This is a genomic window from Enterococcus caccae ATCC BAA-1240 (assembly GCF_000407145.1).
GTDB lineage: Bacteria > Bacillota > Bacilli > Lactobacillales > Enterococcaceae > Enterococcus_L > Enterococcus_L caccae.
Map to the genome: position 1 here is coordinate 666511 of NZ_KE136473.1, position 57671 is coordinate 724181.

Consider the following 57671-nt stretch of genomic DNA (forward strand, 5'->3'; position numbering starts at 1 on the left):
CGTTTGGGTGCCTGCCAAACCATGTTGTCGGAAAAGGTGTCATCAAGGAGTTGCGACGTCAATATCCAAAAGCAAACATTGCACCGATTGATTACGATCCGGGCGTTTCCTTAGTCAATCAACTAAATCGGATTCGTTTGATGATGGCAACAGCAAATAAAATGTTGGATGAAGAAAAGATCGTTCATAAATAATGAGGTTGTAACAGAAGTATTTAGCTCCCGAAAATAAGAAGAAACTAAGGAAACTTGTGCTTCCAATTTTTGTGACCAAGTAGGTACTGTGCAACAATGTTTATCTGCGACGAGCCTTTAGCGAGAAAGCATCAACTCGTTCCTCGTTGTGTTTTACAGCAATTTCAGCTTATTTCCTAAGGATTACTTCTGCTTGCGCTGTTTATTCAGAATTAGGGTGTGAAACAAAAGTGAAGGATACTTTTGTTTCACGCCTTTTTAGTAGTAATTGATTTGAACTAGGAAACTTTATTGGGATTTTACTTTCTTTATTCGTATGTTTCGTTATACAATAGACTTAATGACCAAAAAACATTCTCATTTTAAGCATACCAAATTATTATTCTGAAGCCTTCCTTTACTGGAATTTGGAACTTTGTGGTTGTTTGTGAGGTATATACCAGTTATAATGGAAGGGAATAAAAAGGAGGAAATAAGATGGTGTCAAGTTTACCAGTTTATATTCAAATCCACGATAAAATTAAAGAAGATATTGAACATGGTGTTTGGAAGATCGGAGACAGGCTTCCATCAGAGCGTGAATTAGCGATTCATTTCAGTGTTAGTCGTATGACATTGCGGCAAGCCATTCAAACACTTGCTGATGAAGGGATTTTAGAGCGTAAGATTGGGTCTGGGACCTATGTTGCCCGAAAAAAAGTTCAAGAAAAAATGACAGGAACAACCAGTTTTACCGATATTATGTTGTCTCAAAATCGGGTACCCTCCAGCCGGACAGTTTCCTATTATGTAGCCAAGCCAAGTTCTAGTGAAATGGAAAAACTGAATCTAAAAGAAAATGAACAAATCGTACGTATGGAACGAGTTCGTTTTGCCGACGATTTACCAATCTGTTTTGAAGTGGCTAGCGTTCCATATTCTTTAGTTGATCAATACAGTAAGGCAGAAATCACAAATTCGTTTTATAAAACCTTAGAACAAAAAGGCGGAAACAAAATAGGTCATGCGAATCAAACGATTTCAGCAATGTTAGCGTCAGAACAAATCGCCGACTATTTAAAAATTAAACGTGGAGATGCGATTCTTCGCTTACGCCAAATTTCTTATTTTGAAAACGGTACACCATTTGAATACGTAAGAACGCAATATGTGGGAAATCGTTTTGAATTTTACTTAGAAAAATAATCGAAAAAACTGAATGTTTCTGACTCATTGGATTTAAGAGTTAGAAACATTCAGTTATATTTTTATTTTGTTAAATCGATTTTTTTATGGATCCAATAAAGCAGAATGCCACCAACAGACATTGATAATAACTCACCAATTCCAACCGTAAGCCATGTATAAAAAAAAGGCAGTTGGTAAAAATAAGTCAATTGTGCAGCAACTGTAAACATTGAAAGCGAACAGATCATCGCAGTTATAACCATTTTTTTAATCGGACTTTTTAGGTGCTTAGTGATGTAATAAGATAAAAGTAAAACGACGAGCGTTGATAAGCTGCCGATAATAACATCAACTAAGCCTAGTGGTGAAGCAAAATTGGAGATAGCTACACCTAAAGTTACGGCGCCAATATAACGCTTATTAAAAAGCGGTAAGTAGTTGAACAGCTCCGAAAACCTAAGTTGAACTGCCCCAAAACTAAAGGGTGCTAAAAAAATAGTGACAACAACATAAAGTGCGGTGATTAAAGCCATTTTCGTCAGTGATATGACAGACCAGGCTTCGGTCTGAGAGTTTGAATGATTCATTTGTATTCTCCTTTGTAAAACAGACATCTGTTTTAGTAATAACTATGACCAAAGGAAGTGACAGAAAGGGACTGCCAGCTGAAGTGTCATAGTGTGAATTGCTTCACTGAAATTCATATTAATGGAAATTATGTTATTTGTAAAGTAAGGGATAAAATTTCATGGCGATTACTTTTCTAGCCAACCGCCATCGATTGTCATGACAGTTCCATGAATATAGTCTGCCTGCTCACTAGCCAAAAAGAGTGTTAGAGAAGCAACTTCTTCAGGTTTGGCCCACCGTCCAGCAGGAGTTTCATTGGCAACCCATTTGGCCATTGTTCCATCACCAGCAAAATCAGCAGCGTTCATAGGCGTTTGGATCGCACCAGGGGCAATTGCATTTGCACGAATTCCTTTTCGAATGTAGTCATGATCTAATTGCTTAGTGTAGCCGATAATAGCATGTTTTGAAGCGGTATAAGCAGCGCCGCCACCGCCAGCTACCATGCCGGCAATTGAGGCCATGTTGATGATCACACCCTGTTTTTGTGCAATCATTTGCGGTAAAATTTGATTAGTAATTAAAAAAGTTCCCTTTAAATTAATGCCTAAAACACGATCCCACAAAGCTTCTGTCGTTTCCAATGTCGGTGTATAATCATCTAAAATGCCTGCTGTATTCAATAAAATTTGAATCGTGCCAAATGATTCGTTTGCTTTTTTCACCGCAATTGAAATCTGATCTTCTTTTGTAACATCACCTGTACAAGCGATAAATTTTCCAGAGGCTGTTTTTACATGTTCAGCTGTTTGGCTCAGACCCATTTGATCCAAGTCCATTCCTAAGACATTGGCGCCTTGTTTTACAAAAGAAATTGCTTGAGCTTGTCCTATACCAGAAGCAGCTCCTGTCACAAAAATCGTTTTTCCTTGGTACTCATCGAAGTGCATAGTGATGCTCCTTTTCTTTATAATCAAAGAAAAGCTAGTCCAACTTGTTTTAAGTGTTCTAGCTTCTTATCCATTTGTTAATCAGCGTCCACAAGTTTCCAGTCTTCTGCCAATACATCACAAGGGGTTGGTGAAAACATACTATATCCTTCGTCAGATGTTTTGATTAAAAAATAAGGAGTAACTGGCAGAAAAGTGCCTTCTGAGGTACCAATTTCATCTCTAAGTTCAATATACAATTCAAATCCGCTCCAGCCTTCTCTTATCGCTTTGGTCCCATTTTTAATATGTGGTAATACTTCTTCAAATGTCATTTATTTGCTCCTTTTTTGTGATTGGTAGTTCATGATATGAACATTCGCCTTCTTCAAATGTAACCTGTCCGTTTAATAGTTCGATGATCTCCGCCATAAATTTTTCAGATTTTGGTTCATCAACAAGGCAAATGACGTCAACCTGCTCCCCGTAAATCGTATCTTTTAAGGTATAAGGTGTATGCTCCATAAAATTTTGAACACTGCCTAAATTGGGGTAGCTAATTGCTAAACGAATTTCTTGCTGCAATTTGCCTTCGACTAAGCCGATATCAGCTAATGCATGTGAAACGGCATGACTATATGCTCGAATCAGTCCGCCAGCGCCTAATTTAGTTCCACCAAAGTAACGGGTAACAACGGCCACAACATTAATCAATTCCTGCTTTTTCAAAACCTCTAGCATCGGAATACCAGCTGTGCCACTTGGCTCACCGTCATCATTGCTACGCTGGATATCATTTTGCTCACCAATCACAAAAGCGCTACAATTATGATTGGCTTTCCAATGTTCTTTTTTCTTTTGAGCAATAAATTCCTTTGCTTCCTCTTCTGAGTAGACTCGTTTAAGAGAACAGATAAATCGCGATTTTTTTATCTCGATTTCACTTTCTCCATCAGAGCGGATGGTAAAATAACTTTCAAGCATTTGCTCAGTCCTTTACTTCATAATAGTTTAAGTATAGAAAAAATAAACAAGAGAAGCAACCATTCTCTTTATGATTGACAAGAGAGCTTCATTTGCTTCTTGGAAATTTTATGAGATAATGATAAAAAAGCATTATAATATGTTTAGAGAAACTAAATTTTTTTCGAGTAGAGCTGATATAAAGGAGTGAATGATTTGGTAAAAGAACGTCAAAAGAAATATGATAGCGTTACCCATTATTTAGCGACAAATGGTGGTTCTCAAGTAACTCTAACCTTTACTCAGTTTGACGAGTTACTTTTTCCTCACTCAGGACTTCCTAGAACAGCACGAACAGATGGGGATTGGTGGGCAAATGATCATAAACATCCTGAAAAAGGGGCCTATGGCTGGCTCAATGCTGGTTATCAAGTTGCACAAGTCAACCTTGAAAAAGAATATATAGTTTTTAATAAACTACTTAAATCAAATTGGCTTTTTTAAACCAAAAGATAACAATTTGACAAAAGCAGGAAGCGTTGACAAAAGCTTGCCTCTTACTATATTATGATTAGATAGAATACAAAGATAGGATTAGAAAAAGGAGATGGAGAAAATGGCTAAAAAAACAATTATGCTTGTATGTTCTGCAGGGATGAGTACAAGTTTACTGGTAACGAAAATGCAAAAAGCCGCAGATGCACAAGGATTGGATGCAGATATATTTGCAGTTTCTGCTTCTGATGCAGACAATAATTTAGAGAGTAAACCTGTAGATGTATTATTATTAGGCCCGCAAGTTCGTTTTATGAAAGGCGACTTTGAGAAACGCCTAGCACCAAAAGGAATTCCACTAGAAGTAATCAACATGGCAGATTATGGTATGATGAACGGCGAAAAAGTTCTACAACAAGCCTTAAACTTAATAGGAAATAATGAATAAAATGGAAGTGTTTAACGCCGAGAACCAAGTAGGTACTGTTTAACATCAATTCGTATCAGAGAGCAATGTATCTTTCAGACACATTGTATTGTGCATCATCGAATCATTTTGCTCTTCGTGATTGACAACAATGTGATCGAAGTGCAACATAGTAGTTGCTTTTTCTAGCCACTTATTCAGATATAAAGCCCGAAGCAAAACGAATGTTTAGTTTTGTTTCGGGCTTATTTTTGTATTCTTGAAAAAAGTATTCACCTTAGTGAAATTTGAGCAATAGTATAAGCTCAGTTGTTCTGTTCAAAAAGTAGTACAGTTGAGTTTTTTCGTAATCCCTCCAATGAATTTTGCTATTTTGAAAAAAATAGAGCAAAAAAGGCGTAGATTAATTATGGAGGGGAAAAATGCAAGAACTATGGGGAAGAAAAGTTTTAAAAAAAGAAATTAGGGATAGCGAACGAATCAATGAAGAAGGTCTAACTCTACCAACAATGAAAGAGTTAAATGAAAGGGAGATACAATGTTTACGTTGTGGTCAGGTCCAACTGAAGCAGCGTGTACAATTAATGAATCAGCACTACTATTGTCCTGAGTGCATTCAACTAGGTAGGGTAGATACTGGACAGTTTTTTTATCATTTACCAGAACCAGATTCTATTACAAGGAAGGTCCACTTTGCTTGGCAGGGCACATTAACTAGAGGACAGCAACAAGTCTCAGATGAGTTACTAGCTTCAGTAAAAAAAGCAGAGTCTAGAATGATTTGGGCAGTTACTGGTGCTGGGAAAACAGAGATGTTGTTTGAAAGTATTCACTACTCTTTAGAGTGTGGGTATCGGGTTGGCATTGCCTCACCTAGAGTGGATGTTTGTCTGGAGCTTTTTCCAAGAATAAAGGCTGTCTTTCCAGAGGAAGCAGCGCTTCTTCTTCATGGAAAGATGGAAGAAGGCTACCGCTATACAAAGCTAGTAGTTTGTACAACACATCAACTACTACGATTTTATCAGGCTTTTGATGTGTTGATCATTGATGAAGTAGATGCTTTTCCGTTTGTGGATAATCCATTATTGCAATTCGGTGTAACACAAGCAATTAAACAAAAAAGTTCACTCATTTATCTTACAGCGACACCAACCGAAGAATTAACTAAAAAATCAGATCAAAAGGAACTCGAAATAAGTATTCTACCTGCTCGTTATCATAGAAGAGTGTTACCAGTACCTAAAATAAAATGGTGTCGTCATTGGCAAGAAAAAATCAAGAAAGGCAAGAGTCCTAAAACCTTAGTAGATACAATTCGTACACTTGTAAGTAAAAATGATGTCTTGATTTTTTGTCCCAGTATTTCTTTGATGGAGCAGCTGAAAGAAGCGGTGGAAAAAAAATTTCCAGAAATACCATCAGCTAGTGTTCATTCGCAGGATTCCTATCGGCTAGAAAAAGTTCTAAGAATGAGAAATAAAGAATACAGAATCCTTATGACTTCAACTATTTTAGAACGTGGTGTGACATTTGATGGTGTTTCTGTGATTGTGTTGGGTGCTAACCATGAGGTCTTTGCTACTTCTGCTCTTGTTCAAATTGCTGGCAGAGTAGATCGTAGAGAGGAATATACTGCAGGTGAAGTCTGGTTTTTACATGATGGTTGCACAAAAGCGATGAGAGAAGCAATCAAGCAGATTAAAAAAATGAATACTTTAGGAGTAGAGCGAGGATTGATTGATGAAATGTAATTATTGTAAACAAACAATCACTAGGAACCTAACTATGAAAGAAATATTTTTACCTAAGAAAATTTTATCAGAACAATTATGTTCTCGATGTGCTAAAAAATTTCAATTGCTTGAGAAAAAAGAAAGCTGTCAAGGGTGTCAACGTCAAACGAAAAAGGCGTATTGTAATGACTGTTTAAGGTGGCAGCAACTTTATCCAAATTATGATTTTCACCATGAAGCGCTTTTTTCGTATAATCAGGCGATGCAAGAGTGGTTTGAAGAGTATAAATTTAAAGGGAATTATCAGCTTAGATATAGTTTTGTTTCTTTTTTACAATCTTATTTTAAACAAAAGAAGGAGTTTATAGTCATTCCGTTACCCATTTCAAAAGAACGGATGAACGTCAGAGGTTTCAATCAAGTTGAGGGGTTACTTGGGGCTGCTGGAATTACGTATCAACCTTACTTGGTCCGTTTTGCCGATGGAGTTTCTCAAGTGACGAAAACAAGAAATGAACGACTCCAGTTAACACAACCTTTTGAGTTGACCAAAGAAGGTCAAAAAGCTGTCTCGAATCAAAACATTCTGTTAGTGGATGATATCTATACAACTGGGCGGACAATTTTCCATGGAGCGCAAGTTATTTTAGAAAATCATCCTGCAAAACTGTATACGTTTTCTCTCGCGAGATAAAAGGACAAGTAAAATAAAAAATCGACCGCAATTTTGTTGGCAAAAGCAGTATAATTCGTTATAATGGAAATAAGAAGAAGGATAACAGAGTGGTCCTTTTATTCCTTCTTTAGTGGCAGATGAAAGGGGTAATCGTTATGTTTAGATATAATGTGCGTGGAGAAAACATCGAAGTTACTGAAGCAATTAGAGACTATGTAGAGAAAAAAGTTGGTAAACTAGAACGTTATTTCAGTGATTCACCTGAAGCAACAGTTCATGTGAACTTAAAAGTCTACACTGAAAAAACAGCAAAAGTCGAGGTTACTATTCCTCTACCTTATTTAGTTTTACGTGCTGAAGAAACATCACCTGATTTATATGCAAGTGTTGATTTAGTTGTAGATAAATTAGAACGACAAATTCGTAAATTCAAAACAAAAATCAACCGTAAATCTCGTGAAACAGGGATGAATACTGCTAAAGCAGCAATTTTCTTAAATGGTGAAGAAACACCAGATGAAACGCCAGAATTAGACATTGTTCGTACAAAACGTCTTTCACTTAAACCAATGGATAGTGAAGAAGCTGTACTACAAATGAACATGTTAGGACATAACTTCTTTATCTTTGAAGATTCAGAAACAAATGGTACAAGTATTGTTTATCGTCGTAAAGATGGTAAATATGGTTTAATCGAAACTGACTAAACTTAGAAAGGAAAATAAATTTTCTTGATCAAACATTTGAAATGTCTAGTTGATTACAACATAGATTCTTTTGGAAAATGGTGTGATTGTGGTTATTTATTTTCGGATAGTAGATATCTAATAGACTGTAGCAGGACGGCACTCGTTTTGCCGCAGTCTTTTTTTCTTGGTTTAAGCCTATGTACATAAAAAATGATATAATATATTGTTAATATTAAGAGAAGTTATTTCCTTTCTTGGCAACTAATGATAAAATAGAAAGGATGATTGTGCATTTAGTGCAAAAAATAATAGAGTTTACTGAAAGGAACACTTAAAAACATGGCAAATTTTTTGAAAAAGATGATTGAAAACGATAAAAAGGAACTAAAACGCTTGGATGGTATTGCTAGCCAAGTAGAATCTCATGCTTCGGCAATTGCAACATTGAGCGATGAAGAATTAAAAGCAAAGACTGATGAATTCAAAGCTCGTTACCAAAAAGGCGAAACATTAGATCAGTTATTACCAGAAGCTTTTGCTGTTGTTCGTGAAGCCGCGAAACGCGTCTTAGGACTATATCCATACCGTGTTCAGTTGATGGGTGGTATCGTTTTACATGATGGGAATATTCCTGAAATGAGAACCGGTGAAGGGAAAACGTTGACCGCTACAATGCCTGTGTACCTAAATGCATTGACAGGAGAAGGCGTTCACGTAGTAACAGTTAATGAATACTTGGCAACACGTGACTCAGATGAGATGGGTGAATTATATAATTTCTTAGGCCTGACAGTGGGTCTTAATATCAATTCAAAAACATCAGAAGAAAAACGTGATGCTTACAACTGCGACATCACATATAGTACAAATAACGAATTAGGTTTTGACTATTTACGTGATAATATGGTTGTTTATCGTAATCAAATGGTACAACGTCCGCTAAATTATGCAATTGTGGATGAGGTGGATTCAATCTTGATCGATGAAGCGCGTACACCGTTGATCATTTCAGGACAAGCAGAAAAATCAACAGCCCTTTATACACGTACAGACAACTTTGTTAAACGTCTTAAAGAAGAAGAGGATTATAAAATTGATGTTCAATCTAAAACAATTGGTTTAACGGAAGCTGGAATCGAAAAAGCGGAAGAAAACTTTGGGTTAGATAACCTTTATGATATTGAAAACACAGCATTGACACATCATATGGATCAAGCATTGCGTGCGAATTTTATCATGCTTCGTGATATTGATTATGTAGTGCAAGAAGGAAAAGTTCTAATTGTTGACCAATTTACTGGTCGGATCATGGACGGTCGTCGCTATTCAGATGGTTTACACCAAGCAATCGAAGCCAAAGAAGGCGTAGAAATCGAAGATGAAACAAAAACAATGGCGACAATCACATTCCAAAACTATTTCCGTATGTATAAAAAATTAGCTGGGATGACAGGTACTGCCAAAACGGAAGAAGAAGAATTTCGTGAAATCTATAATATTCAAGTGTTCCAAATTCCGACAAACCGTCCAATCATTCGTGATGACCGTGCAGATTTACTTTATCCAACACTACAAAGTAAATTCAAAGCAGTGGTTCAAGATATCAAAGAGCGTTATCATAACGGACAACCTGTCTTAGTTGGTACAGTTGCGGTTGAAACGTCAGAATTGTTATCAGAATTATTGAATAAAGAAAAAGTTCCGCATGAAGTATTGAATGCGAAAAATCACTTTAAAGAAGCAGAAATCATCATGAATGCTGGTCAAAAAGGTGCAGTTACGATCGCTACCAATATGGCTGGTCGTGGTACCGATATTAAATTAGGTCTTGGCGTTATTGAACTTGGCGGTTTAGCTGTAATTGGTACTGAACGTCATGAATCACGTCGTATCGATAATCAATTACGTGGACGTGCAGGTCGTCAAGGAGATCCTGGGGTTTCTCAATTCTACCTATCACTTGAAGATGACTTGATGAAACGTTTTGGTTCAGAACGTATCAAAGCGTTCTTGGATCGCATGAACATTGAAGAATCAGATGCAGTGATCCAAAGTAAAATGCTAAGTAAACAAGTAGAATCAGCTCAAAAACGTGTTGAAGGTAACAACTACGATACACGTAAAAATGTATTACAATATGATGATGTGATGCGTGAACAGCGTGAAGTTATTTACGCTCAACGCCAAGAGATCATCATGGAAGATAAAGAATTGACAGAAACATTACTAAATATGGTAAAACGTACGATCACTCGTGTTGTTGATAGCCATACACAATTAGAAAAAGAGAACTGGAACCTTGAAGGAATTGTGGATTTTGCCTCTTCCACTTTGGTTCACGAAGAGACAATCTCTAAAGCAGATCTAGAAGGAAAAACACCAGAAGAAATCAAAGCATATTTAGTGAAACGTGCTCAAGAAGTCTATGATGTCAAAGTAGAACAATTAAATGGACCTGAACAAATTCTTGAATTCCAAAAAGTTGTTATCCTACGAGTTGTAGATACAAAATGGACAGATCATATCGATGCAATGGATCAATTACGTCAATCAGTTGGCTTACGTGCTTATGGACAAAATAATCCATTAGTAGAGTATCAAACAGAAGGTTACAATATGTTTGAAGAAATGATTGGAGCAATTGAATTCGAGGTAACTCGTTTATTCATGAAATCAGAAATTCGTCAAAATGTTCAACGTGAACAAGTAGCACAAGGGGAAGCTGTTCATCAATCAGATGATGATGAGGCACAAAGTAACACAAGTGCTAAAAAACAACCAATTCATGTTGATGAAAAAATAGGCCGTAATGATCCTTGTCCATGCGGCAGTGGTAAGAAATACAAAAATTGCCACGGTAAAGGTCAGTAACAATTAATGAAGGTGAGGCGTTGGTCTCGCCTTCATTTGTTTGCCGATAAAGTATTGAAAATGAAAGGAAGAATAAATCATGGAAAATGCTGAAATACGAACTCTTTTAGACGAAATGAATCAATCAATCACAAGTTTCAGGGGGTCTCTTTGACTTAGATCAGCTAGAAGAGGACATCGCAGAAGCTGAAAGTAAAATGGCTGAGCCAGGTTTCTGGGATGATACAGAAGCTGCGCAGAAAGTAATTAATGAAACCAATTCTTACAAAGAAAAATATCAGCAATTTCATCAATTTGCCGATGAACTAGAAGAATTGGAAATCATGAATGAGATGCAACAAGAAGAATATGACTCAGATACTCAAGTTGAATTGGAAGAACGCTTATTGGCTCTAAAAGAAAAGTTAAGTATTTATGAACTGTCTTTATTGTTAAACGAGCCTTATGATAAAAATAATGTTATCATGGAACTTCACCCAGGAGCTGGTGGTACAGAGTCACAAGATTGGGGAAGTATGTTGCTTCGGATGTATACTCGTTGGGCTGAAAGTCATGGGTTTCAAGTCGAAACATTGGATTACCAGTCAGGAGACGAAGCAGGAATTAAAAGTGTTACCCTCTTGATTAAAGGATACAATGCGTATGGTTATTTAAAGTCTGAAAAAGGAGTTCATCGCTTAGTGCGAATTTCACCTTTTGATTCTGCTAAACGTCGCCATACTTCTTTTTGTTCCGTGGATATCATGCCAGAGTTAGATGAGAATGTTGAGATCGATATCAATACAGATGATTTAAAAGTCGATACGTATCGTGCTAGTGGTGCTGGTGGACAACATATCAATAAAACAGAATCAGCAGTAAGGATTACTCATATCCCAACAGGAACTGTCGTTGCTAGCCAAGCCCAGCGCTCACAATTAAAAAACCGGGAACAAGCAATGGGCATGTTAAAAGCCAAACTTTACCAATTAGAGATGGATAAAAAAGCACAGGAAGCAGCCTCGTTACGGGGAGAACAACTAGAAATTGGATGGGGTTCCCAAATTCGTTCGTATGTTTTCCATCCATATTCAATGGTCAAAGACCATCGTACGAATTATGAAACAGGAAATGTACAAGCGGTAATGGATGGAGAGTTAGATGGATTTATTGATGCCTACTTGAAACAAAAATTAAATTGATCAATTCACAGAAATGAAACAAAATTGTAAACTGTTGAAAGAGCCTTGAAACAAAGTCATGTTATAATGATTGATAGTCTAGAAAACAGAGATGGAGAGAATACGCCATGATTGAAATGAAAGATGTAATGAAGAAGTATTCGAATGGCACAACGGCTATCCGAAATATTTCAATAGAAATAAAACAAGGTGAATTCGTTTATGTTGTTGGACCTTCCGGAGCCGGAAAATCAACGTTTATTAAATTGATGTACCGTGAAGAAAAAGCAACAAAAGGTCGTTTGAAAGTTGCGAGTCACGATTTAATGAAAATAAAAAATTCAGAAGTTCCGTATCTTAGAAGAGAAATCGGTATCGTCTTTCAAGATTACAAATTATTGACGAAAAAAACGGTTTATGAAAATGTTGCGTATGCGATGCAAGTTGTCGGACGTAAACCACGAGATATCAAAAAAAGAGTCATGGAAGTTCTTGATCTAGTTGGCCTAAAACATAAGGTTCGAGTATTTCCAAGTGAATTATCTGGTGGAGAACAGCAACGTGTTTCAATTGCTCGTGCAATCGTAAACACACCGAAAGTTCTTATAGCCGATGAGCCAACAGGAAACCTTGATCCAGAGAACTCATGGGAAATCATGAAATTGTTAGACCGGATCAATGCGCAAGGAACAACAGTTGTGATGGCAACACATAACAGCACGATTGTAAACACGATCCGTCATCGCGTAATCGCCATCGAAAATGGTCGTATTATTCGAGACCAAGCGGAAGGAGACTATGGCTACGATGATTAGAACGTTCTTTTCTCACGTCCTAGAAAGTATCAAAAGTTTAAAACGTAATGGGTGGATGACAATTGCTTCTGCTAGTGCCGTTACGATTACTTTAGTCCTTGTTGGGATTTTTATGGCAGTAATTTTCAATGCAACAAAGTTAGCAAAAGATATTGAAGAAAACGTAACAGTTTCCGTTTTTGTAGACATTGGTACAACGCCAGATGAAATGCAAAAACTAGAAAAAGAATTGAATAAAATCGATAATGTTGAAACAATTTCTTATTCTAATAAAGATAAACAATTGAAGAAAATTCAAAAACAAATGGGAGAAGCTTGGAACCTATTCGAAGGTGATAGTAATCCGTTATATGATGTTTATTATGTGAGTGCCAAAGAACCGTCAGATACGAAAAAAATCTCTGAAAAGGCAGCAAAACTACCGAATGTATTTAAAGCAGACTATGGTGGTGTTTCTTCAGATAAAATTTTCAGTATTGCAGGAAAAGTTAGAACATGGGGACTAGGGGCGGCAGTATTGTTATTATTTGTCGCAGTATTCTTGATTTCTAATACAATTCGAATCACGATTCTTTCTCGCCAAAGAGAAATTCAAATTATGCGTTTAGTTGGTGCGAAAAACGGTTATATTCGCTGGCCATTCTTTATTGAAGGGGCTTGGATTGGCTTGATTGGAGCAATTATACCAATCTTAGTCTTAACTTTTGGCTATCAACAATTTTATACACTATTCAATCCCCAACTGCTAAGTTCAAATTACTCATTATTAAAACCTGAGTCGTTTGTTTGGCAAATTGATGTATTGATGATTGTTATTGGGATGACGATCGGGTCGTTAGGATCAATTATTTCAATGCGTCGATTCTTAAAAATTTAACTATGAAAAGCAGACGTTCTTGTCTGCTTTTTCTTTACTTATTTTCATAAGTTCGTTATGCTTTATTGGGGGATATTTGTGAAAGTGATTGGGGTGAATGAATGAAGTTTTTATATGATAATTTATTTGTTATTATTTTTATTGCCAATATGCTATTATCGTTAATTATTGTTTTTCGTGAAAGAAAACAAACTGCACAAACTTGGGCATGGCTATTGGTTTTAATGTTCATACCAGTTTTAGGGTTTATTCTTTACGTTTTTTTAGGTAGAGGTATTTCAAAAGATAAGATATTTGATATGAAGATGCAGGCGAAAATCGGTATGAACGCCGAAATAGAATCTGAAAAACAAGCGTTATTAAGAGGATTATTTCCGCATCCACCAACAGGAGAAGTGGATTCTAAGCAACTGATTTATATGTTGACTTTGTTTGAAAGCTCCTTATATACAACCAACAACGAGGTTCGCTTATATACAGATGGAAGAGAAAAGTTTGACGGCTTGATTGACGATATTCGTCAAGCGAAAGATCATATTCATATGGAATATTATATTTATCGTGGAGATACTCTAGGAAAAGAGATTCGTCAAGAATTAATCAATGCTGTGAAAAGAGGCGTAAAAGTTCGTTTGCTTTTGGACGCATGGGGCTCTACACAGGTCAATATGAAATTTTTTGAAGAGCTAAAGAAAATGGGAGGAGAAATTGCTTTTTTCTTTCCACTTTTTGTTCCTTATTTAAATCCAAGAATCAATTATCGTAATCATCGAAAGATTGTTGTGATTGATGGGAAAATTGGCTACACAGGTGGTTTTAATGTAGGGAATGAATATTTAGGTGAAGTTGAAAAATTTGGTTACTGGCGAGACAATCATTTGAGAATTCATGGAGAAGCTGTTTATAGTTTACAAAATCGCTTTTTGATGGATTGGAACTCACAGCATAGAGAAGAATTAAGCTATGATGATGCGTATTTTCCACCGATTCAATCTGATGGAAAATACGCAGTTCAAGTTGTAACGAGTGGACCAGATTCAGAACATGAGCAGATCAAAATGACATATCTTAAAATGATTTCAATTGCTAAAAAAGAAATCTTGATTCAAACACCATATTATATACCAGATGCTTCAATTCATGAAGCTTTAAAATTAGCGCTATTATCAGGCGTCAAGGTTCGCATGCAAATACCGAATAAGCCAGATCATATGTTGGTTTATTGGGCAACATATTCATTTTCAGCTGAATTATTAGAATATGGAGCAATAATCGAAACCTATGAGCATGGATTCATTCATGCTAAAACGATGATCATTGATGGCGGTATTGTTTCAGTAGGATCAGCCAATATCGATGTTCGCTCATTCCGTTTGGATTTTGAAGTCAATACCATCCTTTATGACCAAAAATTTTCCGAAGAAGTCAGGAATGCATTTTACGAAGATTCTAAATTATCGAAGCTTTTAACAGAAGAAATTTATCGTGATCGCGGTCTGTTCATTAAATTGAAAGAAGGATTAGCTCGGTTAATTTCACCATTATTGTAATCATGAATATAAGAGGTTGAGATGTGACTCGTAGAGTGATATTTCAGCCTCTGTTTTATTATCAAAATGATTATTTTTGTTATTTTATTCTAAAAAATGGCTGAGTTCGAAAACTTATAATTTTCAACTGAAACAGTTAATGTTAAAATGAATTGATTGAATTGAGTTTGGAGGATTATTAGATAAATGAAAAAGAAAATGCTATTATTTTTTAGTTTAGTTGGACTAGTAACATTATCAGGCTGTGCTAAGTGGATCGATCGAGGTGAATCAATCACAGCTGTTGGCTCATCAGCGCTACAACCTTTAGTTGAAACAGCGGCTGAAGAATTTCAAAATCAAAATCCAGGACGCTTTGTTAATGTACAAGGCGGTGGGAGTGGTACAGGACTAAGTCAGGTACAATCGGGTGCTGTAGACATCGGAAATTCAGATTTATTTGCTGAAGAGAAAAAAGGAATTGATGCAGCTAAACTAACGGATCATAAAGTTGCTGTAGTCGGAATCACACCAATCGTCAATAAGAATATTGGCGTATCAGATATTTCGCTAGAGAATCTTAGAAAAATCTTTTTAGGTGAAATAACCAATTGGAAAGAGATTGGTGGAAAAGATCTGCCGATCGTTATATTGAATCGAGCGGCAGGTAGTGGGACTCGGGTAACGTTTGAAAGATGGGTATTGGATGGCAAAACAGCGATTCAAGCTCAAGAACAAGATTCCAGTGGGATGGTTCGCTCAATCGTTGCTGATACACCTGGAGCAATCAGTTATACAGCTTTTTCTTATGTGAATGATGAAGTCAATACGTTAAGTATTAATGGCGTAAAGCCAACAGATGAGAATGTTATCACAAATAAATGGGTTATTTGGTCCTATGAACATATGTATACATTAGGCAAACCTAAACAATTAACAGAAGAATTTTTAGCATTCATGCTGTCTGATGATGTACAAGAAAAGATTATTGGACAATTAGGTTATATTCCAGTTTCAAAAATGAAAGTAGAGCGAGATTGGCAAGGAAATCTCATCAAATAAGTACCTTTACACAAAATTTACAAACTTAACATAAGATTTACATGTTATTAAACGCAAATTTATGTTGGAAAGTTAGACTAAATTTATTGTGATAAGTGTTGAATAAATTGGGCATTATCTGAAAAAGATAGAATCAGAATGAGGTGAAAAAGCCTCATTCGTTTTTCCTATTTTCAGTCGAAGCTGAAAGATCTTGTTCCACTTTTCATGCTATTTAGCTTCGCAGTCTAGCATTGCGCTCTGCTTCGATCGTATCAAATCCTAAGAACTAAAGTTCTAAGGATTGAAGCTCTTTGGGAAAAAGATAAAAACTGAGTGAGGTAAAAAACACCGCAATCATTTTTCCTATTTTCCTGTAATAGTCAAATGAGCTCGTTACGCTTTTAAAATAAGGAGGAATTTTCTTGGAAGATGTACAGAAAACATTGTTAACAAAATCTAAGCGAGCAAGAATGGAACAGCGGGGAAAATTGATTAGTTTTCTTTGTATCGCTCTGATTGTTTTGGTTGTTCTATCAATCTTTTATTTTGTGGCAAGTAAAGGCTTAGCTACTTTTTTTACAAATAAAATCAAAGTCTCCGACTTTTTATTCGGTACGAATTGGAATCCAAGTGAAACTGGAACTGACGGTAAACCGATGGTTGGCGCTTTACCGATGATTGCGGGATCATTTATTGTAACGTTTTTATCGGCAATCATTGCAACACCGTTTGCAATTGGTGCAGCTGTATTTATGACAGAAATTTCACCTAAAAAAGGTTCGAAAATTTTACAACCGGTTATTGAATTATTAGTTGGGATTCCTTCTGTTGTTTACGGATTTATTGGATTATCTGTAATCGTACCCTTTATTCGTTCGATTTTTGGTGGTACAGGGTTTGGTATTTTGGCTGGAACATTTGTTTTGTTTGTTATGATTTTACCAACGGTTACAACGATGACTGTCGATGCGTTAAAATCAGTGCCTCGTCATTATCGGGAAGCATCATTGGCTTTAGGGGCAACTCGTTGGCAAACAATTTATAAGGTTGTTTTAAGAGCAGCTGTTCCTGGCATTTTGACAGCAGTTGTTTTTGGAATGGCGCGTGCTTTTGGTGAAGCGTTAGCGATTCAAATGGTTATCGGAAATGCAGCGATCATGCCGTCAAGTTTAACGACACCAGCTTCTACTTTAACTAGTATTTTGACAATGGGGATCGGAAATACAATCATGGGAACTGTTGAGAATAATGTATTGTGGTCACTTGCGTTGATTTTGCTGTTAATGTCGTTGTTATTCAATATTATTATTCGAATCATTGGTAGGAAAGGAGCCTTGAAATAATGAATGCAAAAAAAGCAGATAAATTTGCAACAGGTGTCCTATATGCTATTTCAGGTGTGATTGTGCTGATTTTAGCAGCATTGCTACTTTATATTTTGATACGTGGTATTCCGCATATTTCTTGGGACTTTTTAACGAAACCTTCTAAAGCATATCAAGCAGGCGGAGGTATAGGTATTCAATTATTCAACTCGCTCTATTTATTATTGATTACGATGCTGATTAGTTTCCCTATTTCATTAGGGGCCGGTATCTATTTATCTGAATATGCAAAGAAAAACTGGTTGACAGATGTAATTCGCACATCGATAGAAATTTTAAGTTCTCTTCCTTCAGTCGTTGTTGGTTTGTTTGGATTCCTGATTTTTGTGGTTCAAATGGGCTATGGGTTCTCGATTATTTCAGGTGCATTGGCCTTAACATTTTTCAATTTACCATTGTTGACTAGAAATGTTGAAGAATCATTAAAAGCGGTTCACTATACACAACGAGAAGCTGGCTTATCATTAGGATTATCACGTTGGGAAACGGTTATGAAAGTTGTTGTTCCAGAAGCTTTACCAGGAATTTTGACAGGTGTGATCTTGAGCTCAGGAAGAATTTTTGGGGAGGCCGCTGCGCTGATCTATACTGCAGGACAAAGTGCTCCAGCTCTAGATTTTAGTAACTGGAACCCGTTAAGTGTATCAAGTCCAATTAGTATTTTCCGTCAAGCTGAAACTTTAGCAGTCCATATTTGGAAGATCAATACAGAAGGCACGATGCCGGATGGTGCAACTGTTTCAGCAGGTGCTTCTGCCGTTCTGATTTTAGTCGTTTTACTCTTTAATTTCGGCGCACGCTTTATCGGAAACAGATTATATAAAAGAATGACATCAGCCTAATGTTAGGGGAATCAGAATGAAAGAATATAATTTAAATGACACCAATATTATTAAATTACCAGAACCGATTGCTTTGCATACCGACGATTTACATGTTTGGTATGGTGAGAACGAAGCCATCAAAGGAGTCGATCTTGAATTTGAAAAAAATAAAATTACAGCGTTGATTGGACCTTCTGGTTGTGGTAAATCGACGTATCTACGTTCCTTAAATCGAATGAATGATGGGATTGCCAATACGAAAGTCACTGGGAACATTATGTACAAGGGAGTCAATGTTAATACTAAAGAAGTCGACGTGTATGAAATGCGTAAACGTATCGGCATGGTTTTCCAACGACCTAATCCGTTCAGTAAATCAATTTATGAAAATATCACATTCGCATTAAAACAACATGGTGAAAAAGACAAGAAAAAACTAGATGAAATTGTTGAAACAAGTTTAAAACAAGCCGCACTTTGGGAACAAGTCAAAGATAACTTAGATAAAAGTGCCTTGGCCTTGTCTGGCGGACAGCAACAGCGTCTATGTATTGCTAGAGCAATTGCGATGAAACCTGATATTTTACTGTTAGATGAGCCTGCAAGTGCTTTAGACCCGATTTCAACTGGTAAAGTCGAAGAAACACTTGTAAACTTAAAAGATGATTATACAATTATTATTGTTACGCATAACATGCAACAAGCTGCTCGTATCAGTGATTACACTGCCTTTTTCTACTTAGGTAAAGTTATCGAATACGATGAAACTAGAAAAATCTTTACACGACCAAAAATTCAAGCGACAGAAGACTACGTTTCTGGACATTTTGGTTAGGAGGAGTAAGATGACAAAAGAGATTATTTCATCAAAAGATTTGCACTTATATTACGGTAAAAAAGAAGCCTTAAAAGGCATTGACTTAAGTATCAATCAAGGGGAAATCACAGCGATGATCGGACCTTCAGGTTGTGGTAAATCAACATATCTACGTTCGTTGAATCGGATGAATGATTTGATTCCAGGTGTAACGATTACTGGAAGTGTCGTATACAAAGGTAAAGATATCTATGGACCAAAAACAGATATTGTAGATTTACGTAAAGAAATTGGCATGGTTTTTCAACAACCCAACCCTTTTCCGTTTTCCATCTATGAAAATGTGATTTATGGTTTACGTTTAAAAGGCGAAAAAGATAAACAAGTTTTAGATGAAGCAGTGGAAAATAGTTTAAAAGCAGCTTCTGTTTGGGAAGATGTGAAAGACAAATTGCATAAAAGTGCATTATCTTTATCAGGAGGACAACAACAACGTGTCTGTATCGCTCGAGTTTTAGCCGTTGATCCAGAAATTATTTTACTGGACGAACCAACGAGTGCTCTTGATCCTGTTTCAAGCGGCAAAATTGAAAATATGCTTTTAACATTAAAAGAAAAATATACTATGATCATGGTAACGCACAATATGTCTCAAGCATCTCGAATTTCTGATAAAACGGCTTTCTTTTTACAAGGAGAGTTGATAGAATTTAATGATACGAAAAAGATATTCTTAAATCCTAAAGAGAAACAAACAGAAGATTATATTTCTGGAAAATTTGGTTAAAAAAAGGAGGAACACACATGTTACGTAGTCAATTTGAAGAAGAACTATTAAATCTCCATAATCAATTTTATGAGATGGGCATGATGGTAAGTAATGTCGTACACAAGTCTGTACGTGCATATATCAACCACGATAAAAAAATTGCAAACGAAGTAATCGATTATGATGTAGAAATCAATGATATGGAAGTCAAGTTAGAAAAGAAAAGCTTTGAAATGATCGCATTACAACAACCAGTTACAACAGATCTAAGAATGATTATCACCGTTATGAAAGCTAGTTCTGACCTAGAAAGAATGGCGGATCATGCTGTATCGATCGCTAAATCAACGATTCGCTTAAAAGGTGAAACGAGAATTCCAGAAATTGAAAAAGAAATTTCAGATATGTCTGATTATGTGAAAAAAATGGTTGACAACGTATTGATTGCCTATGTAAAAACGGACCAGAAAGATGCACGAATGATTGCTAAAATGGATAGTCGAGTAAATGAGTATTTCGATAGTATCTATAGTCACTCAATTAAAGCGATGCAAGCTAATCCAGAAACTGTAGTTAGTGGAACTGATTATTTGCATGTGGCAACGTATTTGGAACGTATCGGTGATTATGTAACAAATATCTGTGAATGGATTGTTTATCTAGCAACAGGTAAAATCACAGAGTTGAATAGCAATCACGATGAATAAATCTATAACTATTAGAAATAGAGAGCAGGATATGACTCGTAGAGTCATGGCCTGGCCTCTATTTTTTTGTGCACTATTTTATTACGTTCAAAAAGTTTAAAATATTTTTTGAACATAATTTCAATAACGTATTTACATTGGTTCTAGCCTCGTGTATGATACAAGTATATTGGAAAGCGCTAACCATTATAATTAAAATTTTGGGGTGAGTTAATTTGGAAGAAACGAATGCAGTTGTTGGTAAAATGAACCGACCAACCTTGTCGGAACAAAGGAAGCAATGGTTCAAGGAATTTATGAAACCGTTTTTGGTCGTAGTGGTAATCTACATTACAATGTATATGATTCGTAATAACTTTAAAGCAGCACAGCCATTATTAAAAAGTCAGTTAGGTCTAACAACAACAGACTTGGGTTATATCGGATTTGTTTTTTCTATTGTATATGGATTTGGTAAATTTATTGTTGGTTACGTTGTTGATGGTAAAAATACAAAGAAAATTTTATCTATTTTATTATTGTTGTCTTCAATTACAGTTTTATGTATGGGCATACTTTTTACAATGAATAATGTTCCTATGGGCTGGATTGTGGTGTTATGGTCATTGAATGGGTTATTCCAATGTGTGGGAGGACCTAGTTGCGCTTCAGTTATTACACAATGGACAACGAGAAGCAATCGTGGTAGATATATTGGTCTATGGAATGCTTCTCACAATATTGGTGGGGGTTTTGCTGGAATCTTTGCTGTTTGGTGTGCAACAACTTTCTTCAAAGGACAAGTAGCTGGAATGTTCATTATTCCTGCAATCGTAGCAGCTGTCGTTGCCATTGGAACATTTTTCATCGGAAAAAATCGACCTGAAGACTTAGGGTGGAATTCAAGTGAAGAGATTTTTGGTGAACCAGTTGAAGAAGCCAATGTTGATGCAGAAAACTTAACAAAATGGGAAATCTTTAAAAAATATCTATTAACAAATCCGTATATTTGGGTCTTATGTATTGCAAACGTATTTGTGTATATTGTCCGAATCGGTATCGATAACTGGGCGCCATTATACGTAACCGAGCATTTGAATTTTTCACAAGAAGCTGCTGCTCAAACAATCTTCTATTTTGAAATGGGTGCTTTGATTGGGTGTTTAGCGTGGGGATATATTTCAGACTTGCTAAAAGGACGTCCAGCTTTAGTTGCCACTGTCAGTACCATATTGTTACCGATCGGTATTATTGGCTACCAACTTGGCACGACAGAATTTGTGATCAATGCCTCTTTATTTATGTTAGGAATGATGGTTTTTGGGCCACAATTGTTGATCAACTTATCTATGTTAGGCTTTGTGCCAAAAAAAGCAACTGTCGTTTCAGGAGGACTGTTAGGGGCTTTTGCGTATCTGTTTGGTGATTCAATGGCAAAAATTCTTTTAGCTAAAATTTCTGATCCCGCAAAAGATGGTGTGAACTTTTTTGGACATACTTTACATGGCTGGAATGACACATTTATTATTTTCTATATTTCAATTGTAATTATCGCAGTTCTTTTAGGGATTGTTGCATTGGCAGAAGAAAGAAGAAGAAAAAAAGTAAGCGTATAAAGGTGGAATAGGGAAATGAACGTACAAATTACAAATTTTAGAGATTTAGGCGGTATCAAAAATAGAGAAGGAAAAACAGTTAAAGCAAAAAAATTACTGCGATCTGGTCATTTAGTGAATTTAGATCAAGCAACGCAAACGGTGCTAGTTGATCATTTTAATTTAACAAGAATTATTGATTTTAGACGTGGCTTTGAGATTAGTGAGTCACCAGACACACCGATTGAAGATGTTGAATATGTTAATTTAGATTTGCTTGGAAAAATGAATGCAAAAAACTCTGGTTTGGCTGATTTTGCTAAATTACAATCCATTGAAGCGGTTGATGCCCATATGTTAGGTGTATATGAAGACTTAATCTTAAATCCTGGCGCTCAAGAAGGATTTACAGAATTTATGGAATATATTTTAGCAAATAAAAAAGGGTCCACAATTTTTCATTGCTTTGCTGGAAAAGACCGTACGGGCTATGCTTCGGCCTTATTATTGTTATTGCTAGATGTAGAAAAAGAAGAAATTTATAAAGATTTCTTAGTGACAAATACAGAAAGAAAACAAGCTAATGATGAACTGGTCCAGCAGTTTAGAGAGCAAGGCTTTAGTGAAGAGCAATTAGAATCTTTAGCAACGGCACTTTATGTAAAAGAAGATTATTTGGATCATGCATTCCATTTAATTGAAGAACGTTTTGGGACTGCAGAAAATTATGCAGCGGAATGTTTAAACTTTGACAAAGAAAAACTCGAAGAATTTCGACGTATTTATTTAATTGACTAAGGAAGTGTAGTTTGTTTTCCTAATTTTTTCTTGCTATAATTGAAGAAAATAAAAAGAACGGACTATATAATATGGATAAACAAAAACAACAGCTTAGTATTGAAGCGGCTAGATTATATTATCAATCTGGTCTTGGTCAGCAGGAAATTGCAAAAAAATTAGATGTTTCCCGTCCAACAATTTCTAGATTGTTGAACTATGCTAAAGAAAAAGGATATGTACAGATCACGATCTCAGACCCTTATTCCGATTTGTTTGAGCTTGAAAAACGACTGAAAGAAAAATATGACTTGTTAGAAGTACATGTTGTATTTTCACCTGAAACAAATTATCAAGTGATTACAGAATACCTTACATCATATACAGCAGAGTATTTGGAAGAAACAATCAAAAATGGTGATATTTTGGGCGTTAGCTGGGGGACGACGATGTATGAAGTTGCAAGAAAACTTCATACTCAGGAGAGAGTTGGAGTAGAAATTGTTCAATTGAAGGGTGGAATCAGCCATTCTAATGTGAATACATACGCCAATGAAACGTTGACATTATTTGAAAAAGCTTTTCAAACTGTAGCGATGCAACTGCCATTACCAGTTATTTTTGACAATGCAGAAGTTAAAAAAATGGTGGAACAAGATCGTCATATCCAAAAAATCATTACAAAAGGAAAGCAAGCCAATATTGCGTTATTCACAGTAGGAACTGTTAGAGATGAGGCGCTGTTATTTCGTTTAGGTTATTTTAGTGCTGAAGAAGAACAACTTCTTAAAGAACAAGCAGTTGGCGATATCTGTTCTCGCTTTTTTGATAGCAGTGGCGAAATTTGTAGTCAGAAGATTAATGAACGGACGATAGGGATTGAATTATCCGAACTGAGAGAAAAAGAAAAGGCGATCTTAGTCGCTGGTGGTTCACGAAAAATCAAAGCGATTGATGGTGCGTTGGCAGGGAAGTACGCTAATGTACTAATTATTGATCAAAGCGCTGCAGAAGGTTTACTGAAGCTATAGAGGCGAATAGAATAGAGTGAGAGGGTCAGAAACGTTTATTTCCGAAGGCGTTGCTTCTGATCCCTCTGTTTATTTATGTGACTGGGATACGATACACAATGTTATCTCTCAGTCACTTTTTCTTTTCATGCATGAACATAATTTCAAGATGGTGTTTACAAATGTTCTGGCTGAGTGTATAATACAATTATCAAAACTAAAGGAGAGTTATAATGACTATTGCAAAAATGATTGACCATACAGCATTAAAACCAGAAACAACAAAGGATATGATTGTAAAACTTTGTCAAGAAGCTAAAAAATATCAGTTTGCTTCAGTTTGTGTGAATCCTTATTGGGTTAAGCTATCAAGTACTGAATTAAAGGGAACTGGTGTCGATGTTTGTACTGTAATTGGATTTCCCTTAGGTGCAAATACAACTGAAACAAAGGCTTTTGAAACAAAAAATGCGATTGCTAATGGTGCTACAGAAGTAGATATGGTAATCAATGTAGGCGCATTGAAGTCTGGTGATCTAGAAACGGTTGAAGCGGATATCCGTGCGGTTGTGGAAGCATCAGGAGATGTTCTTGTAAAAGTTATTCTTGAAACATGTTTGCTTACAAAAGAGGAAATTGTCACTGTTTCCGAATTATCAGTTAAAGCAGGTGCAGATTTCGTTAAAACATCAACAGGATTTTCAACAGGTGGGGCAACAGCAGAAGATATTGCTCTAATGAGAAAAACTGTAGGACCTGATGTTGGTGTTAAAGCTTCTGGTGGCGTTCGTACAAAAGAAGAAGTAGTGTCAATGATTGAAGCAGGTGCATCAAGAATTGGTGCAAGTGCCGGCGTTTCAATAGTTTCTGGCGAATCATCAGATCAAGGTAGCGGTTATTAAAAAGAAATAAAGTAAGCAACTTGCTTACTTTTACAAGTTAATGTAAACGAGTTCAATTGGAGGATAAGATGAAGTATTTAATTGGTTGCCTAGGTTTGTTATTTTTTATCGGAGTAGCATGGTTAACGAGTAATGATCGAAAAAAAGTTAAAGTGAGACCGATTATTGTCATGTTAGTTTTGCAATTCATTTTAGGTTTTGTATTACTAAATACAAGTGTTGGTAATTTCGTTATAGAAGGAATTGCCAAGGGATTTGATAATTTACTGCAATATGCTGCAGAAGGTGTGAATTTTGTCTTTGGTGGTCTGATCAATCCAGACGAAAGCTCATTTTTTATTGGCGTTTTATTACCGATCATTTTCATTTCTGCATTGATCGGAATTTTACAGTATTTTAAAATTCTTCCGTTTATTGTGAAATATATCGGTCTTGCTTTAAGTAAGGTGAACGGCATGGGGAAATTAGAATCCTATAATGCAGTTGCCTCAGCTATTTTAGGTCAATCAGAAGTCTTTATTTCTGTGAAAAAACAGCTAGGCTTATTACCAAAACATCGTTTATATACATTATGTGCTTCAGCGATGTCTACTGTGTCAATGGCAATCATTGGTTCTTATATGTTTTTATTGAAACCACAATACGTAGTGACTGCTATCGTTTTAAACTTATTCGGAGGCTTTATCATCACATCTGTGATCAATCCGTATGAAGTGACAGCAGAAGAAGATGTTTTAGAAGTAAAAGATGAAAAAAAACAATCCTTTTTTGAAATGTTAGGGGAATACATCATGGATGGTTTCCATGTAGCAATTACAGTTGCCGCGATGTTGATTGGGTTTGTGGCTGTTATTACGATGATCAACGCAGTTTTCAAAGGAATTTTTGGAATATCATTCCAAGATATTATCGGCTATCTAGTTGCACCTTTTGCGTTCTTAATGGGGGTACCTACAAATGAGATTGTAGATGCTGGAAGTATTATGGCAACTAAGCTAGTTTCAAATGAATTTGTTGCAATGACGAACTTAACGTCAAGTGCGATAGAATTCTCTGGCAGAACGACAGCAATCATTTCTGTTTTCTTAGTTTCTTTTGCAAATTTCTCTTCAATTGGTATCATCTCAGGAGCTGTAAAAAGTTTGAATGAAGAACAAGGAAATGTTGTGGCTCGTTTTGGTATAAAACTATTATTTGGTGCAACGTTGGTTAGTTGTCTAACAGCGACGATCGTTGGCTTGCTTTATTAATGTTCAAGTTTAACTGGTGAGGTGAAAAGGAATGAACGAATTTAAAAGAATACATGTTGTTGTAATGGATTCAGTAGGAATTGGCGAGGCACCTGATGCAAAAGATTTTGATGATTTCGATGTAGATACACTAGGTCATATTGCTAGAGAAATGAATGGGCTAAACCTTCCCAATATGCAAGCACTGGGTTTATCTAACATTAAAAAAATTGCTGGTGTAGAAAAAGTAGAAGTGCCTATCGGCTATCATACAAAAATGCAAGAAACCTCTGCTGGTAAAGATACAATGACTGGTCACTGGGAAATTATGGGGTTATATATCGATAAACCGTTTAGGGTTTTCCCAGATGGATTTCCAGATGAGTTATTAGAAAAAATCAAAGCCTTTTCTGGAAGAGAAATTATTGGCAATAAAGCTGCAAGCGGAACTGAAATTCTTGATGAGTTAGGTGAAGAACAACTTAAAACAGGTGCATTGATTGTCTATACGTCTGCAGATTCTGTTTTACAAATTGCAGCGAATGAAGAAATCATTCCTTTAGAAGAGTTATACCGTATTTGTGAATATGCGCGGGAAATTACGAGAGATGAGCCCTATATGCTAGGCCGTATTATTGCTAGACCGTTTGTTGGCTCATCAAAAGAAACATTTACGCGTACAGCTAATCGCCATGATTATGCCTTGAAACCTTTTGACAAAACTGTGATGGATACACTAAAAGAGAGTGGACTGGCTTCAATTGCTCTAGGAAAAATATCTGATATTTTTGATGGTGAAGGGGTCACTGAAAGTATTCGTACAGTTTCGAATATGGATGGTATGGATAAATTTATCGAACTACTAGATAGAGAATTCCATGGCATGAGTTTTTTAAACTTAGTTGACTTTGATGCAGTATTTGGGCATCGGAGAGATCCATTAGGGTACGGACAAGCATTACAAGAATTTGATCAACGTTTGCCAGAGGTTTTTGCTAGATTAAAAGAGGACGATTTATTGATTATTACAGCGGATCATGGGAATGATCCGACGTATAAAGGAACAGATCATACTAGGGAGTTTGTACCATTATTAGTGTATTCTAAGCGTTTCAAGCGTGGTCATGAATTAAATGTGAGAAAAACATTTTCTGATATAGGTGCAACTGTTGCGGACAATTTCAACGTACGTATGCCAGAATATGGGACTAGCTTCTTAGGAGATTTAAAATAAAAAAAAGGAATGGTGAAAAAAATGAGAATGGTCGATATTATTGAAAAAAAACGAAATGGATTTGAATTAACAAAAGAAGAAATTAAATTTTTTATTGATGGCTACACTGCTGGAACAATTCCTGATTATCAAGCAAGTGCGCTATTAATGGCTATTTATTTCCAAGATATGACAGATGAAGAGCGTGCCGATTTGACATTAGCGATGGTTGACTCAGGGGATGTGATCGATTTATCAGGAATTGAAGGCGTAAAAGTAGATAAACATTCTACTGGTGGTGTTGGTGATACAACAACATTAGTTTTAGCTCCACTCATCGCAGCATTAGATATTCCTTTTGCAAAAATGTCAGGTCGTGGCTTAGGTCATACTGGTGGAACATTAGACAAATTAGAATCATTTGACGGATTCCATATCGAAATCAGCGATGAAGAATTTATAAATATTGTTAATCAAGATAAAATTGCTGTTATTGGACAATCGGGTAATCTAACACCAGCTGATAAAAAAATCTACGCACTACGTGATGTAACTGGAACAGTAAGCTCTATTCCTTTGATTGCTGGATCTATTATGAGTAAGAAAATTGCGGCTGGTGCAGATGCGATTGTTTTAGATGTAAAAACGGGTGCTGGAGCATTTATGAAGACAGAAGAAGATGCTGAAAAATTAGCTGAAGCAATGGTTCGTATCGGAAATCTTGTGGGCAGAAAAACAATGGCAATCATTTCTGATATGTCTCAACCTTTAGGTGCTGCAATTGGGAATTCTTTAGAAATTAAAGAAGCAATCGATACGCTAAAAGGAAATGGACCAGAAGATTTAACTGAATTAGTCCTAACTTTAGGGAGTCAAATGGTTGTTCTTGCAGGAAAAACAGATTCTTTAGATGAAGCACGTAAAATGTTGTTAGGCGTAATCGAAGATGGATCTGCTCTAGAAAAATTCGCTGTATTTGTTAAAAACCAAGGTGGTAATCCAGAGTGGGTCAAAAATCCAGAACTATTACCTGCAGCACAATATACAGTTGAAGTAACTGCAGATAAAGAGGGAATTGTATCTGAAATCGTTGCTGATGCTATTGGTGTAGCCGCTATGAAATTAGGTGCAGGTCGAGCAACTAAAGAAGATGAAATTGATTTAGCAGTAGGTTTGGTTTTAAACAAAAAAATCGGCGACAACGTTAAAGTTGGTGATTCTCTTGTAACGATCCATACAAATAAAAAAGATGTTGCAGAAGTAGAAGCAATGATCAAAGACAATATTCAAATTGGTGATACAGGAAAAGCACCTAAATTGATTTATAAACAAATTTCTTAAAAATAATCGGTTATTTACTATTATAGAAGCTTTCTGAATGATAGATTGTTTAGTGTAGCAAATTTAAAGGAAGAGGATATACTCAAAGTGAGTGATCTTCTTCTTTTTTGCTTTTATGCAATGATTTTTGATACCCTACGGAAGTACAGGTCAAAATTCATTCTTAAGTCCTATGACAAACAATTAAAAAGAAGGCATAATAGGTACATAAGGAAAACACCCTCGGGTGAAAAATTTGCTAAGGAGGCAATTTCCATGAAAGAAAGAGAAAGAGTATTAGACTTAGTTAAAAAAGGTATCCTATCTTCAGAGGAAGCTTTAGTCTTATTAGAAAACATGGCGACAGAAAAAGATGAAAAACAAATCAAAAAAGCTGCCGACCAAGTAAACGTAACAAATCCAACGGTTGACACAAAAGAAAATGACAAAGTCGTAGATTTATTAAATAAGTTAGAAAATCAAACAGAAGAGAAAGTAGAGCCTGAGATTTCTGAAGAAGATGTTAAAGCAAAAGAAGCACAAGATCATGAACGTCTAGAAAAAATTTTAGATGATTTAGCAACAGAAGCAAATCGTACCTCAGTAGAATTAGATGAAATCAATGCTGAGATCGCTGGTGTGAAAGAAGAAATTAAAGAAGCTCAAGAAAAATTGATGGAATTAAACACAAAAGAAGAGTTAAGCGAATTAACGAGTGAGGATTTAGAAGTAAGAGCGTCATTAGAAGCTGAAATCAAATCATTAGAAGACGCTTTAGATGAACAAATTCAAGAAAAAATCGCTCTAGAAGCAGAATTAAAAAATATTCGTAAAGAACAATGGTCAGAAACAAAAGATCGAGTTGCATCAAAATTTGATATTCCTGATGACTGGAAAGATCAAGCAACAGACACGATAAACCAAGTTGGAGAAAAAATGAGTGAAGCTGGTTCACAATTAGGCTCATTCCTAAAGAAAACATTTAACTCATTTTCAGAAACAATGAATGACAATATGGAATGGAAAGATGTAAGCTTCAGAGTTCCAGGAGTTGCGACAACAAAATTTGATCATGAATTTAATTATCCAGCGCCCCTTGCAAGTTTGATCGATGTTAAAGTAGCAAACGGAAATATCGTATTCAAAACGTGGGATCAACCAGATGTTAAAGTAGAAGGGAAAATCAAACTTTATGGTAAAATGGATGCTGAAACACCGCTTGAAGCTTTCTTAGAAAGAAGTCAAATCGATGTGGACGATGAAGTAATTTCATTCCAAATCCCAAATAAACGCGTTCGTGCAGACTTGATTTTCTACTTGCCTGAGCGTACATTCGATCACGTATCAATCAAGCTGTTAAACGGAAATGTATCAATTGAATCATTAAAGGCAAAAGATGTGTACACTAAATCAACAAATGGTTCAATCACATTCAATAAAATCGATGCAACAATGCTTGAAATTGAAGGGGTGAATGGTGATATCAAAGTCTTAGATGGTGAAATCTTAGACAATATCATCGAAACCGTCAATGGTACCGTAACAATTGCAGCAACACCTCAAACGATTGGTGTTTCATTGATCAATGGAGATGTTCGTATTACAGCGAAAGAAAAAACATTACGTAAAGTTGAAGCAAGTTCTGTTAACGGCAATGTAAAAATCGCATTACCAACGGAACTTGGTGTCGAAGGAACGGTAAAAACTAGTTTAGGCAGTATCAATAGTCGTTTGAGTGATTACGAAGTGATTCGTGAGAAAAAAGAAAGAACAAACCAATTACTACAATTTAGACGATTGAATGATGAAGATATGGCTCAAATCAATGCTTCTACAACAACAGGAAACATTTATTTAAAAGACACAGATAAATAAATGCGTAGAACTTGATTACTTGAACAAGTGTTGATTTCTATCTTGATAGTTGAGAGTATTATTCTTAACTATTGAGATAGAAATAAGTAAAAAAAAGATGATTCTTCAACCATTCTATTGTAAAATCTAAGAGATGAGAGGTGAAAGAAATGAGAAGACGATTGACGAAATCTCCTAATAACGTGGTATTAACAGGAACTCTAGCAGGAATAGCGGAATGGTTAGGCATTGATCCAACGATTGTACGTGTGATTTATGTGGTAGCTAGCTTTATCTTTATTGGCAGCCCCATTTTATTATATATTGTGTTAGCTGTATTGATTCCTTCTGGTAGAGACAGAAATAATAGTTATGGTCATCAAAACCCATACAATAGAAATACCCGTAACGCAAACCCGTATGCTAATGAACAAAAACAAAGAAAACAAGCTGAAAAAGTGAATGACGATGACTGGAGTGACTTCTAATGACTTACTTTCAACGTTTGATTGTTAATACGTTGACATTTGTTTCACTCTCAGTGATTTTTCCAAATATGATTTTTGTAAGAAGTATCTGGATGGCGATCATCGCAGCATTTGTTTTATCTATCTTAAATATGTTGGTGAAACCAGTGTTGACGATTTTATCCCTTCCATTTACTTTACTTACATTTGGTCTATTTAGTTTTATTGTGAATGCTGCGATTTTAAAGATGACTTCTTCTTTTGTTGGGGAAATGAATTTTGGTTTTTCTAGCTTTGGAGCAGCAATCCTAATGGCTGTGATTATGTCTTTGGTCAATATGGTTGTTAGTGAACGAAATTTGGATAAGTACAAAGAATAAAGGATAAGACCCAAACAAATGTGTTGGGTTTTATCCTTTTCTTTTATTTATTCAAATGGATCTGCAATGTCGACTAACTGACATTCTTTATGATGATTGATATAGTTGTATAGAATATTGATAAAATCAACTTGTTCTTTTGAAAATTGCTGAATACTTTTTGGTTTTTTTAAGGGCAGTTTTTTTTTAGCTAATTCATAGGGGCTGTACTTGGTAAATGTTTGCTTGGTTAGTATTCGTTCATGAATAACGAGTCCTTGATAGAGTAAATAGTATTTTACTTTTGTACCAATTGGCATAGATAAGAGTTGCCAAGTAGTCTGACTTGCAAGCATCAGTTTTTTATTTTGATTGAAAAAGCGAGTAAGAAACTGCCAATCTTCGCGTAATTTTAGTGCTTTTTCAAAGGAATGATTTTCTGCTGCTAACAGCATTTTTTCTTCTAAACGTTTTTGCGGTAGTTGGTTGTTTTGAGTAAATGCTCCTAATAATTCTGTGACAGCGATAGTTTGATCTAATGGATCGATAGAATAGTCGGAAAAGGATTGCTGCCAGTAATTATTTGAGTTTAATTCATATAGGTTTTCTAAAATTTGTTTCAATTCAGAGAGTTTTCTATTGATTGAAAAAGGACCAAAGCAGTTTTTATTTGTCGGGATAGACAATATATTGATTGAGAGGTGTTCATTATCTGTATTGATTTCAAGATATTTATATTTTTCAAAAGAATTCATTTGACGATTATAAAATGGACGATATTCTTGTATCAGACGGCATTCCAGTAACAACGCATCAAGCTCCGTTGCTACTTCGATAATATCAAAATCTGCTAACTGATGCATTAATTGTAGTGTTTTACTGGAATGCTGCTTGCTTTTAACAAAGTAGCTACTGACACGATTGCGTAATTTCTTTGCTTTGCCTATATAGATAATTCGTTCATTTTTATCCTTCATTAGATAAACACCGGGGCTCAAAGGCAGATTTCTAGCTTGTTCTTTTAAATTGATTTCCATTAGAAACACATCCAATAAGTTGTTTTTGACTAGATACAAATTAAGTATACAAAGTAATTTAAGATAGTCAAACATTCGTTTAAAAATAACTTAAGAATCAATTTATCATTAAAACTTAGCCATTCTTCTTAATAGCTAGAAACTTCCCACCTGAAATGATAAAATGGAACGAGTAGAGAAGTCGAAAGGAATGGATGAACATATGGAAGAAGTTGTAAAAATTCATCAACTGGTAGAAAAGCTTTCTTTAGAAGTCGTATATGGCGATGAAGAAAGTTTAAATAGAGAGATCACAACTGGGGACATCTCACGACCTGGACTGGAATTAACTGGATATTTTAATTATTATCCTCATAATCGTTTACAGTTATTTGGGAGTAAGGAAATCACTTTTTCGGAGCGAATGATACCTGAAGAACGACTGATGGTCATGCGTCGTTTATGCGAAAAAGATACACCAGCATTTATCATTTCTAGAGGACTAGAAGCACCAGAAGAAATGGTACAGGCAGCGAAAGAGAAAGGGTTGGCCGTTTTACGTTCACCCATTTCGACTTCAAGGTTGCTAGGAGAGTTATCAAGTTATTTAGATAGTCGTTTAGCTGCCAGAACTAGCGTTCATGGTGTTTTGGTTGATGTTTATGGTCTAGGTGTTTTGATTCAAGGAGACAGTGGAATCGGGAAAAGTGAGACAGCATTAGAATTAATCAAACGTGGACATCGATTGATCGCAGACGATCGCGTAGATGTTTATCAACAAGATGAGTTAACAGTTGTTGGCGAACCACCCAAAATATTACAGCATTTGATCGAAATTCGAGGTATTGGAATCATTGATGTAATGAATTTATTTGGTGCAAGCGCAGTTCGTGGCTTTATGCAAGTTCAACTTGTTGTTTATTTAGAAGCTTGGGAAAAAGATAAAAAATATGATCGTTTAGGTTCAGATGATGCAATGGTTGAAATTGCTAATGTAGATGTTCCGCAGATTAGGATTCCAGTAAAAACTGGACGAAATGTGGCGATTATCATTGAAGTTGCAGCCATGAACTTCCGGGCGAAAACAATGGGCTACGATGCAACGAAATCATTTGAAGAACGTTTAACAAGATTGATTGAAGAAAATTCTGGTGTAGAATAGTAGTAGGGCAAGTTCCTCTGGAAAAATAAATGTTGAATGATGAAACAAACGCTACAGTTAACATTTCCTATTTTTCGGTCAGAGCTGAACGAGCCCGTTCCGCTTTTAGTGTTATCTAGCTGCACGGGCTAGCTCTTCGGAAAAAAGATAAAAATGGAATGCGACAAAAAACGTCACAGTCAATTTTTCCTATTTTTCAGTCAGAGCTGAACGAGCCCGTTCCGCTTTTAGTGTTATCTAGCTGCACGGGCTAGCTCTTCGGAAAAAAGATAAAAATGGAATGCGACAAAAAGCGTCACAGTCAATTTTTCCTATTTTTCAGTCAGAGCTGAACGAGCCCGTTCCGCTTTTAGTGTTATCTAGCTTCAAGAGCTAGCCTTTCGGGAAAAAGATAAAAAATAAAAGAGGCAAAAAAGCGCCACAGTTATTTTTTCCTATTTTCCTATCAAGGCTGAACGAGCTCTTTCAGCTTTTAGAATAGGAGGAAGCCAAATGTTAGGTCAAGTAAATCCAGTAGCGTTTAATCTTTTTGGGATAGCTGTTTACTGGTATGCAGTTATTATAGTGTCAGGAATCGTACTAGCGGTTTGGCTAAGTAGTCGAGAAGCGGTTCGCGTCGGCTTAAAAGAAGATGACGTGATTGATTTTATGTTGTGGGGATTGCCAAGTGCTATTATAGGCGCACGTTTGTATTATGTGATTTTTCAATGGCAGGATTATGTAGATAATCCGATTGAAATTATTTTGACTAGAAATGGTGGTTTAGCGATTTATGGTGGACTGATCGGTGGAGGACTTGCATTATTTTTCTTCACAAGGCATCGTTTTATTTCAACTTGGACCTTTTTAGATATTGCGGCACCTAGTGTGATCTTAGCTCAAGCAATTGGACGTTGGGGAAATTTTATGAACCATGAGGCATACGGACCAGCGACTACAAGAGGATTTTTAGAAGGGTTACATTTACCAAAATTTATTATCGATAATATGAACATTGATGGAACTTATCATCAGCCTACTTTTTTGTATGAATCTATTTGGAATGTATTAGGATTTATTGTATTGCTTCTTTTGAGGAGAAAGAAAAATTTCTTAAAAGAAGGAGAAGTTGTTTTAAGCTATGTTATTTGGTATTCTTTTGGTCGCTTCTTTATTGAAGGGATGCGGACAGATAGTTTGTATGCTTTTGGAAGTATTCGGGTTTCTCAACTATTTTCTTTAGTTTTATTTTTCGGAGCAATTATCATTTTGATTATTCGACGTAGAAATAGTTCAGTAAAATTTTACGATCGTGAAAAAGGAACTGTAAAAAAAGCGGATTAAAGTGCCTATTCTAGTTCAGCTATGTTAAAATATTAGTTGGATATACTATTAATCGCCTAGTTTGTTTTTTAGAGGAATGTAAAGTTAGAAGGATTCAGATGTCAAGTAAATTACGTGTTATTTGATTCGTTCAGCTGTTCTTATTTTGAAAGGAGTTTTTCACCAGTGAAACAAAAAGTTGCTGTTTTAGGTCCTGGTTCGTGGGGAACTGCATTGGCTCAAGTTTTAGCAGAAAATGGCCATGAGGTTCGCATTTGGGGGCATAATAAGGCACAAATTGATGAAATCAATACTCAACATACGAATCACCATTATCTTCCAGACCTAGTTATTCCAGAAACAATTCAAGGAAAGATGTCGTTAGAGGAGTGTATTGTGGATGCAGATGCAGTTTTGTTTGTTGTTCCCACAAAAGCGATTCGAACAGTTGCACAAGAATTTACAGAGAAATGTAAAAATCAACCATTAATTATTCATGCTAGTAAAGGTTTAGAGCAAGGGAGTCATAAACGGATATCAGAAGTTTTGCTGGAAGAGATTCCCTCAGAAAAAAGGCGTGGTGTGGTTGTTTTATCTGGTCCAAGTCATGCAGAAGAGGTGGCTGTTCATGATATTACAACGATCACAGCTGCAAGCGAGGATTTAGAAGCTGCGATCTATGTTCAACGATTATTTATGAATGACTATTTTAGAATCTATACAAATGATGATGTAATTGGTGTAGAAACTGGAGCTGCGCTAAAAAATATTATTGCTTTAGGCGCGGGTGCGATTCATGGTTTAGGCTTTGGTGATGATGCAAAAGCAGCAATCATGACACGTGGTTTAGCAGAAATCAGCCGTTTAGGTGTAGCAATGGGCGCCAATCCACTGACATTTATTGGTCTTAGCGGAGTTGGTGATTTAATCGTTACCTGTACGAGTGTTCACTCTCGGAACTGGCGAGCTGGAAATCTTCTTGGAAAAGGTCATAGCTTAGACGAAGTTCTTGAAAATATGGGAATGATCGTTGAAGGAGTTTCTACAACCAAAGCGGCCTATGAATTATCACAACAATTAAATGTTGATATGCCGATTACAGAAGCAATTTATAAAGTACTTTATGAAGGTCAAGACGTAAAACAAGCAGCAAAAGAAATTATGTTACGCGATGGTAAAATGGAAAATGAATTTTCTGTATAATAATTAAGGAGGCCGAAGGGCATGAAAGTAAAAAAAGCGGTAATCCCAGCAGCTGGTCTGGGAACAAGGTTTTTACCGGCAACGAAAGCGATGGCAAAAGAAATGTTGCCGATTGTAGATAAACCAACGATTCAATTTATCGTTGAAGAAGCGCTTGCATCAGGGATTGAAGATATTTTGATTGTTACAGGTAAAGCAAAACGTCCGATTGAAGATCATTTTGATGCAAACTTCGAATTAGAAAGTAATCTTCGTGAGAAACATAAAACTGATTTACTAAAATTAGTCGAAGAAACAACGGATGTCAATCTTCACTTTATCCGTCAATCTCATCCAAAGGGATTAGGACATGCTGTTTTACAAGCAAAAGCATTTGTTGGGAATGAACCATTTGTTGTCATGCTTGGTGATGATATTATGGAAGATAAAATCCCATTATCAAAACAATTAATGAATGATTATGATGAAACACATGCTTCAACGATTGCTGTTATGAAGGTTCCGCATGAAGAAACATCAAAATATGGCATCATTAATCCAGAAACTGAAGTTTCTAAAGGTTTGTATAATGTAAATAATTTTGTTGAAAAACCAAAACCAGAAGAAGCACCTAGTGATTTAGCAATTATCGGTCGTTACTTGCTGACACCAGAAATTTTCCATGTGTTAGAGTCGCAAGAGCCAGGTGCTGGCGGTGAAATTCAATTAACGGATGCTATCGACACCTTGAATAAAACACAACGAGTATTTGCTAGAGAATTTACTGGCAAACGTTATGATGTAGGGGATAAATTTGGTTTTATGAAAACTAGTATTGAATATGGGTTAGTTCATCCAGAAGTGAAAGATAACTTACGTGAGTATATTATTGAATTAGGTGCTGAACTAGCTAAAGAGGACACACCTAAAAAGAAATAACGTAAACGATTCATATGATCTTTTCATTTGAAGACAGAACAAGAGTGATATGTTCTGTCTTTTTTCTATAAATTACACTCAGATTTTTTGTAATACTGTATAGAGACTTAGCGTGTAAATTGTTATAATTAAGAGAGCTGAGCCAACTGAATAATTTGTTAAAAAAAGCAGTTGGTGTTATTCTAAGAACATGGAATATTTGATGGAAGGAGCAAGAATATGACAGGTGGAGAGGTTGCAGCGATTATTGCTGCAGTGGCATTTGCTGTATTAGTAGTATTTATTGTTTTAGTATTGATAAAAATCGGTAAAACAGTAGAAAGAGTTACTACCACGGTTGATGAAGCCAACAAAACGATTGAAGTTGTAACAAAAGATGTAGATATTTTATCTAGACAAGTGGAGGGGCTTTTAGTAAAAAGTAATGAGCTGCTTGATGATGTGAATAAAAAAGTAGCAACGATCGATCCACTATTTGCTGCCGTAGCGGATTTAAGTGAGAGTGTTTCTGAATTGAATTATTCAAGTCGGAACTTACTTGGAAAAGTCGGATCTGTTGGTAAATCGACAGCCAAAGCAGGTGTGGTAGGAAAAGTAGGAGGAGCAGCATTTAGAGCATTTCGTCCTAAAAAAACATCAAAAACAAGTGAAACAGTCAAATAATAAACGATAATGGAGGAATAAAACATGGCGAAAAAAGGCGGATTTTTTTTAGGTGCAATCATTGGTGGAACGGCAGCAGCGGTGGCAGCGCTTTTGTTAGCACCAAAATCGGGTAAAGAACTACGTGAAGATTTAGCAAATCAAGCGGATGATTTCAAAGATAAGGCAACCGATTATACTGATTATGCTATGCAAAAAGGCTCAGAATTATCAGAAATAGCAAAAGATAAAGCGAATGTATTAGGCGAACAAGCTGGAGATTTAGCCGGTAATGTGAAAGGTAAAACGAAGGATTCCTTAGATAAAGCACAAGGTGTCTCTGATACCGTTTTAGAATCATTTAAAAAGCAAACAAGTGATTTGTCTGATCGCTTCAAAAAGACAGCTCAGGATGTAAACGATCAAGTTGATGAGTTAGGCGATATCGTAGAAGATGCTTCAGATGATATTTTTATCGACGTTAAAGAATCAGCGAAAAAAGCTAAGGAAACTGTTTCAGAAGGTGTTTCAGAAGCAAAAGAAGTCACAAAAGATGTGCCAGAAAAAGCAGAAGAAGCCAAACAAGATACAAAGAAAGCTATTAAAGAAACAGTAGAAGCTGTTGAAGACAAATAAAGACTAAAAACCAAAGAGGCCGAGAAAAAAAGCGTTTATTCGGCCTCTTTGGTTTTTTATTAGTCGATAATAATTAAGTCTTTTGCTGTTTTTGTAAAAGCTTCACAACCTGTTTTAGTTACATGAAGACAATCTTCGATCCGTACTCCGACTTTGTCTGGAATATAAATTCCAGGCTCAATTGAAAAACACATGCCTTCTTCAATCACTAAATCATTTCCTGTCACAAGTGAAGGGTATTCGTGCACAGTTGTTCCAATACCATGACCTAAACGATGATTGAAATATTCTCCGTACCCGTATCCACTGATAACACCACGTGCAACTTCATCTAATTCTCCAGCAGTAACACCTGGTTTTACCGCATCCATCGCTTTTAACTGCGCTTCTAAAACGATTGAATAGATTTCTTTTTGGAAATCAGTTGGTTCTTTATAAGCAACTGTTCGCGTAGCATCACTGCAGTAACCGTTATAGACAACACCAAGATCAAATAAAACTAAATCTTGTTTAGCAACGGTTGTACCTCCAGGATTACCATGAGGGCTAGCAGCATTTTTTCCAGTTAGAACGAGTGTATCAAAGCTCATTGAACGAATACCTTGACGTTTTAGTTGGTATTCGATTTCTGCTAAAATTTCTTGTTCTTTAGCACCTTCTTTGATTGCTTTAAACCCGATCTCAAAAGCAACATCCGCCCAATTTCCTGCTTCCATTAGTTTAGCTATTTCCGATGGTGTTTTTAATAATTGTAACTTTTCAATAACTGGTGTAACGCTGGCTGAAAAATCACTAGTAGGAAAATAGTTGTTTAAAATATCGAAACGAGCAACAGTTAAAGCTTCTTTTTCAGTAGCTATTTTGTTTGGAGTTCCCATTTTTTTAATTAATTGGGCAATTTTTTCCCAAGGATTTTCACTATCAAGATAGCCGTGTACAGGGTAGATCCATGAGCTTTTTTCTGCATCTTCAACTTCCAAAGCTGGTGTGAATAAAAAAGGATCATCCTTTAATGAGACAAATAAGGCTAATACACGTTCATGGGGATCACTTTTGTAGCCAGAAAAATAGGCAATATGTCCAGGATCACTAATATAAGTCAATTCGATATTTTCGCTAGCCATCCATTTTTTTAATTCATTGATTTTTTCTTGATTCATAGATATCCTTCTTTCTTTTAAACGCTATTTACTGTAAAACGTATCTTTATCATACCACGAAATAGTATAAAGCGCTTTTTGAAATATCGAGTAAATTTTCATGAAAATAGGATAAAACGGTTGCAAAAACAAAATAATTCTGCTATCCTTAGTGAGAAATGTAAACAGCGTTTTCAGAAAATGAGAACAACTATAAATATTTAGGAGAATAAACATGGAAAAACAAACAATTACGATTTATGATGTTGCTCGTGAAGCAAATGTATCCATGGCGACTGTGTCTCGTGTAGTTAATGGTAATCCCAATGTAAAGCCTGCTACACGGAAAAAAGTATTAGAAGTAATCGACCGCTTGGATTATCGTCCTAATGCTGTAGCTCGTGGTCTAGCAAGCAAAAAAACGACAACAGTAGGAGTTATTATCCCTGATGTTAGTAATATCTTTTTTGCTTCTTTAGCTCGAGGTATTGATGATGTTGCCACAATGTATAAATACAACATTATTTTAGCAAACTCTGATAGTAATGATCAAAAAGAAGTGAATGTGCTAAACAATCTTTTAGCAAAACAAGTTGATGGGATCATTTTTATGGGTCATCATATTACAGATGAGATCCGAGGCGAGTTTTCTCGATCTAAAACACCTGTTGTTTTAGCTGGTTCAATCGATCCTGATGAGCAAGTTGGTAGTGTAAATATTGATTATACTGAAGCGACAAAAGATGCGACAAGTATACTGGCTAAAAACGGCAATAAAAAAATTGCTTTTGTTAGTGGTGCCTTGATCGACCCAATCAATGGCCAAAATCGTATTAAAGGCTACAAAGAAGCGTTAGCTGAGAATGGTTTAAGTTATAATGAAGGGTTGATTTTTGAATCTGAGTATAAGTTTAAAGCAGGTATCTCATTAGCTGAACGGATTCGTAACAGTGGAGCAACAGCTGCTTATGTTACAGATGATGAACTAGCAATTGGTTTGTTGGATGGAATGATCGATGCTGGCGTGAAAGTACCAGAAGAATTTGAGATCATAACAAGCAACAACTCGTTATTAACAGAAGTTGCTCGTCCACGTCTTTCAAGTGTGACACAACCTTTATATGATATTGGTGCTGTAGCAATGCGTTTGTTGACAAAATTAATGAATAAAGAAGAAATTGAAGATAAAACAGTTATCTTGCCATATGGCATGGAACAAAAAGGTTCAACTAAATAAAATAGTATAGCTGTAAGCATTACCGTTTACCAGCCACACTCCCTATAAAGTAGAAACTAGAGCTTAAAGCTAGTATACTTAGATTAAGGGAGTGTTTTTTTTTGAAAAAAACGGATGTTTAGAAGGTAAAAAGATAAGGGGAAATTCTGATGCTATCATCTTATATAAATGAAATAAGAAAGGAGTAGTTTTAATGAATATGAGAGAAAGAATCATTGCGGGGAAATTATTTTTAGACAATTGTGAAGGCTTGCCAGAAGAGCGATTGCGGGCAAAAAAAAGAATGATGGCTTTTAATCAAACCTCTCCTGATGAAGTAGAACGAAGATTTCAGCTTTTAGATGAAATTTTTGGAATAAGAATAAATGCGTGGATCGAACCACCATTTTATTTTTGTTATGGTAGCAATATTGAACTTGGAGAAGAATGTTACATAAATATGGGGTGTAGTTTTATTGATGATGCTAAGATTAGGATTGGGGATAAAGTGGCTTTTGGTCCAAGTGTAACAATCGCCACTGTAGGGCACCCTGTACATCCTGAATACAGACGCTTGATGTATGGTAATCCAGTAACGATTGAGGATAATTGTTGGATTGGAGCGAGTGCGACGGTTTGCCCAGGTGTAACGATTGGCGAAAATAGTGTTATTGGTGCTGGTAGTGTTGTGACAAAAGATATTCCGAAAAATTCGGTTGCTGTGGGAAACCCTTGTAGAGTAATTCGTGAAATCAATCAAAGAGATCGTGCATTTTATTATAAAGATCAACCTTTTTTAGCAGAAGATTTAGAAGAGGTATATCGTTTAAATAGTACTAATTAAATTAGAAAAGCCTCCAACAAAACGGTAATAGGTTTTGTTGGAGGCTTTAAATGCAACTTGAAGATATTAGTTATTATTTTTTTCACTTGAAGAAGGGGTTGAATTTTCTTTTTTCTTATCTTCTTTCTTCTCAGAAGAAGGTGTCGTTGTCGAACCTGCGTTTGAAGATGGAGGTGTTGTTGTTGCATAGCGTCCCCAATACGCACTATAGTTTGCATCTGATCCGCCATAACCAAATTTGTATTGGCTTTTTGGGGCACCATCTTTTGCATAGAAGGATTCAACATTTGGACCAGGAGCGGTATAGGTTCCACCGTTATAAGTGAAGGTGCCTGGTTTTTCTCCTGTAAAACTTGATACATTTGACTTGATTACGTCTTTTGAGAGTGTGAATTTTTCGCCAACACCGAATAAATCAGGTCTGACTGAATAGATTGCGTTTGCTAAGTTCGCTAGATAGGCGCTATTTTGATCACCACTATTTGGGCTCATTGCTGTAGGGATATCATAACCTGTCCAAGAGCCTAGTGTGATCGTTGGTGTTGAAACAACTAACCAAGCATCTTTATAAGCATCTGTAGTTCCTGTTTTACCAATCCAGTCAACATTTGCAAAAGCAGGATTAAGTCCTATAGACATGTTTTTAAAGGGCGTTGTTATTTTAGAATCTAATACAGAGCGCATCATGTCATTCATGATTGATGCTGTGGCCTCAGAATAGACTTGAACTGGTGTATTTTTATGTTCGTAAATCACTTTGCCGCTATTGTCTGTAATTTTTTCGATCATATAACCTTTTTGATATTGTCCTTTGTTTGCTAATGTTTGGAAGCCATTTGTTTGAGTAAGCACAGTTGCTTCAACAGAACCTAAAGGAGCTGATTGATAAGCCCAAGCATCGCTAGCGGGGTAATTCATTTTGCTTAGATAATTATTGTAAGAGAAATTGTCGTCACCCATTTGCGCTTTCATTGCTTCATTTAGGTGGTAGACAGGAATGTTATATGACCACTCTAATGAATGACGGACAGTATCAAATGTATTGGTTCCAGAGTTAGTCGCATTGGTCAACTCTCCGCCACCTTTATAAGAAGTCGGATAATTAGCTAAACGACTTTCTGAACCAATCATACCTTGGTCGATAGCTGGTCCATAGACAGAAATCGGTTTAATCGTAGAACCAACTTGGCGGACTGTATCTAGTGCATGATTACTTTGACTAACGTTAAAGTCACGCCCTGCTACAAAGCCGATGATTTTACCTGTTTTGTTGTCCATCAACACATTCCCAGTCTCAACAAATCCAGCGCCATAACCATCATCTAGCATATAACCAAAGTTTGCAACAGCATTTTGCATGGTATCGTAAACGGTTTGATCGATTGTAGATTGAATCGTATAACCACGATTTTGAATTTCATTTCGGGCTTGATCTTTGTATTGAGAAAGACCAATGCCATCCAGTGTTTCTTTTTTTATCCCAGCTTTTTCTATATTGATATCCATCACGACATTCGTTGCTTGTTCTAAAACAGCATTATATAAGTAGCCCTCAGTATTTTGATTGGACTCTTGCTGTGGTTGGAAATCTTGCTTCAAGTCATAGCTTTTAGCGGCTTCATATTCTTCTTTTGTAATCGCCTTTTCACGATACATACTGAACAACACAAAGTCTTTTCGTTTCATGCCATATGCTAGGTTTTCATCAGCTTTTAGTGCCCCTGTGTTGCTATAAGGTGTGTAAATGATAGGGCTTTGTGGTAGACCTGCAATAAAAGCGGCTTGAGGTAGTGTTAAATCATTTGCACTTTTACCAAAAAGCCCTTTTGCCGCTTCTTCTACGCCTGCAATGTTCTCCCCTTTATTGTTTCGACCAAAAGGGGAAACATTCAGGTAGGTAGTAACGATCTCATCTTTTGAAAAATACTTTTCGATACGATAAGCCAGTAAAATCTCGTTTGCTTTTCGTTTGAAAGTTGTTTCATCTGTTAATATCTGTTGTTTAACTAATTGTTGTGTCAATGTTGAACCACCAGATGAACCACCCATACCTGTTGCCTCGGAAACGAGGGCCCGAATCACAGCTTTTGGAACAACTCCTTTGTGTTCCTCAAAATATTCGTCCTCAGTGGAAATGATTGCTTTTTTTAATAGTGGAGAGATATGTTCTCCATCGACTCTTGTCCTAACAAGATCAGATTTGATCATAGCTATGTTTGTGCCATCTGCATATGTCATTTTAGAAACTTCAGTAATGTCACTGATTTCTGTCTGAAGTTCTTCTTTTGTGGGCGGTTGGGTGTCTTCAACTAGAAAAGCAAAATACCCCATACCGATTCCCATACCTAAAGCTCCGCCTAAAAGTAGGAGAACAACTGCAAATACAAATAAGGATTGCAGCACACGAATCGTGACATTTATAATTAAAAAAATTTTTTTCTTTTCTGGTACTTTATTAGAATGTTGCTCTGTGCTACGGGAATTATTCTGATTGTCCAAAAGCTTCACCTCAATATAATGATACATTCCGTGATATTATAGCAAAAAAACTCTATAATGAACAGTTGTTCAGGTATTTATAAGTCTTTAATCAAAAAAACTTAATAAAAATGAGTGGAAAAAGTTAGTTTGCGTTTTAGTTTATCTGTATAAAATCACGGGTGTATGAATAGTGATTTCATCATTTTTCTGTATTTTCTTCTGCTCTAAATAATACGATTTTTTTGATCAAGTCAATTGGTAATTCACGATCTAGAGGGAATTGAATAGCGCCTTTGCTAGTTTTAAAATCCTTCAGTTCATGTTTAAAAGTTTCAATAGCACTTGGGGTAGGATAAAAACCAATATGATTTTTAGCATTAGCAAAATGAACTAAATTACCATTTAAATAGAAGGTGGGCATTCCATAAGACATTTTTTCTGTGGCTTGCGGGACAAGTAGTTTGATTGTTGTATAAAGTTGTTGTAATTTTGCTTGGCGATCTTCTGGAATAGTTGAGATATAGTCTTCAATAAGTGTCATAATAATCGTTCCCTACTTTCTGATTGGATAATAGGTATAGTATACCATGGTATAAAGTATGTAAGAGTTATTTTAATTCAGAAAAAACATAGAGTGTGAAAGAAGTAACCGTTTTATGGTACACTATCAGTGCATCGTAGAACAGGATGGAAGGCTGAAAATAATGGCAAAATCAATTGTTGAAAAATTAAACTTAATGAGTTATTCAACTAAAGCAGTTGTGAATCGACCAACGAAAGAATATTTATCGGAAATAGCAGATTCGAAAACCCAACTCCCTATAGAACCGGTAGATTTACTCTTTATTTTTGTAGAGACGATGGAGGAATTTAAACAAGTTGTTTCAGAGGTGATCAAAAAGCAATTACTTAATAAAAATGGGGTGCTCTTTGTTGCCTATCCTAAAAAAGGTAATAAAAAGTATTCAACATTTGTTCATCGCGATGAAATTTTTCCCGCACTTCAAGTGGATGATAGTGATGGCTATATAGGGAATAGTACGTTAAAATTTAATCGAATGGTAAGTTTAGATGAGACTTTTACAGTAACTGGTATGAAAAATATCGAACGAAAAGCCAAAACTAAAGCTAGTAGTAGCGCTCGTGTAGATGACTATATCCAGTTTATACCAGAAGTAGAAGCGTTTATTGAACAGCACAAAGAAGCAAAAGCATTGTTTGATCAATTAACGCCTGGCTATAAAAAAGATTGGGCCAGATATGTTTATAGTGCGAAACAAGAAGTGACGCAAGAGAAACGAAAAAATGAAATGATCGATATTCTGACAAAAGGTTTTAAATCAAAGGAGTTATATCGTCAATATTTAGCAAAATAATGGAGGACATACTATGGATAAGATACAAAAATATGTAGAGAATATCGATGAAAAATGGCAAGATTCCTATCAACGATTGGCGACAGTTATCGCAAAAAATATACCTGAAGGATTTGTCTTACGGTTGCAATATGGGATGCCGACCTATGCTGTCCCTCTTAGCGTGTTCCCAGAAGGATATTTGGGTAGGAAAGATGAGCCGTTGCCGTTTATCAGCTTAGCTTCTCAAAAAAAGCATCTATCGTTGTATCATATGGGGATTATGGGAGATAAAGAATTATTGGCTTGGTTTCAGGAAGAATACCAAAAAGTGGTTCCAACAAAACTGAATATGGGCAAAAGTTGTATTCGTTTCAGTAATCCAAAAAATATTCCTTATGAGTTGATTGGGGAATTAGTCAGTAAAATTTCAATGGAAGAATGGGTTGCTAGTTATACTCGTTTTACAGAGAAAAATAAGAAGTAGATTGTGTTTTAATAGAAGAGGCAAAAAGATTGTTTTTTCTGATTGTTTCACGTACTCTTTTAAAGGATAGGAAATAGCGCAGTTTATAGAATTTTAACTGAAAATAGGATAGCTCTTTGGAGAAAAGATTCTCTTATTTTCATTCGGAGCGGAATGCTGTTACTGTATGTTATCTAGCTACGCAGGCTAACTCTTCGGGAAAAAGATAAATTAGGAATGTGACAAAAAGCGCCACAGTCCTAATTTCCTATTTTCCAGTCAGAGTTAAACGAGCCTGCTACGCTTTTAAAATTAGGAGGATCATTATGTTATTAGGTTCACATGTTAGTATGAGTGGTAAAAAAATGTTATTAGGGTCAGCGGAAGAGGCTGCGAGTTATGGTTCAACGACTTTTATGATCTATACTGGTGCGCCGCAAAATACACGCCGTAAACCAATTGAAGAGATGAATATTGAAGCAGGTCAACAATTTATGGCTGAGCATGATTTAAGTAATATCGTTGTTCATGCGCCTTATATTATTAATTTAGGTAATACAATCAAATTAGAGAATTTTGGTTTTGCAACGTCATTTTTACGTCAGGAAATTGAACGGGCCCATGCATTAGGTGCAACACAAATCACCCTTCACCCAGGTGCCCATGTCGGAGCAGGGGTGGATGCTGGTTTGAAACAGATCATCAAAGGGCTTGATGAAGTCTTATGGAAAGAACAAGTACCGCAGATTGCACTTGAAACAATGGCAGGCAAAGGAACTGAGTTAGGGCGGACGTTTGAAGAGTTGGCAACGATTATTGAAGGGGTTAAGTTGAATGAAAAATTATCTGTTACGATGGATACTTGTCATATCAATGATGCTGGCTATAACGTGAAAGATGATTTTGATGGTGTTTTAGACGAATTCGACAAAATCATTGGATTAGATCGTTTGAAAGTAATTCATGTCAATGATTCTAAAAATCCGATGGGTTCTCATAAAGATCGCCATGCAAATATCGGGTTTGGAACAATTGGATTTGATGCACTAAATAAAGTTGTTCACCATGAAAAATTGAAAGAATTACCAAAAATTTTAGAAACACCTTATGTGGGTGCCGATAAAAAAACAAGCAAAGCACCTTATGGTTATGAAATTGCTATGCTGAAAGCACAAAAATTTGATCCAGATTTATTGGAAAAAATAGAAGGGCAGTAACATATAGGGTATAAGGTTTGATTTTACTATGACTTGTACTTTTCAATATCGACTCACTTTATTCCCTGTATTTCAGTAGAAAAGTATAGCAGGCTTATATAGAGTTGACTGGAAAATAAGAAGAAAATAGTCTTTCGTAAATTTCTTGTGAGGAATATGACAAAAGACCTTTTCTTTTTGCTCTATTTCTAGTAAAATGATTTCTTGAGAGCAATTTAGTAAATCAGGGATAATTAGTCCCAACAAAAAAATTAGAACTTTAAGTTTAATAGGAATAGTGACTGCAACTTTTAACCAGCAGAAGTTCTTATTCAACTTTTCTAGTAGGAAGGAGAGATTTATATGTCAACAGGTTTAGTAGTGTTAATCGCAATTATCGCTTTATTAGCAGGTGCAGCAGGCGGATTTTTCCTTGCGCGCAAATATATGCAAGACTATTTTAAAAAGAATCCTCCCGTTAATGAGGAAATGTTACGAATGATGATGATGTCTATGGGACAAAAACCTTCTGAAAAGAAGATTCGTCAAATGATGCAGCAAATGAAGAACCAAGGAGACAAATAAGGTTTTTTCATTGCTATTCAGAATTCAAGAGCACAAACGGGCTGATTTTTTCAGCTCGTTTTTTTTGCACTTATTTTTAATAAATGAAAGGAGTTGTATTGAAATGGGAAAACAACAAACGAAAGATGTGAGCGCAAAGTAGTCAATTTAGAAAAGGAGAATGGTACATGTCTATATTTAAAAAATTAGGGTGGTTTTTCAAACAAGAGAAAAAAAGTTATGTTATTGGGGTCTTTTCATTAGTGATGGTTGCACTTGTTCAGTTAGTACCACCTAAAGTCATCGGCATCGTTGTGGATAAAATTGCAGATAAAAATCTGACAATCAAACCTATTTTATTTTGGATCGGTATTTTATTAGCGGCAGCTGTAGCACAATATATTTTTCGTTATATTTGGCGAATCTATATTTGGGGAAGTGCGGCGAGACTGGAGAAGGATTTAAGACGACAACTATTTCATCATTTTACTAGAATGGATAGTGTTTTTTATCAGAAGTATCGAACAGGCGATTTAATGGCGCATGCAACTAATGATTTGAATGCAATTCAAAATGTTGCTGGAGCGGGGATTCTAACCTTTGCAGATTCATTGATCACAGGTGGTGCGACGATTGTCGCGATGATTTTATTTGTTGATTGGCGTTTGACGTTGATTGCCTTGATTCCGTTACCGTTGTTAGCTGTGACGTCAAGAGTTTTAGGATCGAAGTTGCATGATGCTTTCCGTGATTCTCAAGCGGCGTTTTCAACGATCAATGATAAAACACAAGAGAGTATTACTGGCATGAAAGTGATCAAAACATTTGGTCAGGAAAAAGAAGACATCCAAGATTTTACTGAAAAAATCGATGATGCGATTGTTAAGAATAAGCGAGTAAACTTTTTAGATGCCTTATTTGATCCGTTTATTACGTTGATTATTGGAATTTCTTATGTTCTGACAATCATTATGGGCGGACGTTTTATCATGGAAGGCACGATCACGATCGGTCAGTTGATTTCATTTATAAGTTATATTGGGATGCTTGTTTGGCCGATGTTTGCCATTGGTCGTTTGTTTAATGTATTAGAGCGAGGTAATGCAAGTTATGATCGTGTGAATGAGCTGTTACATGAAAAAACGCATATCATTGAGAAAAAAGATGCGATCCAAACACCTGCTAAAGGTCAGTTATCAATGGAAATTGCTCAGTTCACCTATCCAAAAGATGATCATACGACCTTAGAACAAATCAAATTTACTGTTGGTGTTGGTGAAACATTAGGAATTGTTGGTAAAACGGGTGCTGGGAAAACAACGATTTTAAAACTATTGATGCGTGAATATGATCATTACCAAGGTTGTGTAACATTTGGCGGTCATGATATCAAAGATTATTCATTAGATGCCGTGATGCATTCAATCGGGTATGTTCCTCAAGATCATTTTCTGTTCTCAATGACAGTACGGGATAATATTCGTTTTGCTAATCCTGATTTTACTGGGGAAGAAGTGGAACAAGCTGCTGAAATGGCCTTTATCAATAATGAAATCAAAGCATTTCCTAAAGGATATGATACCTTGGTTGGAGAACGTGGCGTTTCATTATCTGGTGGGCAAAAGCAACGAATCTCGATTGCAAGAGCGTTAATTGTTGATCCTGAATTGTTGATTTTGGATGATGCTTTGTCAGCCGTCGATGCGAAAACAGAAGAAGCCATTCTTTCTAATTTAAAAGAAGCAAGAAAAGAAAAAACAACGATCATTGCAGCACATCGACTAAGCAGTGTGATGCATGCAAAAGAAATCATTGTTTTAGATGAAGGAAAGATTGTTGAGCGTGGTACTCACCAAGAGCTATTAAGATTAGCTGGTTGGTACAAGCGTATGTGGGATAAACAACAATTAGAAGCGAAAATTGAAGGGAGTGAAGCATAATGGAAGAAAAATATGAATCAGAATGGACGAAATCGGTTCCCGTAAAAGAACAAATTTCAATTGTGAAACGATTGTTAAAATTTGCTCGTCCATTTCGGGGGACGTTTTTAACAGCAATTTTATTTGCCTTGGTTCTCGCGATTATCAACATCGTTTTGCCAAGGATCATCCAAACATTTATGGATGACTACCTGACACCAAAAACAGCAACGAATGAAGTGATTCTCTTTTTTGCGGGTTTGTATCTTTTTGGGGTGATTGTTAAAAGTATTGTCTGGTTTTTCCAATGGTTTTTATATTCAACAGCTTCACTAAAAACCTATCAGTATATTCGTGTAAAATTATTTGAAAAACTACAAACTTTAGGGATGCGTTATTTTGATCAAACACCAGCAGGTTCAATTGTTTCCAGAGTAACCAACGATACTGAAACGTTATTTGAATTTTGGTATGTCTTTTTAATGGTATTGACGGGGATTTTTGCTGTGACTTCTTCCTTTATTGCGATGTTTCAAATCAGTGGGAAAATTGCGTTATACAACTTGATTTTTCTGCCGATTCTATTGATCGTAATTTGGTATTATCAAAAATTCAGTTCTAGAATTTATAGAAGTATGCGGGAAAAATTAAGTCAACTGAATACAAAATTGAATGAATACATTTCTGGGATGCAAATTATTCAGCAATTTAGACAAGAGCATCGTTTGGAAAAAGAGTTTGAGGAAACCAATAACGATTATTTACGGACGCGCTTTTCAATGATTAGAACGAATTCATTGTTGTTAGGCCCAATCATTAACTTCCTCTACACGCTTGCAATTGGTTTAACGTTGACTTTATTTGGCTACGATGCGTTGCATTCTCCTGTAGAAGTCGGGTTGATTTATGCTTTTGTGACGTATGTACAAGCATTCTTTAATCCTATGACACAAATGATGGACTTCCTAAGTGTTTTTACGGATGGAATGGTTGCTGGTAGCAGAATTTTAAAAATCTTTGATAATGAAGAATTGACGCCACAGCAAAATGTTGGCGCAAATGCAGAAGTTATTCGTGGGAAAATTGAATTTCGTAATGTTAGTTTCTCTTATGATGGAAAGAATAAAGTCTTGAAGAATATTAGCTTTATTGCAAATCCTGGTGAAACCGTTGCATTGATCGGTCATACTGGTAGTGGTAAAAGCTCGATTATTAATGTTTTGATGCGTTTTTATGAGTTTTATGAAGGGGAAATTTTGATAGATGATCGAGATATTCGTGATTATCCATTACCAGAGTTAAGAAAAAAATTAGGCTTGGTTTTACAAGATGCTTTTATGTTTTATGGTGATATCGCAGGGAATATTCGAATGTTAAATCCAGAGATTACTGATGAGCAGATCAAAACAGCCGCTGAATTTGTACAGGCAGATAAATTTATCGAAACATTACCTAAAAAGTATCATGCCAAAGTGATCGAAAGAGGTGCAAGTTATTCAAGTGGACAGCGTCAGCTGATTTCATTCGCCCGCACGATCGTAACGGATCCTAAAATTTTGGTATTGGATGAAGCAACTGCGAATATTGATACTGAAACAGAAGGAATGATTCAAGAAGGTTTAGCCAACATGCGTCAGGGGAGGACGACAATAGCAATCGCTCATAGATTGTCTACGATTCGTGATGCCGATTTAATTTTAGTATTGGATAAAGGACGAATTGTAGAACGTGGCAATCATGAGCATTTATTGACCAAAAATGGTCTGTACGCAGATATGTATAAGTTACAAAATAGTGAAGGTTAAAAGAAAAAAAGAGTTAAAACGAACTTTAAGTATTCGTTTTAACTCTTTTTTTCTTGCTTGATAAAGTTTATATTCGAGTTTATATAAAATTTAATATAAACAATTTATAAAAATTTTACTCTTTTTTTCTAATTTAGTTAGAAAAAAATAACGTATATTATTTTTTCGCTCATATATTTCTTATTTTTTACGATTTATGAACTTTATCGGTTGAATAGTTCTTATAAAATTACAGGTAGATACAAAAATGATTTTGGGAGGAATAAAGTGTGAAAATTCAGAAAATAATGGCGTTTTTATTATGCGGTGTTACTTTATCAATGATTTCATTGAATGAGTATGGCTATGCAGAAGTAAAGGTGCCTGAAAAAAGAGCAATCCTTGGGAAAGATTCTCGTGTAAAAGTGACGGATACAACACAGGCGCCATACTTGAGTATTGTTTATCTATCAAAAGGAGACGGAGGCTTTGGTTCGGGGACTGTTATCGGAAAAAATAAAGTGTTGACGGCTGCACATGTAGTGACTAGTTTAAAAACAAGTACAGATATTCGCCAAGCAACTGTAAGCGCTGCTCGAAATGGTTATTACTATCCGTTTGGCTCATTTAAAATTGAATCCGTTGATATGCATACTGGCTGGACTGTTCAAAATAATCGAGACCATGATATTGCAGTCGTGACATTGAAACCAAATGCTGACGGAAAAAATATTGGGGATGTCGTGCCTATAATTCCAGTAAATAATGTATCCAGTCTACCAGTTGGCACTAAAGGGAAATTACCAGGATATAGTCAAGATAAGCATGGAGAATTGTGGGAGTCTAAAGGATCTGTCCTTTCACAGACAGCTTCCCGGGTATACTATGATATGGATTCTGTTGGAGGAACTTCTGGTGCGCCTGTTTATAATGAAAATAATCAATTGATTGCTGTTCATACATCTGAATATCATATGGGAAGTGTTGCCTATAAAAACGGCGGCTCAAAAATTACTGGTTCTAATTATGCGTTTATTGCTAAACATCTAGATCACAACGAAAGTGACACACATATACCAAGTCAAGTGACTGGGTTGAAAGCAATCACTATTACGACGAATTCGGTACAACTAGTATGGAATCCAGCAATTGCTAATGTTGGTGTAGATAGGTATGAAATCTATTGTAACGGCTCAAAAATTGCTGAAAGTCGGGCAACAACTGTTGAGTTAAGTGGATTAGAAACGAATACACTATATAAATTTGCTGTTGCTGCGATAGATAAAGCAGGCAATCGTTCGATTTTATCAGAAAATCTAAATTTATATACAGAAAAAGAAGCAGAAACACCTTCTGAAAATCATACAACTTGGTTACAATCAAAAACATATGTAGCTGGAAATAAAGTTTTCTACAATGGAATTGAATATGAAGCAAGATGGTGGACTCGAGGAGATAAACCAGGAATATCAGATGTATGGGAAAAAGTAAGCGCAGGAGTTGCTGGAGTATGGGAATCACAATTAGCTTATTCTGGTGGTGACATTGTTACTCATAACGGAACAACGTTTAAAGCCAAATGGTGGAACCGTGGTGAAGAGCCAGGGAAATCATCCGTTTGGGAAAAAATATAAATGAATCCAAAAGAACATAATCAGTTGTAATGCAATGAAAATAAAATGATTTTAAGCGGAAGATGAATGGAAAGCTAGATATTAGTTGTAATGAACTTGTTGAATACCATGTAACGCGGTGGACCCAAACAAACTAATCAACTGAATGAATGTTTAGTTGATATAAAGAATAAAAAATGAAGGATGGTAAATCAATGAAAATTCAAAACTTCGTTACAGTGCTACTTTGTAGTGCAGTTTTATCGACTGCAGCAATAGCAGCAGCACCTCAAGTAGAAGCAGCGCATCCAGTAAAAGAGACATTAACTAACAATAAAATGAAAGTTAATGATACAACCAAAGGATATTTCCAAAGTGTTACTTATATCGACGCAAATGGAGTGACTGGTACAGGAACAGTTATTGCTAAAAATAAAGTAGTAACATCATACAATGTCGTTGAAGGTTTAAAAAACAGTGGAAACATTGAAAAGACCTTTGTTACACCAGCAAAAAATGGTGACATAGCTCCTTTTGGTTCGTTTCAAGTTGAATCCGTGGATTTTGAAGAATCTTGGGGAAATTTAGCTATTTTAACATTGAAATCAAATGAAAATGGTCAAAATATTGGCGATGTAGTTTCAGTTGTTCCAGTTACTAAAAATCCATCTGTTTTAGTTTGTGATACAATAATGATGCCTGGTTACGACGGTAACAAAAATGGTGAAATGTGGGAAAGTCAAGCAACAATCAGCTACAATGTCGCTTCTCATTTTTGGTTTAATCAAGCAAGCCAATCTGGAAACTATGGTGGACCAATTTTCAATCAACAGGGTAAATTAATTGGAATTCGTACCTTTGAGAAATATTCAAAAGGTGTTCAAACAAGTGCTGCTAAATTATCAGAAAATAACTATGAGTTTATTGTTAAACATCTAAACTAGTATTTTAGAAAAGTAATGAGATAATCACGTAACAAATTTGTTTTTGATTGAGATGTTTTTAAAGAAATCGGGGAAGTAGAACATGTCAATATCAGTGCATCTTTATTAGGAAAAAGTTTGGGTCTACCGCTTTGCATGGTATTTAACATTGACTTGAAATCAATCTGTCTCGTTGAGGTTGTTTAAGGAAAAGAAGAAAGAGAGTACGCCAAAAAAAACTGGCGACAAGCTTTTTTCTTTTCCTTTTTTTCTTGTTTAGAATGATGAAAAAAATAGATAGTTACAGCTTAAATTTGGGCAGAAATATAGACAATCACTCTTTTAAGTTGTAAAGTAAATGTACTTGAAAAATTCGGAGGGTGAAAAAATGATATATGATGTAATTATAATAGGAGCAGGACCTGCGGGAATGACTGCTGCACTATATGCGTCACGTTCTAATCTGTCAGTGTTGATGATTGAACGCGGAGCTCCAGGTGGGCAAATGAATAACACTGCTGAAGTAGAAAATTATCCAGGTTTTGACTCGATCATGGGACCTGAGTTGGCTTATAAAATGTACGAAAATGTTGAAAAATTTGGTACTGAAAATGCATATGGCATTGTGATGGATATCAAAGATCAAGGTTCTTATAAAGAAGTGATTTGTGACGATAAAACGTATCAAGCTAAAACAGTGATCATCGCTACAGGTTGTGAACATCGTAAATTAGGTGTTAAAGGCGAAGAAGAATTTGCCGGCCGTGGTGTTTCTTACTGTGCGGTTTGTGATGGTGCATTTTTCCGTAACAAAAAACTTTTGGTGATTGGTGGTGGCGATTCAGCTGTTGAAGAAGCCATTTACCTAACACAATTTGCTTCAGAAGTTGTAATCGTACATCGTCGTGACGAATTACGTGCACAAAAAATTATCCAAGATCGTGCGTTTGCCAATGAAAAAATTTCATTTGAATGGAACACTGTTCTAGAAGAAATTATTGGAAATGATATGGTTGTGACGGGTGGACAACTAAGAAATGTTTTAACAGACGAAGTGAGAGAAATTCCAGCGGATGGTATCTTTATTTATGTTGGACTTGATCCATTAACAGAACCATTTAAAAAAGCAGGGTTGACGAATGCTGAAGGTTGGATCGAAACTGATCAAGATATGAGAACAAGCATACCAGGTGTTTTTGCGATTGGTGATGTTCGGGAGAAAACGTTGCGACAAATCACAACAGCTGTTGGTGAAGGCGGAATTGCTGGACAACAAGTCTATAAATATATTGAAGATATGGCAGAAGTCGAAGAGGTCAAATAGAGTTAAAACTATCTTATTTATTTAAAGGCACATAATAATTTTTACCAACCATGATCTAGGTTAAAGCTTGATAAGTTTTGACCTAGGTCTATTTTTATAGTGTTTGCTACTGAAGGAACCTCTTGGTTATGTTTTTTAGGTACATTTTCTTGGATTTTTTATGTCACTACAATCTCTTTTTCTTTATTGAATTTTTTCTGACAATCGGGGCATTTAATGATAAAATAAAAGAAAAATTAAAATATAATGAGTAAGAGTAGGGAATAGTTGAACAATGATTGAAAAGGAGTGGATCGCAATGATGGAATACGAAAAAGATTGGTTTATGAGGCAAGTCAAAGCTGCAGTATTTAACCCTTTTAAAAAAGTGTCAGAAGTTCAAGTTATGCCAATGATTCTAGTGACAGATGAAGGAACTGGAGAAAAATACTCGGTACCGATTCAAAGTTACCTTTCAGAGCTAATTTTGGCATTACAAGTAAACCAAGCTGAAAATATCTTATTTTCAGAGACTAACCAAATGACAGATGCTCAATTGATGGATTTAGGTAACTGGTTTTATGACCTTGTGGAGAATTTATCTGATGAAGAATTAGAATCAGCAAATTTCTCAAGAACAGAAATCGCTCAAGGAAGAGCTGATCTTGGAGAGTAAAGAAAAGTGATTTGTTGTATTTAATTTATTTTCTTTTGACAATTGTAAAAATATGAACTATGATAGGTAAGGATTAAGAACTGAATAATTGTTAGGTGAGGCTCCTATTTGGACACATGCTGCTGCCGCGAAAGAATCGAGAGACTCTTAGTTGGTTGAACAGGAATGATCGTGAAGGTCATTCATAACGTAGCTGATAAGAAATTATCTACGCCCTATAGTGCTAAAGCTCAACGATAGAGAAACTTTTATTTAAGTTGCTATTTTACGCACACTCTATTGTTGAGTGTGCGTTTTTGCTGTGAATCACAGCGACTGTCTTCGCCAGAGCTGATGATGAACAGTACTTGGCGACCATAGGGAGCGAAGTTCCGCAAAAAAAACAAACAGCTAGGAAGAAAACCTAAGCCAGCAAATCAAAGCTCTGATATTAGGAGTAATGAGCCTGTCTTCGCCAGAGCTGATGATGAACAGTACTTGGCGACCATAGGGAGCGAAGTTCCGCAAAAAAGAACAAACAGCTAGGAAGAAAACCAAAGCCAAAAAAACAAAGCTCTGATATTAGGAGTAATGAGCCTGGCTTTTCTAGTGCTGAAGCTGAATCGTATCAGAAGTTCAAAGAGAGCCATATTTTTTTTGAAGTTGCCCCCTAACGATTACTAAAAAATCCATCGTTTTAAAATAAAATAAAGAGAGGAAGATTTACATGGAAGACCCCAGTCATTCGAGAAAATTAAATGTAGCCTTCATCTTAGAAACGATGGAATTGAGAGAATGTTTCTTTTCCTATTCTAGATAAGATGAAGTGAGCTAGAACTAGGAGGAAAAGAAAATGATGAACAAAAAAATAGCAGATATGAAGAAAACAACAAAAGATCAAGAATTAAGAAAATTAGCAATGCTTTCTGAACGTGAATTGATGATGGAATTACGTACATCAGAAAAGGGCTTATCTGAAGAAGATGCTAAACATCGTTTAGAAGAATATGGACCAAATGAAGTATCAGCTCAAAAGCCAACGCCCGGAATTATTATGTTTTTAGAAGCATTTAAAGATCCATTTGTTTATGTACTAGCTTTATTGATGGTGGTATCAGCTGCAACTAAAGATTTTGAAGCAGCGCTTGTTATGGGAATCATGATTTTAGCTAGTGTGATTATTGCATTTATTCAAGAGTATCGTTCCCAAAAAGCGAGTTTGAATCTAAAAGAACTCATCGAAAATACAACAGCTGTGACACGTGCTGGTCAAACCAAAGAAATTCCAATGGACGAAGTTGTGCCAGGAGATATTGTAACGCTGGCAACAGGGGATATGATTCCCGCCGATGCTGTGTTGATTTGGACAAAGGATTTGTTTATCAATCAATCTTCTTTGACAGGTGAATCAATGCCAGTAGAAAAGTTTGTTGATGCAGGAATCGATAAAAATTCAGAATCAGTTTCAGCGTTAGATATGCAGGATTTGATTTTTATGGGTACAGATGTATTAAGTGGGCAAGGAAAAGCGATTATTTTAAAGACTGGACAAAATACTTTCTTTGGAGATATTGCTAAAAATGCGACAACACAACGAGGAAAGACTTCTTTTGATATCGGTTTGACAAAAGTTAGCAAGTTCTTGTTAAGAATGGTTATGATTTTGTTTCCAATTGTTTTTTTAATCAATGGACTGACAAAAGGTGAATGGGGAGAAGCGTTTTTCTTTGCGATTGCTGTAGCAGTTGGTTTGACACCAGAAATGTTGCCAATGATCGTAACCAGTAACTTAGCAAAAGGTGCGTTAAGTTTATCTAAACATAAAGTAATCGTGAAAGAGTTACCTTCTATTCAAAATTTAGGTAGTATGGATATTCTTTGCACGGATAAAACTGGAACAATTACTGAAGACAGAGTTGTTTTAGTACAGCATCTAGATCCATTAGGTGAAGTCAATGACCAAGTATTAGATATGGCTTTTTTGAATT

The 57671-nt window shown here is 35.9% G+C and carries 55 protein-coding genes and 1 riboswitch (2 of these 56 only partly in view); of the genes, 47 read left to right on the plus strand and 8 right to left on the minus strand.

The features are described 5' to 3' along the window. Both I580_RS08665 and I580_RS08670 read left to right on the plus strand, forming a co-directional pair. A protein-coding gene (locus I580_RS08665; RefSeq protein WP_010771588.1) for a 2-hydroxyacyl-CoA dehydratase crosses the window boundary here: on the plus strand, positions 1 to 194 show its final stretch. 4057 nt of this gene lie to the left of the window's left edge; the window shows 194 of its 4251 coding nt (coding positions 4058-4251); its start codon lies off the left edge, out of view; it ends in the stop codon at positions 192 to 194. Between the two features lie 477 nt (positions 195 to 671). Further along, entirely contained in the window at positions 672 to 1379 is a 708-nt protein-coding gene (locus I580_RS08670; RefSeq protein WP_010771589.1) for a GntR family transcriptional regulator, read from the plus strand. Between the two features lie 62 nt (positions 1380 to 1441). Here the strand turns inward: I580_RS08670 and I580_RS08675 are convergent, their stop codons facing one another. The 4 genes from I580_RS08675 to I580_RS08690 form a co-directional block, all read right to left on the minus strand. Further along, positions 1442 to 1948 (minus strand): QueT transporter family protein, encoded by a 507-nt coding sequence (locus I580_RS08675; RefSeq protein ID WP_010771590.1) that lies wholly within the window; start codon positions 1946 to 1948, stop codon positions 1442 to 1444. Positions 1949 to 2116: 168 nt separating this feature from the next. Beyond that, the gene (locus I580_RS08680) at positions 2117 to 2881 is read right to left on the minus strand and encodes a 3-oxoacyl-ACP reductase (RefSeq protein ID WP_010771591.1); all 765 of its coding nucleotides are present in this window, start codon (positions 2879 to 2881) and stop codon (positions 2117 to 2119) included. A 77-nt stretch (positions 2882 to 2958) separates the two neighbouring features. After that, entirely contained in the window at positions 2959 to 3195 is a 237-nt protein-coding gene (locus tag I580_RS08685) for a DUF2829 domain-containing protein (RefSeq protein ID WP_010771592.1), read from the minus strand. Next, the gene (locus tag I580_RS08690; RefSeq protein WP_010771593.1) at positions 3185 to 3844 is read right to left on the minus strand and encodes a YigZ family protein; all 660 of its coding nucleotides are present in this window, start codon (positions 3842 to 3844) and stop codon (positions 3185 to 3187) included. Before I580_RS08690 ends, I580_RS08685 begins: the two co-directional genes overlap by 11 nt. A gap of 195 nt (positions 3845 to 4039) precedes the next feature. On the opposite strand from I580_RS08690, the gene I580_RS08695 reads away from it, so the two are divergent. From I580_RS08695 to I580_RS08820, 26 genes are all read left to right on the plus strand, one after another. Then, on the plus strand, positions 4040 to 4327 hold the full coding sequence (locus I580_RS08695) for a DUF7662 domain-containing protein (RefSeq protein ID WP_010771594.1): 288 nt from the start codon (positions 4040 to 4042) through the stop codon (positions 4325 to 4327). A gap of 112 nt (positions 4328 to 4439) precedes the next feature. Beyond that, on the plus strand, positions 4440 to 4766 hold the full coding sequence (locus I580_RS08700; protein ID WP_010771595.1) for a PTS sugar transporter subunit IIB: 327 nt from the start codon (positions 4440 to 4442) through the stop codon (positions 4764 to 4766). A gap of 401 nt (positions 4767 to 5167) precedes the next feature. Further along, complete coding sequence (locus tag I580_RS08705) at positions 5168 to 6496, plus strand: ATP-dependent helicase ComFA (RefSeq protein ID WP_010771596.1); 1329 nt, start codon at positions 5168 to 5170, stop codon at positions 6494 to 6496. A gap of 34 nt (positions 6497 to 6530) precedes the next feature. After that, positions 6531 to 7172, plus strand: a complete 642-nt coding sequence (locus I580_RS08710; RefSeq protein ID WP_245558642.1) for a ComF family protein — start codon at positions 6531 to 6533, stop codon at positions 7170 to 7172. 137 nt (positions 7173 to 7309) lie between these two features. Further along, positions 7310 to 7861, plus strand: coding sequence for a ribosome hibernation-promoting factor, HPF/YfiA family (hpf, locus tag I580_RS08715; RefSeq protein ID WP_010760772.1), 552 nt, complete (start codon positions 7310 to 7312; stop codon positions 7859 to 7861). A gap of 321 nt (positions 7862 to 8182) precedes the next feature. Then, positions 8183 to 10714 carry a preprotein translocase subunit SecA gene (gene secA, locus I580_RS08720; RefSeq protein ID WP_010771598.1) on the plus strand — a complete coding sequence of 844 codons (2532 nt, stop codon included), beginning with the start codon at positions 8183 to 8185 and terminating at the stop codon, positions 10712 to 10714. Between the two features lie 79 nt (positions 10715 to 10793). Further along, positions 10794 to 11895, plus strand: a protein-coding gene (gene prfB, locus I580_RS08725) for a peptide chain release factor 2 (RefSeq protein ID WP_143141715.1) whose coding sequence is annotated in 2 segments (ribosomal slippage) — positions 10794 to 10865 and positions 10867 to 11895 — 1101 coding nt in all. Because the reading frame shifts where the segments join, the coding sequence is not laid out codon by codon here. A 107-nt stretch (positions 11896 to 12002) separates the two neighbouring features. Further along, the gene (gene ftsE, locus I580_RS08730) at positions 12003 to 12689 is read left to right on the plus strand and encodes a cell division ATP-binding protein FtsE (RefSeq protein WP_010771600.1); all 687 of its coding nucleotides are present in this window, start codon (positions 12003 to 12005) and stop codon (positions 12687 to 12689) included. After that, on the plus strand, positions 12682 to 13566 hold the full coding sequence (gene ftsX, locus I580_RS08735) for a permease-like cell division protein FtsX (protein ID WP_010771601.1): 885 nt from the start codon (positions 12682 to 12684) through the stop codon (positions 13564 to 13566). Before ftsE ends, ftsX begins: the two co-directional genes overlap by 8 nt. A gap of 101 nt (positions 13567 to 13667) precedes the next feature. Further along, positions 13668 to 15116 carry a cardiolipin synthase gene (gene cls / locus I580_RS08740; protein ID WP_010771602.1) on the plus strand — a complete coding sequence of 483 codons (1449 nt, stop codon included), beginning with the start codon at positions 13668 to 13670 and terminating at the stop codon, positions 15114 to 15116. Between the two features lie 186 nt (positions 15117 to 15302). Further along, positions 15303 to 16157, plus strand: a complete 855-nt coding sequence (locus I580_RS08745; RefSeq protein WP_010771603.1) for a phosphate ABC transporter substrate-binding protein PstS — start codon at positions 15303 to 15305, stop codon at positions 16155 to 16157. 404 nt (positions 16158 to 16561) lie between these two features. Continuing rightward, the gene (pstC, locus tag I580_RS08750; RefSeq protein WP_010771604.1) at positions 16562 to 17482 is read left to right on the plus strand and encodes a phosphate ABC transporter permease subunit PstC; all 921 of its coding nucleotides are present in this window, start codon (positions 16562 to 16564) and stop codon (positions 17480 to 17482) included. Next, on the plus strand, positions 17482 to 18366 hold the full coding sequence (pstA, locus tag I580_RS08755; RefSeq protein WP_010771605.1) for a phosphate ABC transporter permease PstA: 885 nt from the start codon (positions 17482 to 17484) through the stop codon (positions 18364 to 18366). Before pstC ends, pstA begins: the two co-directional genes overlap by 1 nt. 16 nt (positions 18367 to 18382) lie before the next feature. Further along, positions 18383 to 19183, plus strand: coding sequence for a phosphate ABC transporter ATP-binding protein PstB (gene pstB, locus I580_RS08760; protein ID WP_010771606.1), 801 nt, complete (start codon positions 18383 to 18385; stop codon positions 19181 to 19183). A 10-nt stretch (positions 19184 to 19193) separates the two neighbouring features. Continuing rightward, positions 19194 to 19952 (plus strand): phosphate ABC transporter ATP-binding protein PstB, encoded by a 759-nt coding sequence (gene pstB, locus I580_RS08765; RefSeq protein WP_010760782.1) that lies wholly within the window; start codon positions 19194 to 19196, stop codon positions 19950 to 19952. Positions 19953 to 19969: 17 nt separating this feature from the next. Beyond that, entirely contained in the window at positions 19970 to 20641 is a 672-nt protein-coding gene (gene phoU / locus I580_RS08770; protein WP_010764438.1) for a phosphate signaling complex protein PhoU, read from the plus strand. Between the two features lie 215 nt (positions 20642 to 20856). Next, entirely contained in the window at positions 20857 to 22236 is a 1380-nt protein-coding gene (uhpT, locus tag I580_RS08775) for a hexose-6-phosphate:phosphate antiporter UhpT (protein WP_010771607.1), read from the plus strand. Between the two features lie 15 nt (positions 22237 to 22251). Beyond that, positions 22252 to 23013 carry a tyrosine-protein phosphatase gene (locus I580_RS08780; RefSeq protein ID WP_010771608.1) on the plus strand — a complete coding sequence of 254 codons (762 nt, stop codon included), beginning with the start codon at positions 22252 to 22254 and terminating at the stop codon, positions 23011 to 23013. Between the two features lie 71 nt (positions 23014 to 23084). Further along, on the plus strand, positions 23085 to 24023 hold the full coding sequence (deoR, locus tag I580_RS08785) for a DNA-binding transcriptional repressor DeoR (protein WP_010771609.1): 939 nt from the start codon (positions 23085 to 23087) through the stop codon (positions 24021 to 24023). Between the two features lie 212 nt (positions 24024 to 24235). Next, on the plus strand, positions 24236 to 24904 hold the full coding sequence (gene deoC, locus I580_RS08790) for a deoxyribose-phosphate aldolase (protein ID WP_010771610.1): 669 nt from the start codon (positions 24236 to 24238) through the stop codon (positions 24902 to 24904). 68 nt (positions 24905 to 24972) lie between these two features. After that, a complete protein-coding gene (locus I580_RS08795) occupies positions 24973 to 26154 on the plus strand; it encodes a NupC/NupG family nucleoside CNT transporter (protein WP_010771611.1) in 1182 nt (393 codons plus the stop codon). Positions 26155 to 26185: 31 nt separating this feature from the next. Continuing rightward, complete coding sequence (gene deoB, locus I580_RS08800; RefSeq protein ID WP_010771612.1) at positions 26186 to 27367, plus strand: phosphopentomutase; 1182 nt, start codon at positions 26186 to 26188, stop codon at positions 27365 to 27367. A gap of 21 nt (positions 27368 to 27388) precedes the next feature. Beyond that, positions 27389 to 28687 carry a pyrimidine-nucleoside phosphorylase gene (locus tag I580_RS08805; RefSeq protein ID WP_010771613.1) on the plus strand — a complete coding sequence of 433 codons (1299 nt, stop codon included), beginning with the start codon at positions 27389 to 27391 and terminating at the stop codon, positions 28685 to 28687. Between the two features lie 255 nt (positions 28688 to 28942). Further along, a complete protein-coding gene (gene liaX, locus I580_RS08810) occupies positions 28943 to 30541 on the plus strand; it encodes a daptomycin-sensing surface protein LiaX (RefSeq protein ID WP_010771614.1) in 1599 nt (532 codons plus the stop codon). Between the two features lie 149 nt (positions 30542 to 30690). Beyond that, positions 30691 to 31008, plus strand: coding sequence for a PspC domain-containing protein (locus I580_RS08815; RefSeq protein ID WP_010771615.1), 318 nt, complete (start codon positions 30691 to 30693; stop codon positions 31006 to 31008). Next, entirely contained in the window at positions 31008 to 31367 is a 360-nt protein-coding gene (locus tag I580_RS08820) for a phage holin family protein (RefSeq protein WP_010771616.1), read from the plus strand. The genes I580_RS08815 and I580_RS08820 overlap by 1 nt, the downstream gene beginning before the upstream one ends. A 47-nt stretch (positions 31368 to 31414) precedes the next feature. Here the strand turns inward: I580_RS08820 and I580_RS08825 are convergent, their stop codons facing one another. Further along, positions 31415 to 32383, minus strand: coding sequence for a GIY-YIG nuclease family protein (locus I580_RS08825; RefSeq protein WP_010771617.1), 969 nt, complete (start codon positions 32381 to 32383; stop codon positions 31415 to 31417). A gap of 202 nt (positions 32384 to 32585) precedes the next feature. Between I580_RS08825 and hprK the strand changes: the two genes are divergently transcribed. The 6 genes from hprK to I580_RS08855 all read left to right on the plus strand — a co-directional run bounded on the left by hprK (position 32586) and on the right by I580_RS08855 (position 38225). Further along, positions 32586 to 33524: an HPr(Ser) kinase/phosphatase gene (hprK, locus tag I580_RS08830; protein ID WP_010771618.1), complete on the plus strand. Its 939-nt coding sequence runs from the start codon at positions 32586 to 32588 to the stop codon at positions 33522 to 33524. A 492-nt stretch (positions 33525 to 34016) separates the two neighbouring features. After that, positions 34017 to 34847 carry a prolipoprotein diacylglyceryl transferase gene (lgt, locus tag I580_RS08835; protein WP_010771619.1) on the plus strand — a complete coding sequence of 277 codons (831 nt, stop codon included), beginning with the start codon at positions 34017 to 34019 and terminating at the stop codon, positions 34845 to 34847. 165 nt (positions 34848 to 35012) lie between these two features. Next, on the plus strand, positions 35013 to 36029 hold the full coding sequence (locus I580_RS08840) for an NAD(P)H-dependent glycerol-3-phosphate dehydrogenase (protein WP_010771620.1): 1017 nt from the start codon (positions 35013 to 35015) through the stop codon (positions 36027 to 36029). Between the two features lie 21 nt (positions 36030 to 36050). Next, positions 36051 to 36947 (plus strand): UTP--glucose-1-phosphate uridylyltransferase GalU, encoded by an 897-nt coding sequence (gene galU / locus I580_RS08845; protein WP_010771621.1) that lies wholly within the window; start codon positions 36051 to 36053, stop codon positions 36945 to 36947. Positions 36948 to 37166: 219 nt separating this feature from the next. Beyond that, positions 37167 to 37610, plus strand: a complete 444-nt coding sequence (locus I580_RS08850) for a DUF948 domain-containing protein (RefSeq protein ID WP_010771622.1) — start codon at positions 37167 to 37169, stop codon at positions 37608 to 37610. Positions 37611 to 37634: 24 nt separating this feature from the next. After that, positions 37635 to 38225: a YtxH domain-containing protein gene (locus tag I580_RS08855; protein WP_010771623.1), complete on the plus strand. Its 591-nt coding sequence runs from the start codon at positions 37635 to 37637 to the stop codon at positions 38223 to 38225. A 59-nt stretch (positions 38226 to 38284) separates the two neighbouring features. Here the strand turns inward: I580_RS08855 and I580_RS08860 are convergent, their stop codons facing one another. Further along, the gene (locus tag I580_RS08860) at positions 38285 to 39385 is read right to left on the minus strand and encodes an aminopeptidase P family protein (RefSeq protein ID WP_010771624.1); all 1101 of its coding nucleotides are present in this window, start codon (positions 39383 to 39385) and stop codon (positions 38285 to 38287) included. 214 nt (positions 39386 to 39599) lie between these two features. Here I580_RS08860 and ccpA point away from each other — a divergent pair, with 214 nt between their 5' ends. Continuing rightward, on the plus strand, positions 39600 to 40601 hold the full coding sequence (gene ccpA / locus I580_RS08865) for a catabolite control protein A (protein WP_010771625.1): 1002 nt from the start codon (positions 39600 to 39602) through the stop codon (positions 40599 to 40601). A gap of 193 nt (positions 40602 to 40794) precedes the next feature. Then, complete coding sequence (locus tag I580_RS08870; protein WP_010771626.1) at positions 40795 to 41424, plus strand: sugar O-acetyltransferase; 630 nt, start codon at positions 40795 to 40797, stop codon at positions 41422 to 41424. Positions 41425 to 41490: 66 nt separating this feature from the next. Here the strand turns inward: I580_RS08870 and I580_RS08875 are convergent, their stop codons facing one another. Continuing rightward, entirely contained in the window at positions 41491 to 43950 is a 2460-nt protein-coding gene (locus tag I580_RS08875) for a transglycosylase domain-containing protein (RefSeq protein WP_071865842.1), read from the minus strand. Positions 43951 to 44104: 154 nt separating this feature from the next. After that, positions 44105 to 44446, minus strand: coding sequence for an iron chaperone (locus I580_RS08880; RefSeq protein WP_010771628.1), 342 nt, complete (start codon positions 44444 to 44446; stop codon positions 44105 to 44107). Positions 44447 to 44609: 163 nt separating this feature from the next. On the opposite strand from I580_RS08880, the gene I580_RS08885 reads away from it, so the two are divergent. The 11 genes from I580_RS08885 to mgtA all read left to right on the plus strand — a co-directional run. Beyond that, complete coding sequence (locus I580_RS08885) at positions 44610 to 45281, plus strand: YdeI/OmpD-associated family protein (protein ID WP_010771629.1); 672 nt, start codon at positions 44610 to 44612, stop codon at positions 45279 to 45281. Between the two features lie 13 nt (positions 45282 to 45294). Then, on the plus strand, positions 45295 to 45747 hold the full coding sequence (locus I580_RS08890) for a DUF1801 domain-containing protein (protein ID WP_010771630.1): 453 nt from the start codon (positions 45295 to 45297) through the stop codon (positions 45745 to 45747). Between the two features lie 305 nt (positions 45748 to 46052). Beyond that, the gene (locus tag I580_RS08895; protein WP_010771631.1) at positions 46053 to 46943 is read left to right on the plus strand and encodes a deoxyribonuclease IV; all 891 of its coding nucleotides are present in this window, start codon (positions 46053 to 46055) and stop codon (positions 46941 to 46943) included. A gap of 342 nt (positions 46944 to 47285) precedes the next feature. Next, positions 47286 to 47507 (plus strand): YneF family protein, encoded by a 222-nt coding sequence (locus I580_RS08900; RefSeq protein ID WP_010760812.1) that lies wholly within the window; start codon positions 47286 to 47288, stop codon positions 47505 to 47507. Positions 47508 to 47674: 167 nt separating this feature from the next. Continuing rightward, positions 47675 to 49426, plus strand: a complete 1752-nt coding sequence (locus I580_RS08905; RefSeq protein ID WP_010771632.1) for an ABC transporter ATP-binding protein — start codon at positions 47675 to 47677, stop codon at positions 49424 to 49426. Further along, positions 49426 to 51210, plus strand: coding sequence for an ABC transporter ATP-binding protein (locus I580_RS08910; protein WP_010771633.1), 1785 nt, complete (start codon positions 49426 to 49428; stop codon positions 51208 to 51210). Before I580_RS08905 ends, I580_RS08910 begins: the two co-directional genes overlap by 1 nt. A 269-nt stretch (positions 51211 to 51479) precedes the next feature. Further along, positions 51480 to 52823, plus strand: a complete 1344-nt coding sequence (locus tag I580_RS08915; protein WP_010771634.1) for a carbohydrate-binding protein — start codon at positions 51480 to 51482, stop codon at positions 52821 to 52823. Positions 52824 to 53017: 194 nt separating this feature from the next. Next, on the plus strand, positions 53018 to 53746 hold the full coding sequence (locus I580_RS08920; RefSeq protein ID WP_010771635.1) for a trypsin-like serine peptidase: 729 nt from the start codon (positions 53018 to 53020) through the stop codon (positions 53744 to 53746). Between the two features lie 370 nt (positions 53747 to 54116). Further along, the gene (gene trxB / locus I580_RS08925) at positions 54117 to 55049 is read left to right on the plus strand and encodes a thioredoxin-disulfide reductase (RefSeq protein WP_034860256.1); all 933 of its coding nucleotides are present in this window, start codon (positions 54117 to 54119) and stop codon (positions 55047 to 55049) included. 274 nt (positions 55050 to 55323) lie between these two features. Further along, on the plus strand, positions 55324 to 55704 hold the full coding sequence (locus tag I580_RS08930; protein WP_248632333.1) for a DUF6483 family protein: 381 nt from the start codon (positions 55324 to 55326) through the stop codon (positions 55702 to 55704). Between the two features lie 80 nt (positions 55705 to 55784). Then, positions 55785 to 55953, plus strand: a riboswitch (M-box (ykoK) riboswitch). 583 nt (positions 55954 to 56536) lie between these two features. Then, positions 56537 to 57671, plus strand: partial view of a magnesium-translocating P-type ATPase gene (gene mgtA, locus I580_RS08935; RefSeq protein ID WP_010771638.1) — the 5' end (the start) only. It continues 1478 nt past the right edge of the window; only the first 1135 of its 2613 coding nucleotides appear in the window; the start codon lies at positions 56537 to 56539; the stop codon falls past the right edge of the window.

What these genes read in the sequence shown, in the direction of transcription:
- I580_RS08670 (WP_010771589.1), top strand. Translation starts at nt 672, where the DNA reads ATGGTGTCAAGTTTACCAGTTTATATTCAAATCCACGATAAAATTAAA.
- I580_RS08675 (WP_010771590.1), bottom strand. Translation starts at nt 1,948, where the DNA reads ATGAATCATTCAAACTCTCAGACCGAAGCCTGGTCTGTCATATCACTG.
- I580_RS08680 (WP_010771591.1), bottom strand. Translation starts at nt 2,881, where the DNA reads ATGCACTTCGATGAGTACCAAGGAAAAACGATTTTTGTGACAGGAGCT.
- I580_RS08685 (WP_010771592.1), bottom strand. Translation starts at nt 3,195, where the DNA reads ATGACATTTGAAGAAGTATTACCACATATTAAAAATGGGACCAAAGCG.
- I580_RS08690 (WP_010771593.1), bottom strand. Translation starts at nt 3,844, where the DNA reads ATGCTTGAAAGTTATTTTACCATCCGCTCTGATGGAGAAAGTGAAATC.
- I580_RS08700 (WP_010771595.1), top strand. Translation starts at nt 4,440, where the DNA reads ATGGCTAAAAAAACAATTATGCTTGTATGTTCTGCAGGGATGAGTACA.
- I580_RS08705 (WP_010771596.1), top strand. Translation starts at nt 5,168, where the DNA reads ATGCAAGAACTATGGGGAAGAAAAGTTTTAAAAAAAGAAATTAGGGAT.
- I580_RS08710 (WP_245558642.1), top strand. Translation starts at nt 6,531, where the DNA reads ATGAAAGAAATATTTTTACCTAAGAAAATTTTATCAGAACAATTATGT.
- hpf (WP_010760772.1), top strand. Translation starts at nt 7,310, where the DNA reads ATGTTTAGATATAATGTGCGTGGAGAAAACATCGAAGTTACTGAAGCA.
- secA (WP_010771598.1), top strand. Translation starts at nt 8,183, where the DNA reads ATGGCAAATTTTTTGAAAAAGATGATTGAAAACGATAAAAAGGAACTA.
- ftsE (WP_010771600.1), top strand. Translation starts at nt 12,003, where the DNA reads ATGATTGAAATGAAAGATGTAATGAAGAAGTATTCGAATGGCACAACG.
- ftsX (WP_010771601.1), top strand. Translation starts at nt 12,682, where the DNA reads ATGATTAGAACGTTCTTTTCTCACGTCCTAGAAAGTATCAAAAGTTTA.
- cls (WP_010771602.1), top strand. Translation starts at nt 13,668, where the DNA reads ATGAAGTTTTTATATGATAATTTATTTGTTATTATTTTTATTGCCAAT.
- I580_RS08745 (WP_010771603.1), top strand. Translation starts at nt 15,303, where the DNA reads ATGAAAAAGAAAATGCTATTATTTTTTAGTTTAGTTGGACTAGTAACA.
- pstA (WP_010771605.1), top strand. Translation starts at nt 17,482, where the DNA reads ATGAATGCAAAAAAAGCAGATAAATTTGCAACAGGTGTCCTATATGCT.
- pstB (WP_010771606.1), top strand. Translation starts at nt 18,383, where the DNA reads ATGAAAGAATATAATTTAAATGACACCAATATTATTAAATTACCAGAA.
- pstB (WP_010760782.1), top strand. Translation starts at nt 19,194, where the DNA reads ATGACAAAAGAGATTATTTCATCAAAAGATTTGCACTTATATTACGGT.
- phoU (WP_010764438.1), top strand. Translation starts at nt 19,970, where the DNA reads ATGTTACGTAGTCAATTTGAAGAAGAACTATTAAATCTCCATAATCAA.
- I580_RS08780 (WP_010771608.1), top strand. Translation starts at nt 22,252, where the DNA reads ATGAACGTACAAATTACAAATTTTAGAGATTTAGGCGGTATCAAAAAT.
- deoR (WP_010771609.1), top strand. Translation starts at nt 23,085, where the DNA reads ATGGATAAACAAAAACAACAGCTTAGTATTGAAGCGGCTAGATTATAT.
- deoC (WP_010771610.1), top strand. Translation starts at nt 24,236, where the DNA reads ATGACTATTGCAAAAATGATTGACCATACAGCATTAAAACCAGAAACA.
- I580_RS08795 (WP_010771611.1), top strand. Translation starts at nt 24,973, where the DNA reads ATGAAGTATTTAATTGGTTGCCTAGGTTTGTTATTTTTTATCGGAGTA.
- deoB (WP_010771612.1), top strand. Translation starts at nt 26,186, where the DNA reads ATGAACGAATTTAAAAGAATACATGTTGTTGTAATGGATTCAGTAGGA.
- I580_RS08805 (WP_010771613.1), top strand. Translation starts at nt 27,389, where the DNA reads ATGAGAATGGTCGATATTATTGAAAAAAAACGAAATGGATTTGAATTA.
- liaX (WP_010771614.1), top strand. Translation starts at nt 28,943, where the DNA reads ATGAAAGAAAGAGAAAGAGTATTAGACTTAGTTAAAAAAGGTATCCTA.
- I580_RS08815 (WP_010771615.1), top strand. Translation starts at nt 30,691, where the DNA reads ATGAGAAGACGATTGACGAAATCTCCTAATAACGTGGTATTAACAGGA.
- I580_RS08820 (WP_010771616.1), top strand. Translation starts at nt 31,008, where the DNA reads ATGACTTACTTTCAACGTTTGATTGTTAATACGTTGACATTTGTTTCA.
- I580_RS08825 (WP_010771617.1), bottom strand. Translation starts at nt 32,383, where the DNA reads ATGGAAATCAATTTAAAAGAACAAGCTAGAAATCTGCCTTTGAGCCCC.
- hprK (WP_010771618.1), top strand. Translation starts at nt 32,586, where the DNA reads ATGGAAGAAGTTGTAAAAATTCATCAACTGGTAGAAAAGCTTTCTTTA.
- lgt (WP_010771619.1), top strand. Translation starts at nt 34,017, where the DNA reads ATGTTAGGTCAAGTAAATCCAGTAGCGTTTAATCTTTTTGGGATAGCT.
- galU (WP_010771621.1), top strand. Translation starts at nt 36,051, where the DNA reads ATGAAAGTAAAAAAAGCGGTAATCCCAGCAGCTGGTCTGGGAACAAGG.
- I580_RS08850 (WP_010771622.1), top strand. Translation starts at nt 37,167, where the DNA reads ATGACAGGTGGAGAGGTTGCAGCGATTATTGCTGCAGTGGCATTTGCT.
- I580_RS08855 (WP_010771623.1), top strand. Translation starts at nt 37,635, where the DNA reads ATGGCGAAAAAAGGCGGATTTTTTTTAGGTGCAATCATTGGTGGAACG.
- I580_RS08860 (WP_010771624.1), bottom strand. Translation starts at nt 39,385, where the DNA reads ATGAATCAAGAAAAAATCAATGAATTAAAAAAATGGATGGCTAGCGAA.
- ccpA (WP_010771625.1), top strand. Translation starts at nt 39,600, where the DNA reads ATGGAAAAACAAACAATTACGATTTATGATGTTGCTCGTGAAGCAAAT.
- I580_RS08870 (WP_010771626.1), top strand. Translation starts at nt 40,795, where the DNA reads ATGAATATGAGAGAAAGAATCATTGCGGGGAAATTATTTTTAGACAAT.
- I580_RS08875 (WP_071865842.1), bottom strand. Translation starts at nt 43,950, where the DNA reads ATGTATCATTATATTGAGGTGAAGCTTTTGGACAATCAGAATAATTCC.
- I580_RS08880 (WP_010771628.1), bottom strand. Translation starts at nt 44,446, where the DNA reads ATGACACTTATTGAAGACTATATCTCAACTATTCCAGAAGATCGCCAA.
- I580_RS08885 (WP_010771629.1), top strand. Translation starts at nt 44,610, where the DNA reads ATGGCAAAATCAATTGTTGAAAAATTAAACTTAATGAGTTATTCAACT.
- I580_RS08890 (WP_010771630.1), top strand. Translation starts at nt 45,295, where the DNA reads ATGGATAAGATACAAAAATATGTAGAGAATATCGATGAAAAATGGCAA.
- I580_RS08895 (WP_010771631.1), top strand. Translation starts at nt 46,053, where the DNA reads ATGTTATTAGGTTCACATGTTAGTATGAGTGGTAAAAAAATGTTATTA.
- I580_RS08900 (WP_010760812.1), top strand. Translation starts at nt 47,286, where the DNA reads ATGTCAACAGGTTTAGTAGTGTTAATCGCAATTATCGCTTTATTAGCA.
- I580_RS08905 (WP_010771632.1), top strand. Translation starts at nt 47,675, where the DNA reads ATGTCTATATTTAAAAAATTAGGGTGGTTTTTCAAACAAGAGAAAAAA.
- I580_RS08910 (WP_010771633.1), top strand. Translation starts at nt 49,426, where the DNA reads ATGGAAGAAAAATATGAATCAGAATGGACGAAATCGGTTCCCGTAAAA.
- I580_RS08920 (WP_010771635.1), top strand. Translation starts at nt 53,018, where the DNA reads ATGAAAATTCAAAACTTCGTTACAGTGCTACTTTGTAGTGCAGTTTTA.
- I580_RS08930 (WP_248632333.1), top strand. Translation starts at nt 55,324, where the DNA reads ATGATTGAAAAGGAGTGGATCGCAATGATGGAATACGAAAAAGATTGG.